General features: G+C 65.2%; 48 protein-coding genes and 1 pseudogene. 32 read left to right on the forward strand and 17 right to left on the reverse strand.

Features of this window, described 5'->3' with window-relative positions:
• Window positions 1-2: 2 nt before the first annotated feature.
• Window positions 3-1424: a short-chain fatty acyl-CoA regulator family protein gene (locus ACM9HJ_RS28480; protein WP_416575186.1), complete on the reverse strand. Its 1422-nt coding sequence runs from the start codon at window positions 1422-1424 to the stop codon at window positions 3-5.
• 137 nt (window positions 1425-1561) lie between these two features.
• Between ACM9HJ_RS28480 and ACM9HJ_RS28485 the strand changes: the two genes are divergently transcribed.
• On the forward strand, window positions 1562-1891 hold the full coding sequence (locus ACM9HJ_RS28485) for an acyl-CoA thioesterase (protein WP_416575187.1): 330 nt from the start codon (window positions 1562-1564) through the stop codon (window positions 1889-1891).
• Between the two features lies 1 nt (window position 1892).
• Here the strand turns inward: ACM9HJ_RS28485 and ACM9HJ_RS28490 are convergent, their stop codons facing one another.
• Window positions 1893-2804 (reverse strand): LysR family transcriptional regulator, encoded by a 912-nt coding sequence (locus ACM9HJ_RS28490; RefSeq protein ID WP_416575188.1) that lies wholly within the window; start codon window positions 2802-2804, stop codon window positions 1893-1895.
• 110 nt (window positions 2805-2914) lie between these two features.
• On the opposite strand from ACM9HJ_RS28490, the gene metE reads away from it, so the two are divergent.
• The 5 genes from metE to ACM9HJ_RS28515 all read left to right on the forward strand — a co-directional run bounded on the left by metE (window position 2915) and on the right by ACM9HJ_RS28515 (window position 11305).
• A complete protein-coding gene (gene metE, locus ACM9HJ_RS28495) occupies window positions 2915-5209 on the forward strand; it encodes a 5-methyltetrahydropteroyltriglutamate--homocysteine S-methyltransferase (protein WP_416575189.1) in 2295 nt (764 codons plus the stop codon).
• 141 nt (window positions 5210-5350) lie between these two features.
• Window positions 5351-6514 (forward strand): bifunctional 2-methylcitrate synthase/citrate synthase, encoded by a 1164-nt coding sequence (gene prpC / locus ACM9HJ_RS28500; protein ID WP_416575190.1) that lies wholly within the window; start codon window positions 5351-5353, stop codon window positions 6512-6514.
• 52 nt (window positions 6515-6566) lie between these two features.
• The gene (acnD, locus tag ACM9HJ_RS28505; protein WP_416575191.1) at window positions 6567-9203 is read left to right on the forward strand and encodes a Fe/S-dependent 2-methylisocitrate dehydratase AcnD; all 2637 of its coding nucleotides are present in this window, start codon (window positions 6567-6569) and stop codon (window positions 9201-9203) included.
• The gene (gene prpF, locus ACM9HJ_RS28510) at window positions 9203-10387 is read left to right on the forward strand and encodes a 2-methylaconitate cis-trans isomerase PrpF (RefSeq protein WP_416575192.1); all 1185 of its coding nucleotides are present in this window, start codon (window positions 9203-9205) and stop codon (window positions 10385-10387) included. Before acnD ends, prpF begins: the two co-directional genes overlap by 1 nt.
• Before the next feature lie 57 nt (window positions 10388-10444).
• Window positions 10445-11305: an isocitrate lyase/PEP mutase family protein gene (locus tag ACM9HJ_RS28515; RefSeq protein ID WP_416575193.1), complete on the forward strand. Its 861-nt coding sequence runs from the start codon at window positions 10445-10447 to the stop codon at window positions 11303-11305.
• 118 nt (window positions 11306-11423) lie between these two features.
• Here ACM9HJ_RS28515 and ACM9HJ_RS28520 read toward each other — a convergent pair whose 3' ends face one another.
• Window positions 11424-12221, reverse strand: coding sequence for a GntR family transcriptional regulator (locus ACM9HJ_RS28520; RefSeq protein ID WP_416575229.1), 798 nt, complete (start codon window positions 12219-12221; stop codon window positions 11424-11426).
• Between the two features lie 543 nt (window positions 12222-12764).
• Here ACM9HJ_RS28520 and ACM9HJ_RS28525 point away from each other — a divergent pair.
• The 20 genes from ACM9HJ_RS28525 (at window position 12765) to ACM9HJ_RS28620 (ending at window position 36221) form a co-directional block, all read left to right on the forward strand.
• Window positions 12765-14927, forward strand: coding sequence for a TonB-dependent receptor (locus ACM9HJ_RS28525; RefSeq protein ID WP_416575194.1), 2163 nt, complete (start codon window positions 12765-12767; stop codon window positions 14925-14927).
• A 19-nt stretch (window positions 14928-14946) separates the two neighbouring features.
• Entirely contained in the window at window positions 14947-16104 is a 1158-nt protein-coding gene (locus ACM9HJ_RS28530; RefSeq protein ID WP_416575195.1) for a serine hydrolase domain-containing protein, read from the forward strand.
• Window positions 16105-16126: 22 nt separating this feature from the next.
• A complete protein-coding gene (locus ACM9HJ_RS28535) occupies window positions 16127-16900 on the forward strand; it encodes an SDR family NAD(P)-dependent oxidoreductase (RefSeq protein ID WP_416575196.1) in 774 nt (257 codons plus the stop codon).
• A gap of 34 nt (window positions 16901-16934) precedes the next feature.
• Window positions 16935-18221 carry an MFS transporter gene (locus ACM9HJ_RS28540; protein ID WP_416575230.1) on the forward strand — a complete coding sequence of 429 codons (1287 nt, stop codon included), beginning with the start codon at window positions 16935-16937 and terminating at the stop codon, window positions 18219-18221.
• A gap of 86 nt (window positions 18222-18307) precedes the next feature.
• Window positions 18308-19243: a 3-keto-5-aminohexanoate cleavage protein gene (locus tag ACM9HJ_RS28545; RefSeq protein WP_416575197.1), complete on the forward strand. Its 936-nt coding sequence runs from the start codon at window positions 18308-18310 to the stop codon at window positions 19241-19243.
• A gap of 184 nt (window positions 19244-19427) precedes the next feature.
• Window positions 19428-21512: a hydantoinase/oxoprolinase family protein gene (locus tag ACM9HJ_RS28550; RefSeq protein ID WP_416575198.1), complete on the forward strand. Its 2085-nt coding sequence runs from the start codon at window positions 19428-19430 to the stop codon at window positions 21510-21512.
• Complete coding sequence (locus tag ACM9HJ_RS28555) at window positions 21505-23265, forward strand: hydantoinase B/oxoprolinase family protein (RefSeq protein ID WP_416575199.1); 1761 nt, start codon at window positions 21505-21507, stop codon at window positions 23263-23265. The genes ACM9HJ_RS28550 and ACM9HJ_RS28555 overlap by 8 nt, the downstream gene beginning before the upstream one ends.
• The gene (locus tag ACM9HJ_RS28560; RefSeq protein WP_416575200.1) at window positions 23262-24020 is read left to right on the forward strand and encodes an SDR family oxidoreductase; all 759 of its coding nucleotides are present in this window, start codon (window positions 23262-23264) and stop codon (window positions 24018-24020) included. Before ACM9HJ_RS28555 ends, ACM9HJ_RS28560 begins: the two co-directional genes overlap by 4 nt.
• Window positions 24021-24025: 5 nt before the next feature.
• Entirely contained in the window at window positions 24026-24613 is a 588-nt protein-coding gene (locus tag ACM9HJ_RS28565) for a carboxymuconolactone decarboxylase family protein (RefSeq protein WP_416575201.1), read from the forward strand.
• 354 nt (window positions 24614-24967) lie between these two features.
• Window positions 24968-25942: a zinc-binding alcohol dehydrogenase family protein gene (locus ACM9HJ_RS28570; RefSeq protein WP_416575202.1), complete on the forward strand. Its 975-nt coding sequence runs from the start codon at window positions 24968-24970 to the stop codon at window positions 25940-25942.
• A gap of 84 nt (window positions 25943-26026) precedes the next feature.
• Window positions 26027-27283: an L-fucose:H+ symporter permease gene (gene fucP / locus ACM9HJ_RS28575; protein ID WP_416575203.1), complete on the forward strand. Its 1257-nt coding sequence runs from the start codon at window positions 26027-26029 to the stop codon at window positions 27281-27283.
• Between the two features lie 104 nt (window positions 27284-27387).
• A complete protein-coding gene (locus ACM9HJ_RS28580) occupies window positions 27388-29754 on the forward strand; it encodes a glycosyl hydrolase family 95 catalytic domain-containing protein (RefSeq protein WP_416575204.1) in 2367 nt (788 codons plus the stop codon).
• 87 nt (window positions 29755-29841) lie between these two features.
• Window positions 29842-30774, forward strand: a complete 933-nt coding sequence (locus ACM9HJ_RS28585) for a family 43 glycosylhydrolase (protein ID WP_416575205.1) — start codon at window positions 29842-29844, stop codon at window positions 30772-30774.
• Window positions 30775-30786: 12 nt separating this feature from the next.
• Entirely contained in the window at window positions 30787-31554 is a 768-nt protein-coding gene (locus ACM9HJ_RS28590; protein WP_416575206.1) for an IclR family transcriptional regulator, read from the forward strand.
• A 190-nt stretch (window positions 31555-31744) separates the two neighbouring features.
• A complete protein-coding gene (locus ACM9HJ_RS28595; RefSeq protein WP_416575207.1) occupies window positions 31745-32098 on the forward strand; it encodes an L-rhamnose mutarotase in 354 nt (117 codons plus the stop codon).
• Window positions 32098-33126 carry an aldo/keto reductase gene (locus tag ACM9HJ_RS28600; RefSeq protein WP_416575208.1) on the forward strand — a complete coding sequence of 343 codons (1029 nt, stop codon included), beginning with the start codon at window positions 32098-32100 and terminating at the stop codon, window positions 33124-33126. Before ACM9HJ_RS28595 ends, ACM9HJ_RS28600 begins: the two co-directional genes overlap by 1 nt.
• 2 nt (window positions 33127-33128) lie before the next feature.
• Entirely contained in the window at window positions 33129-33968 is an 840-nt protein-coding gene (locus ACM9HJ_RS28605) for an amidohydrolase family protein (protein WP_416575209.1), read from the forward strand.
• Entirely contained in the window at window positions 33965-34261 is a 297-nt protein-coding gene (locus ACM9HJ_RS28610; RefSeq protein ID WP_416575210.1) for a UxaA family hydrolase, read from the forward strand. The genes ACM9HJ_RS28605 and ACM9HJ_RS28610 overlap by 4 nt, the downstream gene beginning before the upstream one ends.
• Before the next feature lie 8 nt (window positions 34262-34269).
• A complete protein-coding gene (locus tag ACM9HJ_RS28615) occupies window positions 34270-35466 on the forward strand; it encodes a UxaA family hydrolase (protein ID WP_416575211.1) in 1197 nt (398 codons plus the stop codon).
• 17 nt (window positions 35467-35483) lie between these two features.
• Window positions 35484-36221, forward strand: a complete 738-nt coding sequence (locus tag ACM9HJ_RS28620; RefSeq protein ID WP_416575212.1) for an SDR family oxidoreductase — start codon at window positions 35484-35486, stop codon at window positions 36219-36221.
• Window positions 36222-36239: 18 nt separating this feature from the next.
• Here the strand turns inward: ACM9HJ_RS28620 and nqrF are convergent, their stop codons facing one another.
• The 7 genes from nqrF to ACM9HJ_RS28655 all read right to left on the reverse strand — a co-directional run bounded on the left by nqrF (window position 36240) and on the right by ACM9HJ_RS28655 (window position 45626).
• Window positions 36240-38087, reverse strand: coding sequence for an NADH:ubiquinone reductase (Na(+)-transporting) subunit F (nqrF, locus tag ACM9HJ_RS28625; RefSeq protein WP_416575213.1), 1848 nt, complete (start codon window positions 38085-38087; stop codon window positions 36240-36242).
• An 11-nt stretch (window positions 38088-38098) separates the two neighbouring features.
• A complete protein-coding gene (locus ACM9HJ_RS28630) occupies window positions 38099-38806 on the reverse strand; it encodes a PepSY domain-containing protein (RefSeq protein ID WP_416575214.1) in 708 nt (235 codons plus the stop codon).
• 73 nt (window positions 38807-38879) lie between these two features.
• Window positions 38880-41558 carry a TonB-dependent receptor gene (locus tag ACM9HJ_RS28635; RefSeq protein WP_416575215.1) on the reverse strand — a complete coding sequence of 893 codons (2679 nt, stop codon included), beginning with the start codon at window positions 41556-41558 and terminating at the stop codon, window positions 38880-38882.
• A 355-nt stretch (window positions 41559-41913) separates the two neighbouring features.
• Complete coding sequence (locus ACM9HJ_RS28640; protein ID WP_416575216.1) at window positions 41914-42303, reverse strand: hypothetical protein; 390 nt, start codon at window positions 42301-42303, stop codon at window positions 41914-41916.
• Between the two features lie 270 nt (window positions 42304-42573).
• Window positions 42574-43311: a copper resistance protein B gene (locus ACM9HJ_RS28645; protein ID WP_416575217.1), complete on the reverse strand. Its 738-nt coding sequence runs from the start codon at window positions 43309-43311 to the stop codon at window positions 42574-42576.
• Window positions 43312-43325: 14 nt separating this feature from the next.
• Window positions 43326-45041, reverse strand: coding sequence for a copper resistance system multicopper oxidase (locus tag ACM9HJ_RS28650; protein ID WP_416575218.1), 1716 nt, complete (start codon window positions 45039-45041; stop codon window positions 43326-43328).
• A gap of 12 nt (window positions 45042-45053) precedes the next feature.
• A complete protein-coding gene (locus ACM9HJ_RS28655; RefSeq protein ID WP_416575219.1) occupies window positions 45054-45626 on the reverse strand; it encodes a cupredoxin domain-containing protein in 573 nt (190 codons plus the stop codon).
• A 745-nt stretch (window positions 45627-46371) separates the two neighbouring features.
• Between ACM9HJ_RS28655 and ACM9HJ_RS28660 the strand changes: the two genes are divergently transcribed.
• Window positions 46372-46638, forward strand: coding sequence for a metal-sensing transcriptional repressor (locus ACM9HJ_RS28660; RefSeq protein ID WP_416575220.1), 267 nt, complete (start codon window positions 46372-46374; stop codon window positions 46636-46638).
• A gap of 178 nt (window positions 46639-46816) precedes the next feature.
• On the opposite strand, the gene ACM9HJ_RS28665 is transcribed toward ACM9HJ_RS28660, so the two are convergent.
• Together ACM9HJ_RS28665 and ACM9HJ_RS28670 are read right to left on the reverse strand one after the other, a co-directional pair.
• Window positions 46817-47254 (reverse strand): YqaA family protein, encoded by a 438-nt coding sequence (locus tag ACM9HJ_RS28665; RefSeq protein WP_416575221.1) that lies wholly within the window; start codon window positions 47252-47254, stop codon window positions 46817-46819.
• On the reverse strand, window positions 47247-48428 hold the full coding sequence (locus ACM9HJ_RS28670) for an MFS transporter (RefSeq protein ID WP_416575222.1): 1182 nt from the start codon (window positions 48426-48428) through the stop codon (window positions 47247-47249). The genes ACM9HJ_RS28665 and ACM9HJ_RS28670 overlap by 8 nt, the downstream gene beginning before the upstream one ends.
• 219 nt (window positions 48429-48647) lie before the next feature.
• On the opposite strand from ACM9HJ_RS28670, the gene ACM9HJ_RS28675 reads away from it, so the two are divergent.
• The 4 genes from ACM9HJ_RS28675 to ACM9HJ_RS28690 all read left to right on the forward strand — a co-directional run bounded on the left by ACM9HJ_RS28675 (window position 48648) and on the right by ACM9HJ_RS28690 (window position 50578).
• Complete coding sequence (locus tag ACM9HJ_RS28675; protein WP_416575223.1) at window positions 48648-49016, forward strand: hypothetical protein; 369 nt, start codon at window positions 48648-48650, stop codon at window positions 49014-49016.
• A 137-nt stretch (window positions 49017-49153) separates the two neighbouring features.
• Entirely contained in the window at window positions 49154-49810 is a 657-nt protein-coding gene (locus tag ACM9HJ_RS28680) for a HupE/UreJ family protein (protein ID WP_416575231.1), read from the forward strand.
• Window positions 49811-49825: 15 nt separating this feature from the next.
• Entirely contained in the window at window positions 49826-50092 is a 267-nt protein-coding gene (locus ACM9HJ_RS28685) for a hypothetical protein (protein ID WP_416575224.1), read from the forward strand.
• 75 nt (window positions 50093-50167) lie between these two features.
• Window positions 50168-50578: a hypothetical protein gene (locus ACM9HJ_RS28690; RefSeq protein ID WP_416575225.1), complete on the forward strand. Its 411-nt coding sequence runs from the start codon at window positions 50168-50170 to the stop codon at window positions 50576-50578.
• Window positions 50579-50781: 203 nt separating this feature from the next.
• Here the strand turns inward: ACM9HJ_RS28690 and ACM9HJ_RS28695 are convergent, their stop codons facing one another.
• The 4 genes from ACM9HJ_RS28695 to ACM9HJ_RS28710 all read right to left on the reverse strand — a co-directional run bounded on the left by ACM9HJ_RS28695 (window position 50782) and on the right by ACM9HJ_RS28710 (window position 53460).
• Entirely contained in the window at window positions 50782-51381 is a 600-nt protein-coding gene (locus ACM9HJ_RS28695; protein ID WP_416575226.1) for a hypothetical protein, read from the reverse strand.
• Between the two features lie 14 nt (window positions 51382-51395).
• Window positions 51396-52049, reverse strand: a complete 654-nt coding sequence (locus ACM9HJ_RS28700; protein ID WP_416575232.1) for a HupE/UreJ family protein — start codon at window positions 52047-52049, stop codon at window positions 51396-51398.
• Window positions 52050-52154: 105 nt separating this feature from the next.
• A complete protein-coding gene (locus tag ACM9HJ_RS28705) occupies window positions 52155-52535 on the reverse strand; it encodes a hypothetical protein (RefSeq protein WP_416575227.1) in 381 nt (126 codons plus the stop codon).
• Between the two features lie 181 nt (window positions 52536-52716).
• Entirely contained in the window at window positions 52717-53460 is a 744-nt protein-coding gene (locus ACM9HJ_RS28710; protein ID WP_416575228.1) for a DUF4198 domain-containing protein, read from the reverse strand.
• A 339-nt stretch (window positions 53461-53799) separates the two neighbouring features.
• Here ACM9HJ_RS28710 and ACM9HJ_RS28715 point away from each other — a divergent pair, with 339 nt between their 5' ends.
• Complete coding sequence (locus ACM9HJ_RS28715; RefSeq protein ID WP_416575233.1) at window positions 53800-54003, forward strand: transposase; 204 nt, start codon at window positions 53800-53802, stop codon at window positions 54001-54003.
• Here ACM9HJ_RS28715 and ACM9HJ_RS28720 read toward each other — a convergent pair.
• Window positions 53975-54772, reverse strand: a pseudogene (locus ACM9HJ_RS28720) (IS3 family transposase); the annotation flags it as partial. The gene ACM9HJ_RS28715 and the pseudogene ACM9HJ_RS28720 sit on opposite strands and share 29 nt — an antisense overlap.

Raw genomic sequence — 54772 nt, forward strand, 5'->3', positions numbered from 1 at the left:
GATCAAGTTTCCGCCCGATATGGTGCGAAACGCGCCACCGCCTCATCCACGGCCAGGTGCCGGCCGATGGCGGGAAAGGCCCGCTGGGCGCAATCCGTCCGCTCGCACACCTTGCAGCCGGCGCCAATCGGGATTGCAGCCTCCATGTCCGACAGGTCCATGCCCTTGGCATAGACCAGCCGCCCGGCATGGCGGATGTCACAGCCCAGGCCGATGGCGAACTGCTTGGCGGGCGTGCCATAGCCCCCGGCCCCCTGGCTGACCGTGCGCGCCACCCAAAGATACTGCCGCCCATCCGGCATCAGCGCCCGCTGGGTCAGGATGCGGCCGGGCTGGGCGAAGGCCTCGTACACATTCCACAGGGGACAGGAGCCGCCGACGCGGGAGAAATGGAAGTCGGTGGCCGATTGCCGTTTGGAGATGTTGCCGGCCCGGTCCACCCGCACGAAGAAGAAGGGCACGCCGCGGGCATCGGGCCTTTGCAGGGTGGAAAGCCGATGGCAGATCGTCTCGTACCCCACGCCGAACTGCCGCTCCAGCCGCTCGATATCGTAGCGCAGGTTTTCAGCGGCGGTCAGGAACGGCTGATAGGGCAGGATGACGGCGCCGGCGAAATAGTTGGCCAACCCGATGCGGGCCAGGCGGCGCGCCTCCCCGCCGGAGAAATCGGCCTGGGCCGTCAGCCGGTCCAACTCCTCGGCTTGCTCCAGGAAGGCGATCTGCGTCGCCATATGGAAGGCGCGCTGACCCGCTGTCAGGTCGGAGGACAGATAGAGCGTGCGGCTGGACCGGTCGAAGCGGCGCGACGCGCGGTCCCCTTCCACGCCGCTCTCCACCATCACCACCCGGACATCGTGACGGCGGGCCAGATGCACCAGAAGTCCCGGTGCCATGTTGCCGATGGCGAGGTTCGATCCCCGCTGCAGCGCCGACGCCGCCACATCCAGCGGCTCGACATGATTGTGACGGGCATAGAAGAAGTCCCGCACCTCCTCGAACGGCATCAGCGGCTTGGGCGTGGCCTGCCACTCCTCCCCAAGCCGGGCCGATACCTGTTCCAGCCGCCCCGATGCCTCGCGATAGCGGCGATGCAGGGACAGCAGCGCCCGGCCAACCGATGGCATGCTTGACGCCAGCTCCTTCAACTCCGCCAGCGCCACGCCGTCGGCGACGCCGGCCTCCGTCAGCGCCTCGCGCAGATCGGCGACCAGGCGGGCCTCCTCATCCTCGGAGAACAGCTGCACATCCACGCCGAAGACCGCGTTGATCTTCAGCAGCACGGGCACGGTCAGGGGCCGCAGGTTCTGTTCGAGCTGGTTCAGGTAGCTGGGCGAAAGCTCCAGCGCCCGGGCCAGTGCCGCCTGGCTCAGTCCCTTCTCCTCCCGCAGCCGGCGCAGCCGGACCCCGACGAACTGCTTGCGCATGATCCCACCATTCACAACATTCACATATTCGCAGGGTATCCTGCGCAAATCTTCACTAATTCAGACATTCATTTGCCGATCCATTGCGAATATTGAGAATGGCGTTGGGAATTTGCAAGTGGATTGAAGAGACAGCCATGGAAACCGGCACGACGCTGATGGAGACGGTGGTTTCCGATCCGGCCGACCATGATGGCATGCTGTTCGGTGGCAATGCTCTGCGCCTGATGGGCAACGCCGCCCTGGCTGCCGCCCGCCGCCACACCAACGGCAAGGTGGCGATGACACGGACGGACGATGTGTGTTTCCACCAGCCAGTTGCCATCGGCCAGCTGCTGGAACTGACGGCCCGCGTCATCCATACCGACGCGGCCAGCATGACCATTCTGGTCGACGGAATGGTTCAATCCCCTGCCGGTCGCCGCACCCTGGCGATGAGCGGTTATTTCCAGATGGTCGCCGTGTAAATCACAACCGAGCTGCCGCCGCATCCCGGTGGGCCAGCGCCATGTCCACGAAGGCGCGCAGATAGTCGATGTCGGCGTCGGCTTCCCGGAAGCCCAGGAAAATCTGCTTATCCACGCCGTCCGGCCCCAGCCGCACCGGGGATACCCCGAACCTGCCCCCGAACTCCTCCACCATCCAGCGCGGCAGCGCCGCCACCCCGCGCCCGTGCGAGACCATCAGCAGCATGATGTCCGTCGTCTCGATCTCCTTGTGCCGCTTGGGATTGATGCCGGCCGGCATCAGGAAGCGGGTATAGATGTCCAACCGGTCGGTCGGCACCGGATAGGTGATCAGCACCTCATCCGCCACCTGCCGCGCCTCGACAAATTCCGCATCGCGCAGCCTGTGGTCCGGCCCCACCACCAGCACCTGCTCGTAATCGAATACCGGCTCGAACCGCAGGCCCGGCTTGAACAGCGGGTCCGGCGTCACCAGCATGTCGATATCATAGCCGAACAGGGCGCCGATGCCGCCGAACTGCACCTTCTGGCGGACATCCACATCCACCTTGGGCCAGGTATCGAGATAGGGGGCGACGATCTTCAGCAGCCATTGGTAACAGGGATGGCATTCCATCCCGATGCGCAAGTTGCCGCGCTCTCCCTTGGCGAATTGCTGCAACCGTTCCTCGGCATGGGTCAGTTGCGGCAGCAGGCGGTTGGCCACGGCCAGCAGCCATTCCCCGGCCTGGGTTGGTCGCAGGCTGCGCCCCTCGCGGTGCCAGACCGCGATGCCGATCTGTTTCTCCAGCTTGGCGATGGAATGGCTCAGCGCCGACTGGGTCAGGTTCAACCGGCTGGCCGCCGCGGTCAGGGAGCCTTGGCGATCCACCTCGCGGATGATGGACAGATGGATGCGCTCCAGGATCGACATGATGTTTCCATGTATGATTCAGTTTCATCGAACCATGAAATCATACCATTTTTCTTCATTGATTACAGGTCATATGGTCCAGGTCGTTCCCCAATCCCAAGGCGAAGACCATGGCAACGACCCACAATCTCGGCTTCCCCCGCATCGGCGCCAAACGCGAGCTGAAGTTCGCGCAGGAAGCCTATTGGAAGGGTGAATCCTCCCGCGACGCGCTGATCGCCGTCGGTGCCGCGCTGCGCACCCGCCATTGGCACGACCAGGCCGCCTTCGATCTCGTGCCGGTGGGCGACTTCGCCTTCTATGACCAGATCCTGGACATGAGCTTCACCCTGGGCAACCTGCCGGAGCGGGTGCGGAACTTCCATGGCGACAAGCTGGACAACTATTTCCGCGTGGCGCGCGGCCGGTCGGCCAAGGGCACCGACGACCATGCCGCCTGCTGCGGCGGTGTCGCCGCCGGTGAGATGACCAAATGGTTCGACACCAACTACCATTACATCGTTCCGGAGTTCGACGCCGACACGCGGTTCAAGCTGGACGCGTCGCGCCTGCTGGAACAGCTGGCCGAGGCCAGGGCGCTGGGGGTGAAGGCCAAGCCGGTGATCGTCGGCCCCGTGACATATCTGGCCATCGGCAAGGCCAAGGACGGGTCGGACAGGCTGTCCCTGCTGCCCCGGCTGTTGCCCGTCTATGCCGAGTTGCTGAAGGCCCTGGCCGGCCAGGGCGTGGAATGGGTGCAGATCGATGAGCCGATCCTGGTCACCGAACTGGACGACGCCTGGCGCGATGCCTTCACCCAGGCCTATGCGGCACTGAAGGACAGCGGCGTCAGGCTGCTGCTGACGACCTATTTCGGCCAGTTGCGCGAGAACCTGGACTTGGCCGCCAGCTTGCCGGTCCACGGCATCCATCTGGATGCCATCAATGCCCGCGACGAGGTCAATGCGCTGATCCGCGCCGTGCCGTCCGACCGGGTGATCTCGCTGGGCGTGGTGAACGGCCGCAACATCTGGAAGACCGATCTGACTTCCGTCCTGAACTGGCTGGAGCCGGTGGCGACGCAATTGGGCGACCGGTTGTGGATCGCGCCTTCCTGCTCGCTGCTGCACGTTCCTGTCGATCTGGCGGGCGAACGCAAGCTGGATGAAGAGATCAGGTCCTGGCTGGCCTTCGCCATCCAGAAACTGGCGGAGATCAAGGTGCTGGCCGCAGCCCTGACGCAGGGCTACGATGCCGTCGCCGATGAACTGGCCGCCAACGCGGCCGCCATCGCCGCCCGCCGCAATTCGCCGCGCGTCAACAATCCGGCGGTCAAGGCGGCCGTGGCCCGCATCGATGCCGGCCTGGGCCGCCGCAAGGGTGATTTCGCGACCCGTGCGGCCAAACAGCAGGCCCATCTGAACCTACCGCTCTACCCTACCACCACCATCGGTTCCTTCCCGCAAACCAAGGAAATCCGGCTGGTGCGCAGCGCCTTCAAGGCCGGCAACCTGGACCTGCCTGCCTACAACCAGGCCATGCGGCAGGAGATCGAACGGTCGGTGCGCGAGCAGGAGGCGTTGGGCCTGGACGTGCTGGTGCATGGCGAGGCCGAGCGCAACGACATGGTGGAATATTTCGGAGAGCAACTGGATGGTTACGTCTTCAGCCAGGGCGGTTGGGTACAATCCTACGGCTCGCGCTGCGTCAAGCCGCCGATCCTGTTCGGCGATATCAGCCGCCCGCACGCCATGACCGTGGAGTGGATCGCCTATGCCCAGTCGCTGACCAACAAGCCGATGAAGGGCATGCTGACCGGCCCGGTCACCATCCTGAACTGGTCCTTCGTGCGCGACGACCAGCCGCGTTCGGTTTCCTGCTATCAGCTGGCGCTGGCCATCCGGGAAGAGGTGCAGGATCTGGAGAAGGCCGGCATCCGCATCATCCAGATCGACGAGGCGGCCCTGCGCGAGGGACTGCCGCTGCGCCGCGCGCAATGGCGGGACTATCTGGACTGGGCGATCGAGAGCTTCCGCATCACGGCCAATGGCGTGGCCGACAAGACCCAGATCCACACCCACATGTGCTATTCGGAATTCAACGACATCATCGCATCCATCGCCGACATGGATGCCGACGTCATCACCATCGAAACCTCCCGATCGGACATGGAGCTGCTGGAGGCCTTCGACAATTTCAACTACCCCAACCAGATCGGCCCCGGCGTCTATGACATCCATTCGCCGAACATTCCGACCGAAGACCATATGGTCAACCTGATGAAAAAGGCGGCCGAGCGCATCCCGGCGGAACGCCTTTGGGTGAACCCCGATTGCGGCCTGAAGACCCGGCAATGGAACGAGGTGATCCCGGCGCTGACCGGCATGGTCAGCGCCGCCAGGACCCTGCGCGCCGCCGCCTCATAGCGCGGATACGCCGCTACAACCTTCACAACCTTCCCAAATTCGCAGGATCGTCTCGGCAAATCTTCACCATTTCAGCCATTCACCAAAGCGGGGCGTCTCCCGATGATGCGGCCAAACGGTACATCATCAGGAAACGCCCCCATGAGTGCAGCAGCAGCTGAAACGGCACCCACCTTCAAACCCAAGAAGTCGGTCGCCCTTTCCGGCGTCACCGCCGGCAATACCGCCCTTTGCACCGTTGGCAAATCCGGCAACGATCTGCATTACCGGGGCTATGACATCCTGGACATCGCGGAGCGCTGCGAGTTCGAGGAGGTGGCGCATCTGCTGGTCCATGGCAAGCTGCCGAATGCTGCCGAGCTGCGCGCCTACAAAGCCCGGCTGCGGGCCATGCGCGGCCTGCCGACCAATGTCAAACAGGCGCTGGAATGTTTGCCGGCGTCCGCCCATCCGATGGATGTGATGCGCACCGGCGTCTCGGCCCTGGGCTGCGCCCTGCCGGAGAAGGACGACCATAATATCCCCGGTGCGCGCGACATCGCCGACCGGCTGATGGCCTCACTGGGATCGATGCTGCTCTACTGGTACCACTGGTCCACGAACGGCAAGCGCATCGATGTCGATACCGACGATGACAGCATCGGCGCGCATTTCCTGCATTTGCTGCACGGGAAAAAGCCCACGGCACAGTGGGAGCGGGCGATGCACATTTCGCTGATTCTCTATGCCGAACATGAATTCAACGCCTCCACCTTCACCGGCCGGGTGATCGCCGGCACGGGATCGGACATGTATTCCGCGATCACCGGTGCCATCGGCGCGCTGCGCGGGCCCAAGCATGGCGGGGCCAACGAGGTCGCATTCGAAATCCAGAAGCGTTACGACAATCCGGACGAGGCGGAGGCCGACATCCGAGCGCGGGTGGACCGCAAGGAAGTGGTGATCGGCTTCGGCCACCCCGTCTATACCGTGTCCGACCCGCGCAACGAGGTGATCAGGCGTGTCGCCCACCAGCTTTCCCTGGAAGCGGGGTCGACCAAGATGTTCGACATCGCGGCGCGGCTGGAGGCCGTGATGTGGGAGGTGAAGCGGATGTTCCCGAACCTGGACTGGTTCAGCGCCGTCTCCTACCACATGATGGGCGTGCCCACGGCGATGTTCACGCCGCTGTTCGTCATCGCCCGCACGTCCGGCTGGGCGGCGCATATCATCGAACAGCGCATCGACAACAAGATCATCCGGCCCAGCGCCAACTATGTCGGCCCGGAGGACCGCGCCTTCGTCGCCATCGACCAGCGGCAGTGACCCCTGCACGACAGGTTGATGACAGCAATCGCCGGCCATGATCGGAAATGCCATGAATGAAGACTACCGCAAGCGGTTGCCGGGCACACAGCTGGACTATTTCGATGCCCCCGCCGCCGTGGACACCATCCGCCCCGGTGCCTGGGCCGGATTACCCTACGTATCACGCGTGCTGGCCGAACAGCTGGTGCGCCGCTGCGACCCGGCCCTGCTGACCGACGCGTTGCGCCAGCTGGTGGAACGCCGCCGCGATCTGGATTTTCCCTGGTATCCCGCCCGCGTCGTCTGCCACGACATCCTGGGCCAGACGGCGCTGGTCGATCTGGCAGGATTGCGCGATGCCATCGCCGACCAGGGCGGCGATCCGTCCAAGGTCAACCCGGTGGTGCCGACACAGCTGATCGTCGACCATTCCCTGGCCGTGGAACATGGCGGCTTCGACCCGGATGCGTTCGCCAAGAACCGCGCCGTGGAGGATCGCCGCAACGAGGACCGGTTCCATTTCATCGAATGGACCAAGCGCGCCTTCGAGAATGTCGATGTGATCCCGGCCGGCAACGGCATCATGCACCAGATCAATCTGGAAAAGATGTCGCCGGTGATCCAGGCCCGTGACGGCGTGGCCTTCCCGGATACCTGCGTGGGCACCGACAGCCACACGCCGCATGTCGATGCGCTGGGCGTCATCGCCATCGGTGTCGGCGGTCTGGAGGCGGAGACGGTGATGCTGGGCCGGGCATCGATGATGCGCCTGCCCGATATCGTCGGTGTGCGTCTGACCGGCCGGCGCCGGCCCGGCATCACCGCCACCGACATCGTCCTGGCGCTCACCGAATTCCTGCGCAAGCAACGGGTGGTCGGCGCCTGGGTCGAATTCTTCGGGCCAGGCGCCGACAGCCTGTCCATCGGCGACCGGGCCACCATCTCCAACATGTGCCCGGAATACGGCGCCACCGCCGCCATGTTCTACATCGATGACCAGACCATCGATTACCTGCGCCTGACGGGTCGGGAACCGGAGCAGGTGGCCTTGGTAGAGCAATACGCCAAGGTGCTGGGCCTGTGGGCCGACGCGCTGAAGACGGCCGACTATGAGCGGGTGCTGAGCTTCGACCTGTCCGGCGTCGTGCGCAACATGGCCGGCCCCTCCAATCCGCACAAGCGCCTGCCGACATCCGCCCTGGCCGAACGCGGCATCGCCGTCGATCTGGGCAAGGCGCAGGCGGAAGAGCGTCAGGGGCTGCTGCCCGACGGGGCGGTGATCATCGCCGCCATCACCAGCTGCACCAATACCTCCAACCCGCGCAACGTCGTGGCCGCCGGCCTGCTGGCAAAGAAGGCCAACGAACTTGGCCTGGTGCGCAAGCCCTGGGTGAAAAGCTCCTTCGCGCCCGGGTCCAAGGTGGCGAGGCTCTACCTGGAAGAAGCCGGCCTGCTGTCGGAGCTGGAGAAGCTGGGCTTCGGCATCGTCGCCTATGCCTGCACCACCTGCAACGGCATGTCGGGTGCCCTTGACCCGGCGATCCAGCAAGAGATCATTACCCGCGACCTCTATGCGACGGCTGTCCTGTCCGGCAACCGCAATTTCGACGGCCGCATCCATCCCTATGCCAAACAGGCCTTCCTGGCCTCGCCGCCGTTGGTGGTCGCCTATGCCATTGCCGGCACGGTGCGGTTCGACATCGAACGCGACGTGCTGGGCAGCGACGCTGCCGGCAATCCCATCACCCTGAAGGACCTGTGGCCCTCGGACGAGGAGATCGACGCCATCGTCGCTGCCTCGGTGAAGCCGGAACAGTTTCGCCAGGTGTACGAGCCGATGTTCGGTGCCAACCGCGGCGGTGGAGCCAAGGTCAGTCCGCTTTACGACTGGCGCCCGACCTCCACCTATATCCGCCGCCCGCCCTATTGGGACACCGAAGGGGTGGGGGCGCTGGCGGCCTTCCCGCGCACCTTGAAGGATATGCGGCCGCTGGCCATCCTGCCGGACAATATCACCACCGACCATCTGTCGCCGTCCAACGCCATCCTGGCCAATTCGGCGGCGGGTGAATATCTGGCGCGGATGGGATTGCCGGAGGAGGATTTCAATTCCTACGCCACCCATCGCGGCGACCACCTGACCGCCATGCGCGCCACCTTCGCCAACCCGCAGCTGGTCAATGAAATGGCATTGGTCGACGGAGTGGTGAAGAAGGGCTCCCTGGCCAGGGTGGAACCCGATGGCAAAGTCATGCGGATGTGGGAGGCGATCGAAACCTATCTGGACCGCCGCCGCCCGCTGATCATCATCGCCGGCGCCGATTACGGCCAGGGGTCCAGCCGCGACTGGGCCGCCAAGGGGGTGAGGCTGGCGGGGGTGGAAGCCATCGTCGCCGAGGGGTTCGAGCGCATCCACCGTACCAACCTGATCGGCATGGGCGTGCTGCCGCTGGAATTCAAGCCGGGCACGACGCGCCTGACCCTGGGCCTGGACGGCACCGAAACCTATGATGTGACGGGCGACCGCCGCGCCTGCGCCGACCTGACCCTGGTCATCCGACGCCGCAACGGCGAGCGGGTGGAGGTGCCGGTCACCTGTCGCCTGGACACGGCCGAGGAAGTATCGATCTATGAGGCGGGCGGCGTGCTGCAGCGCTTTGCCCAGGATTTCCTGGCCTCGCAAACCCCGCAGAAGGAAGCGGTCTAATGGCGTCGGCACCGCAAATCCGCATTCCCGCCACCTATATGCGCGGCGGCACCAGCAAGGGCGTGTTCTTCCGGCTGGAGGATCTGCCCGAAAGCGCCCAAGTGCCGGGACCGGCCCGCGACCGCCTGTTCCTGCGGGTGATCGGCAGCCCCGACCCTTATGGCAAGCATACTGACGGCATGGGTGGCGCCACCTCCAGCACGTCCAAATGCGTGATCCTGTCGAAAAGCAGCCGGCCCGGCCATGATGTCGACTATCTGTATGGCCAGGTGTCCATCGACAGTGCCTTTGTCGACTGGTCGGGCAATTGCGGCAACCTGTCCACGGCGGCCGGGGCCTTCGCCATCGATGCCGGCCTGATCGACAAGAGCCGCGTACCCGAGGACGGCATCTGCACCGTCCGCATCTGGCAGGCCAATATCGGCAAAACCATCATCGCCCATGTGCCCGTCACCGGCGGGCAGGTGCAGGAGACGGGTGGTTTCGAGCTGGATGGCGTGACCTTCCCGGCTGCCGAGATCGTGCTGGAATTCCTGGATCCGGCGGACGAGGGGGAGGGTGGCGGTGCGATGTTCCCCACCGGCGATCCGGTGGATGAGCTGGAGATACCGGGCGGCAGACTGCGCGCCACCCTGATCAATGCCGGCATCCCCACCATCTTCGTGAATGCCGCCGATATCGGCTATCACGGCACGGAATTGCCGGGCGATATCAATGACGACAAAGTGGCACTCGCCCGGTTCGAAACCCTGCGCGCCATCGGCGCCGTGCGTATGGGCCTGATCAAGGACATAGCCGACGCGCCCAGGCGCCAGCACACGCCCAAGATCGCCTTCGTCGCCCCACCGGTAGACCATGTCGTCTCCAGCGGCAAGCGGATCGCCGCCGCCGAGGTCGATCTGCTGGTTCGTGCCCTGTCCATGGGCAAGCTGCACCACGCCATGATGGGCACGGCGTCCGTCGCCATCGCCACGGCCGCCGCCATCCCCGGCACCCTGGTCAATCTGGCGGCCGGTGGCGGTACCCGCAACGCCGTCCGCTTCGGCCACCCGTCCGGCACCCTGCGCGTAGGGGCGGAGGCCAGGCTGGTGGACGGCAAATGGCAGGTCACCAAGGCGGTGATGAGCCGCAGCGCCCGCATCCTGATGGAAGGCTGGGTCCGCATCCCCGCCGACAGTTTGTAGTTCACGTTCCTCAAACGCCGTCGCCGCCGCAAAGGTTTCAAGATTCAAGGAAAGCCCATGTCTACCCGCAAACAGCTGAAAGCCCTGGTGGAAGCCCGCCGCGGCGTCATCGTTCCCGGCGCGTTCAACGCGCTGTCCGCCAAGGTGGTGGAGGATCTGGGGTTCGAGGCGATCTATGTCACCGGTGCCGGTGTCACCAACATGTGGTTCGGCATGCCCGACCAGGGCTTCATGGGTCTGGCGGAAATCGCCGACCATACGGCCCGCATCCGCGATACGGTCGAGGTACCGCTGCTGGTCGATGCCGATACCGGCTTCGGCAACGCGCTGAACGTCTATCACACGGTGCGCACCCTGGAACGGGCGGGGGCCGACTGCATCCAGCTGGAAGACCAGGTGGCACCCAAGCGCTGTGGCCATTTCAACGGCAAGGATGTCATCTCCACCGAAGAGGCCGTGTCCAAGATCAAGGCCGCCGTCGATGCCAGACGCGACCCGGACCTGTTGATCATGGCCCGCACCGATGCGGCGGCCGTCCATGGGTTCGAGGCGGCGGTGGAGCGCGCCGCGAGGTTCGCCGAGGCGGGTGCCGACATCCTGTTCGTGGAGGCCGTCACCACGGCCGATGAAATCCGCGCCCTGCCGCAGCGTCTGGACCGGCCGCAGCTGATGAACATGGTGATCGGCGGCAAGACCCCGATCTTCAACGCCACCGACCTGGCGGGCTTGGGCTATGGCATCGTGCTCTACGCCAATGCCGCCCTGCAGGGCGCGGTGATGGGCATGCAGAAGGCGCTGACCGTCCTGCGCGATGAAAGGGAAGTGAGGGAGGATAGCGGTCTCGTCACCCCCTTCGCCGAGCGCCAGCGTCTGGTCGGCAAGCCGGAATGGGACGCGCTGGACAAGCGCTACAGCTGACCGGACGCGGCGGTTTGTATCGGGGCTGGATCGTCCTTCGGGCCGATCCACGGGGGCGGGGGCGGGGCGTTCGCTGGATGGCGCCCTGCCGCACCCTTTTTCCGGCCGGGGCTTGCGGCTACCGGGTCACGGAACGTTCCAGCAGCCCGATGGACCATTCGATATGGCTGTCCATGATGGCGGCCGCCGACCGGACGTCACCCGCCATCACCGCATCCGCGAGCCGGTTGTAGTTGGCGATATAGCCCGGAATATGCGTGCGCATGTCGATGGCCCCGGCCAGGAACCGGTTCCAATATTCGATATTCATCAGGCCCAGCAGATAATCCACATAGGGCTTCTGCCCGATGGCGTTCAGCAGATAGTGGAAATCGTTCAGGACCAGATAGAACTTGAATGAGGGCGGGGCGTCGCGGGCGGCCCGGATGCGCTCCACCGCCGCTTCCACCCTTTGCCGGTTGTCCCCCTCATCGATCCTGCGCGTGGCGGCGACGACGCCGACCCTGGCGATGGGGCCCATGACCTCATAGATCTGGATCAGGTCCTCCAGGGTCAGCTCACGCATCACGGCACCCTTGTCGGGCAGCAGTTCGACCAGCCCCTGCCCCGCCAGCACATGCAACGCCTCGCGCACCGGCGCGCGGCTGAGACCCAGGCGCTTGGCCAGTTCCGCCGCCTTGATGCGCTGGCCGGGGCGCAGCACCCCCTCATCCAGGCTCTGCATCAGCGTTTCATGGACCAGCTGCACCAGCGTGGTCTTGGTGCTGCCATCGGCCAGCAGCTTCGGTGCACCGAATGGCGATGGCGCGATGCCGATACCGGGTGGCAAGCCCTCCATCTCTCCCTCTTCCTCCGCCAGCGGGCGGGGGGTGCGGGTACGCGTCTTGGGCTTTTCATCCGCCCCGGCCTGTTTCATCACCAATCCGCCCCCGATCCTTCTTCATCCGCAGCCCTGCCGGCAAACGACGCGTCGATGCTACGACAATGATCCACCGCCTGAAAAGCAGGCCGGAAGACAGGATAGCGCATCCCCACATAGTGTCGACACATTTTGATATCACCCGACAGCGATCATCATCGCTCAAATATGACCACAACCCATCATGCTGATAATATTTGATTTTTCTGGATGATTTCATTTTGATCCGGAAAAAATTGGCCGGATCAAAAATTCCTTCTTGAAAGTGCCGACACTTTGTGGCGGATTAAAGGGGCGCCCGGCGGGTTACCCCGATATGTCGAGAAACAGGGGGACCGGGCGCTGCGGGACGGCTGCATTCCCTCGGGGAATGACGCCATGGACCATCACGAGACATCGGACGGCCACGGGCCTTGCAGGCGCGCAGGGGATTTGCGTCGGGACGCGTTGCACGCGGCAATCTTGAATTGATTGCCATGGCGACCCTTACACCCGTGCCGCTTTTAGATAAGAATACATATGGAGGACAGGGACATGAGAATGCCGACGCTTCGCCCCTTGCTGACGACCAGCGCGATCCTGGCCGCCCTGGCCCCCGTTCCCGTGCTGGCACAGGCGGCGGATGATTTCACGCTGGAAGAGATCATCGTCACGGCGACCAAGATGGGTGATACCCGCCTGCAGGAAACGCCGATCGCCATCACCGCGTTTACCGCCGACAGCCTGGAAAAGACCGGGATGAAGGATATCCGTGATCTGGCGGGGTCCACCCCCAATCTGGTCATCGCCCAGAACGGCGCCTTCTCCCAGATCTATATCCGTGGCATCGGGTCCAACAACGTGTTCGCCGGGTCCGACCCCAGCACGACGATGCATGTGGATGGCGTCTATATCGCGCGGCCCGCCGCCGCCTTCAGCAATTTCCTGGATGTGGAACGGATCGAGGTTTTGCGCGGGCCGCAAGGCACGCTGTATGGCCGCAATTCCGTGGGCGGCACCATCAATGTCGTCTCCCGCCTGCCCGACCAAAAGGTGCGGGCCAAGGCCCAGGCCACCATCGGCAATTACGACCTCTATCGCGGCGAAGCCTATGTCAGCGGCCCGCTGGTCGAAGACCGGCTCTATGGCAGCGTGTCGGTGATGGGCAGCAAGCATGACGGCTATTTCAAGAATGTCGTCGCTTCCGGCAATGACCGCGCCAGCGAGGATACCTGGGGGGCCCGCGCCATCCTGCGCGCCACCCCGAACGAGGCGCTGGATATCGTGTTCCGGGCCGATTACATGGCCGATTACGGCCATTCCGTTGGCAACCAGGCGCTGTTGCAGCCCTTCCGCCCCGTGGCCGGCGGCCCCGTCGATCCGATCACCGAGGCCATCCGTGGCGACTGGCACAAGGTGGCGGTGGACAGTCCCAGCAATACCGACCGCAAGGTCAAGGGCATGTCGGCGGAGATCACCTACAGCCTGTCCGATGCCATGGAACTGAAGTCGCTGACCGCCTATCGCAAGAGCGATATGGATTATATCACCGACACCGACGCCACCCATCTGCGCCGGCAGGAAACGCGTCAGCGGGAATTCCAGGACCAATGGTCACAGGAACTGAACCTGTCGGGCCGGGTGGACAAGTTCAAATATGTCGTCGGGCTTTATTATTTCGACGAGCACATCGACACCAATACCCTGGTCATCGCCTATAACCTGAACCGTGTCACCAACCCGGCGCCGACCGTCGATACCAAGGCCTGGGCCGGATACGGCCAGGGTTCGTACGACGTGACCGACCAGTTCACCCTGACGTCCGGCATCCGCTACACGGATGAGAAGAAGACCTTCGACCAGTCGCTGAACATCTACACCCTGACCACGGGTGTGCCGCTGGCCACATATCCGCGCCTCTACCTGAACGAGGGCAAATACACGGCCTGGACCCCGAAATTCGGGGCAGAGTTCAAGGTGGATGAGGATGTGATGCTCTATGCGTCCGCCACGCGCGGGTTCAAGTCGGGCGGCTTCAACTTCTCCTCCGCCAACGTGGCCCAGGGCTTCGCCCCGGAAACGTTGTGGAGCTATGAGGCCGGGTTCAAGACGGAATTCGCCGACAAGCGCGTGCGCCTGAACGGGTCGGTCTTCACCTATGATTACAATGATTTGCAGGTGCAGTCCTTCCTGTCGCCGGGCGTGGTGGACATCACCAACGCATCCGACGCCAAGGTGGACGGGGTGGAACTGGAACTGACCACCCGGCCCGTCTCGGGGCTGGAGATCGGTGGTTCGCTGACCTGGCTGGATGCCAAATACAAGAACTATCCCCAGGCACCGGTGCCGGGGGCTACGCCCGTCGTCACCATCGACGCCTCTGGCAAATACCTGAATTCCGCCCCGAAATGGGCCTACAGCCTGTATGGCCAGTACAGTTTCGATCTGGGCGGTGGGTCGGCCTTTGTCCGGGGTGAATATGGCTGGAAGGACCGGCAATATTTCACCCTGGTCAATGACGCCATCCAGACCATGGGCAGCTATGACCTGATCAATGCCAGCTTCGGGTACAGCCCGGCCGACAGCAACTGGCAGGTCATCGTCTATGGCCGCAACCTGTCGGATACGCAGTATCTGGTCTCCACGGGCACCTTCACCGCTGTACCGTCCGGCACACCGGGCGATCCGCGCACCTATGGCATCCGCCTGACCTACAGCTACTGATCCGCCAGGGAAGCCGAAGATGACATCGCCCCTTCACATCGATGGCACCTGGCACCCCGATTTCGCCCCGCTGCGGGAGGTCTTCATCGAGAATTTCCGCAGCCGGGGGGAATTGGGCGCCGCCATCTGCGTCTACCGGCACGGGGAAAAGGTGGTGGACCTGTGGGGCGGGGTCGCCAACCGGGAAACCGGCGCGCTTTGGCAGGAAGACACGATCTGCTGCATGATGTCGGTGGGCAAGTCGATGGCGGCATTCTGCCTGCTGATGCTGATCGATCGTGGCAAGGTCGATCTGGAAGCGCCGGTCACACGCTACTGGCCGGAATATGGTCAGGCGGGCAAGGAAAAGACCAGTGTCCGCATGATCCTGTCCGCCCTCTCCGGCGTGCTTTATGCCGATGCGGCACCGGATGGGGCCGCTTATGACTGGGACCTGATGTGCCGCGCCCTGGCGGCGCAGAAGCCGGAATGGGAACCGGGCAGCCAGGGCGCCTATCACTCCATGTCGGCCGGTTTCCTGCTGGGGGAATTGGTGCGCCGGGTCGATGGCCGTCCCATCGATCGCTTCTTCACCGAAGAGATCGCGCGGCCCATGGGTGTCGATTACCGGTACGGGGTGGGTGACGGTGACCTGCACCGCGTGTCCGATATAATGCCCAACCCGGCCAGCACCACCTTCACCCAGACCCGCGATATCACCACCAAGCTGGGCCGGGCCTGGCGCGTGCGGCCCGCGTCGCCCACGCCCTATAACGACCCCGCCTTCCGCGGATCGGTGGTGCCGTCCGTCAACGGCCATGGCAATGCCCGCGCCATCGCCCGGGTCTATGCCGCCCTGGCCAATGGCGGCACGCTGGATGGCTTCCGGTTGCTGTCGCCGACGCTGGTGGAGGCGATGCGCACCGAAAGCTGGCGCGGCACCTGCGGCATGACCGACCGGCCCTTCCGGTATGGGCTGGGCCTGTTCCTCAACTATCCGCCCATGATGGTGTTCGGCGCCAATCCGCGTGCCTTCGGCCATCCCGGTGCCGGCGGTGCCGTGGGCATCGCCGATCCGGAGGTGGGCCTGTCCTTCGCCTACAGCCCCAATCTGATGTGCGCCGGTGCCGGCATGGGCGACCGCTGCCAGGCATTGGTGGAAGCAGCCCTGGGCCCACAGGCGACAATCGAAATCTGAACCTCTGGAAAGGAGGAAGAGAATGTCCGATTTCAAAGGCAAAGTCGTGCTGGTGACCGGCGGCAGTTCCGGTATCGGCGCCACCCTGGCCCAGGCGCTGGGCGCCCAGGGTGCCCGCGTCGCCGTGGTGGCCAGCAGCAATATCGCCAAGGCCGCCCCCATCGTCGATGCCGTCACCCAGGCCGGCGGCGAGGCCAAGGCCTACGCCGCCGACGTGCGGGACGCGGACGCGGTAACGGCCCTGCTCGATAGTGTGACCGCCGATTTCGGCGGGCTGGACATCCTGGTCAATGCCGCCGGCGTATTCGAACCCAGCCCGGTGGGCGACACGCCAGCCGGTGCCGTGGACCGGATGATGGACATCAATGTGAAGGGCAGCTGGAACTGCCTGCAGGCCGCCGTCCCGCATCTGAAGGCGCGGGGGCGCGGCAAGGTGCTGAACTTCGCGTCGGTCGCCGGCACCATCGGCGTGAAAGGTTTCGCCGTCTATTGCGCCAGCAAGGCCGCCATCGTGATGATGACGCGGGTGGCCGGCGCGGAACTGGCGCCGTTCGGCATCAATGTCAACGCGCTCGCCCCCGGCAATACCGAGACCCCCATGAATGAAGGGCTGCGCAACGCCCCGGAAATGGCCGAAATTCTGGAGGGCATGCGCCGCATGACCCCCAGCGGCGTCACCTTCTCCAAACCGGCGGAGGTGGTACAGGCGGCCCTTTATCTGCTGTCGGACGGGGCGCGGCCGGTATTCGGCACGACGTTGGTCATCGACGAGGGTATTTCGGCCGCCATCGGTTGATAAGAACATAAACGGGGGATGGGGAGTGACACAGATGCTTCGCAAGGACAGCGCCTATGCCTGGTATGTGGCGGCCTTGCTGTCGCTGACCCATCTCATCTCCTTTGTCGACCGGTTCGTGATGAGCCTCGTCCTGGTGCCGATCAAGGCGGAGATGGGGCTCAGCGATACACAGCTGGGCCTGCTGCACGGCACCGGCTTCGTCATCCTCTACACGGTCGCCGCCATCCCCCTGGGCTGGGCGGCGGACCGGGCCAACCGCCGCAACATCATCATTGTCGGCATCGTGCTGTGGAGCCTGGCGACGGCGGCCTGTGGCCTGGCCACCTCGTTCAGCGGCCTGTTCGCGGCCCGTGTCGCCGTGGGCTTCGGGGAAGCCGCCCTGGTGCCGGCCGCCATGTCGCTGATCGCCGCCTATTTCAGCCGGGGCAAGCTGGCGCGTGCCATCGGCACCTTCACCATGGGCGCATCGTTCGGCAAGTCGCTGGCCCTGATCGTCGGTGGCATGATCCTGGCCTATCTGACCGCACAGGGCGGCATGATGCTGCCCGGCTGGGGTCACCTGGCCCCCTGGCAGGGACTGTTCGTCGCGGCCGCCCTGCCGGGCCTGATCGTGGGTCTGCTGCTGCTGTCGGTGCGCGAACCCGCCCGTGCCGATGACGCGGTGGCCAAGCCCGGCCTGAAAGAGGTGTTCGCCCATATCGGCCGGCACCGTGCCGCCTATCTGCTGCACACGGCGGCGGCGTCCTGCGCCATCCTGCTGGTCCAGTCCTACGGCGCCTGGGCACCCACCTTCTATATCCGCAATTTCGGCTTCACCCCGGCCGAAGCCGGTTACGCCGTGGGCCTCGTCGTCCTGATCGCCAGCCCCATCGGCCATCTGACGGGCGGTTATCTGACCGACCGTTTGCAGGCCAGGGGCGTGGCCGGGGCGCCGGGTGTGGTGATCGGCACCATGCTGCTGCTGTCGGTGCCCGTGGCCGCGCTGTTCTGCACCACGACGGACCGCACCCTGTCGCTGGCTTCCTATGCCCTGCTGAATGTCTTCATCACCGCGTCGGCCCCGCCGGGCCTGTCGGGCATCCAGTTGCTGACACCCGAACGGCTGCGCGGCGTGACCAGTGCGTGCTTCATGGCCGCCATCACCTTCACCGCCATCGGCTTCGGTCCCACCAGCATCGGCGTGATCACCGATCTTGTGTTCGGCGATGACAAGGCGCTGGGATCGTCGCTGCTGTTGGCCACCGTCATTTTTGCCGCCTTGGGCGCCCTACTGGGTTGGTTCAGCCGGGCGCCGGTGCGGGCCGCCACCCCAACCTAACTCCTCTTTCAACATCCGTCCGCCGGGTAGGGCGGCCCGTAGCGGCCGCCAAGGGAACCCTCTTGCCCGGCCCTTGGGAGATATCCATGCGCAAGTCCGAAAAGGTGATCATCACCTGTGCCATCACCGGCTCCATCCACACGCCGACCATGTCGCCCTATCTGCCCATCACCCCGCAGGAGATCATCGACCAGTCGGTGGAAGCGGCGGAGGCCGGTGCCGCCATCCTGCATTTGCATGCCCGCGACCCGATCGATGGCCGGCCGTCTGCCGATCCCGAGCTGTTCATGCAGTTCCTGCCGCAGATCAAGCAGCGCTGCGACGCCATCGTCAACATCACCACCGGCGGCGCGCCGGGCTTCACCGAGGATGACCGGCTGGCCGCCCCCTTGCGGGCGTTGCCGGAGATGACGTCGCTGAACATGGGGTCGATGAATTTCGGCATCTTCGGTCTGGCCGACAAATATACAGAGTGGAAGCACCCGTGGGAGCAGCCGTTCCTGGCCGCCAGCAAGCGCTTCGCCGCCAACCATAATTTCGAACTGATCGAACGCATCATCCGCGAGCTGGGCGAAGGCCACGGCACCAAGTTCGAATATGAATGCTACGACCTTGGCCATCTCTACAATGTCGCGCACTTCGCCGACCGGGGGCTGATCAAGCCGCCCTTCCTGATCCAGGGCATTTTCGGCGTGCTGGGCGGCATCGGCGCCGATCTGGAAAACCTGACCCTGATGAAGCAGACGGCCGACCGGCTGTTCGGCAATGACTATTACCTGTCCGCGTTCGGCATCGGCCGGCCGCAGATGCGGTTCCTCACCATGTCGGCGATGCTGGGCGGCAATGTCCGCGTCGGGCTGGAAGACAGTTTGATGATCGGGCGCGGGCAGCTGGCCAAGAGCAATGCCGAACAGGTGCGCAAGATCAGGACCATCCTGACCGAACTGGGCATCGAGATCGCCACGCCCGACGAAGCGCGCCGGATGCTGGAACTGAAGGGCCAGGATCGGGTGGCGTTTTAGCAACCTGGCAAGCCCCTCGTCGTCATCCCGGCGAAAGCCGGGACCCAGTAGCCACAAGAACAAGCCTCAACGCAGCGTCGATCAACGCAGCCGAAAGGTCGGGCACGCCGCCCCTGGGTCCCGGCTTTCGCCGGGATGACGGGAAAAGAGACGCCTCACATCACCCCAAAAACAGAGAGCCACCATGCGCTTCGCAACCGATACCGGCGGCACCTTCACCGATCTGGTGGTGGAGGATGATGACGGCGCCATCAGCATGCACAAGGCTTCCACCGTGCCGGGCGATCCGGTGCAGGGCGTGCTGGCGGCCCTGACCCTGGCGGCCCAGGCGCAGGGCCTGGATCTGGCCGGCCTGCTGGACCGGGGCAGCACCTTCATCCATGGCACCACCCATGCCATCAACGCCATCATCACCGGCCGCACGGCGCGCACCGCCCTGCTGGTGACGGCAGGACACCGCGATATCCTGACCCTGCGCGAGGGCGGGCGGATCGAGCCGTTCAACCATTCCGTCCCCTACCCCGCCCCCTTCATCCCGCGTGCGTTGACCTTCGAGGTGCCGGAACGGCTGATCCATGACGGGTCCGCCCACCGCCCCCTGGACAGGGCGGCCCTGGTCGGGATCATCGAACGGTTGAAGGCGGAAAAGGTGGAGGCGGTGGCCGTCTGCCTGCTCTGGTCCACCATCAATCCCGCACACGAGTTGCTGGTGGGCGAAGCGCTGGCGGAGGGTCTGCCCGGCGTGCCGGTCAGCCTGTCGCATCAGGTGAACCCCAGCCTGCGGGAATTCCGCCGCGCCTCCTCCACCGCCATCGACGCCGCGCTGAAGCCGTTGATGGGCCGTTACTTGGGCGGGCTGGAGGCGCGGATGCGCGAAGCCGGGTTCAAGGGCGATGTCATGGTGCTGACCAGTGCCGGCGGCATGATGCCGGCCACCGAGCTGGCCGCCGCCCCCATCCGCATCATCAATTCCGGCCCCTCCATGGCCCCCATCGCCGGCCATCACTACGCGGGCCTGGAAGGCGATGCCGACAGTGTCATCGTCGCCGACACCGGCGGCACCACCTATGACATCTCCCTGGTCCGCAATGGCCATGTGCCCATGACCCGCGAGCTGTGGATCGGTCAGCCGACACGCGGCCATCTGGTGGGCTACCCGTCGGTGGAGGTGAAAAGCGTGGGTGCCGGCGGCGGGTCCATCGCGCGGGTGGATGCGGGCGGGCTGTTGCATGTCGGGCCGGAAAGTGCCGGTGCGGTGCCCGGCCCCGTCTGCTATGGCCGTGGCGGCATCCTGCCCACGGTCACCGATGCGGCCATCACGCTGGGCTTCCTGGACCCGGATTTCTTCCTGGGTGGGGCCATGAAGCTGGACCGGGACGCCGCACGCGCCGCCATCGACCTTCATGTGGCCCGGCCGCTGGGTGTGACCGTTGAAGAAGCGGCCTGGAGCATCATCCACCTGTCCACGGAAAACATGGTGCAGGCCATCGCCGACATCACCGTGGCCCAGGGCATCGATCCCGCCCGATCCGTGCTGATCGGCGGCGGCGGGGCGGCGGGGCTGAATTCCACCTTCATCGCCAGGCGCCTGGGCTGTGAACGGCTGATCATCCCGGAAACGGGGGCGGCGTTGAGTGCGGCCGGCGCCATGATGTCGGAGATCACCAGCGAATATGCCGCCAGCCTGTTCACCAGCACGGCCGATTTCGACTTCGCCAAGGTCAACGCCGCCCTGGCCGACCTGACTGCCCGGTGCGAGGGCTTCGCCGCCAAGTCCGGCGATCCGTCCCGCCCGGCGGAGATCGGCATCATCGCCGAGGCGCGATACGAGAACCAGGTCTGGGACATCGACGTCGCCCTGCCGCTCGACCAGTTCATGGGGGACGCGGATGTGACGCATTTGCGTCGCGTCTTCGATGCCGCCCACCGGCAGATCTTCACCATCGACGATCCGTCCTCCCCGGTGGAGATCGTGGGTTTGCGCGCCACCGTCCGCTGCCGGGTCCGGCCCTTCACCAGCTTCCGCCTGGGCGGTGACGGCGAGGTTGCGGAAGAGGCGGCCTGCACCCGCCCCGTCTGGTTCCAGGGGACGGGCTGGGTGGAAACGGCCATCCACCGGCTGGATGCCATGCTTTCCGACCGGGTTTTCCAGGGGCCTGCCATCATCGAAAGCCCCTTCACCACCATCGTCGTCGATCCGGGCGCCAGCGTGTTCCGCTCCGCGCACGGCAACATCGTCATCCATCCAGAGGGGCAGAGCCATGATTGACACCAAGCTGAACGGTGCGGAACTCGCCATCCTCAACAGCCGGTTCGAAGGCGTGGTGCGCAAGATGGCCAATACGCTGCTGCGTACCGGCCGGTCGGGCGTGCTGAACCGGGCGCGGGATTTCTCCTGCTGCATCGTCACCGACGCGGGCGACCTGCTGGCGGCGGCGGAAAGCCTGCCCATCCATGTGCTGGCCGGGCCCGACATGATGGCCCGCACCATGAAGCAGTTCCACCCGGCGCTGAAGCGCGGCGACGCCTTCCTGCACAATTCCCCCTATCATGGCTGCTCCCACCCCGCCGACTTGACCCTGCTGGTGCCGGTGATCGATGAGGGTGGCGTGCACCGTTTCACGGTGCTGGCCAAGGCGCATCAGGCCGATATCGGCAATTCCGAACCCACCACCTATATGGGCAATGCCCGCGACCTCTATCATGAGGGCGCGCTGATCTTCCCGGCCGTGCAGGTGCAGCGGGATTACCAGGATATCGACGACATCATCCGCATGTGCCAGATGCGCATCCGCGTGCCGGGCCAGTGGCATGGCGACTATCTGGCCATGGTCGGTGCCGTCCGCATCGGGGAGAAGGAACTGCTCGCCATGGGGCGGGAACTGGGCTGGGAAAAGCTGCGCAGCTTCTCCGGCCAATGGTTCGATTATTCCGAGGCGGCGATGGTCGAGGCGCTCGCCCATCTGCCCGACGGCATGGTTGAGGCCAGCAGCACCCATGACCCTTTCCCCGGCATGTCGGAAACGGGCGTGACCATCAAGGCGACGGTCGCGGTGGACAATGCCGCAAGGTGCATCAAGGTCGACCTGACCGACAATCCCGACAGCCTGCCCTGCGGCATGAACCTCAGCGAGGCGTGCGCGAGGACGGCCGCGATGATCGGGGTGTTCAATTCGCTGGACCACCGGGTGCCCAAGAATGCCGGCGCCTTCCGCCGCATCGACGTGGTATTGCGGCGCGGCTGCATCGCCGGCATCACCGAACATCCCTATAGCTGTTCCACGGCCACCACCAACATTGCCGACCGCGTGGCCAATGCCGTGCAGGTGGCCATCGCCGACCTGGGCGACGGGTTCGGCATGGCGGAGGTCGGGGCGGTGATCGCGCCATCGGCCGGGGTCATCTCCGGCATCGATGCCCGCAACGGCCGGCCCTTCGTCAACCAGATCTTTCTGGCCTTTTCCGGCGGGGCCGCCAGCCCGCATGCCGATGCCTGGTGGACCACGGCCCATGTCGGCAATGCCGGCATGTGCTGCATCGACGGGGTGGAGTTGGACGAGCTGTACCAGCCGCTGCTGGTGCTGCGCCGGGGCTTCCTGCCCGACAGCGAGGGAGCGGGACAATTCACTGGCGCCCCTTCCACCATCGTGGAATTCGGGCCGCTGGTCGGCGGGTTCGATATCGGCTACGGCTCCGACGGGCATATCAACGCGCCCCTGGGCGTGCGCGGCGGCGGTACGGGCGGGCGGGCCGACCAGTGGCTGGTCCGCGCCGATGGCGGGCGCGAGGCACTGCCCGCCTGCGCCCTGGTCAATGTCCGGGAAGGCGATGTGATCACGGCGATTTCGGCTGGCGGCGGCGGTTATGGCGACCCGCTGGCCCGCACGCCCGACAGCGTGGCCGGTGCCGTGCGCGAAGGCTACCTGTCGGCGGCCCGCGCCCACGATGTCTACCGTGTCGCCCTGGACGCGCAAGGCCATCCCGACCTTTCCGCCACGCAAGCCCTGAGGGCCGCATCATGAAGCAGCGCGTCATCGTCACCGCCGGGGCCGCCGGCATCGGCTTGGCCATCGTCGAACGGTTCCTGGCCGCCGGGGCCGATGTCGCCATCTGCGATGCCGATCCGGGACGGGTCGCGGCGGTATTGGAGACCCATCCCGGCCTGATCGCCACCACCCTTGACGTATCGGACAGCGAGGCGGTCAACCGTTTCGTCGCTCAGGTTCACGACCGCTGGGGTGGGGTCAACACCCTGGTCAACAATGCCGGCATCGCCGGACAGATCGGCCCCGTCACCGATATCGGCGACACGGGCTGGCGCACCTGTTTCGAGGTCAATGTCCATGGCGCCTTCTTCCTGATGCGCGCCGTGACCCCGCTGATGAAGGCGCAAGGTGGCGGGGCGATCATCAACATTTCCACCGGATCGGTGACCACCCTGCCCCTGGACCGCTCCCCCTATATCGCGTCCAAATGGGCGCTGGAGGGGCTGACCAAGGCAGCCGCACGGGAATTGGGGCCGGACAATATCCGCGTCAACGCCATCCGCCCCGGCTTTGTCGATAGCGAACGCATGCGCGGCATCCTGGCCGGCATCGCCCGCCAGCGCGCCACCGATGCCGCCAGCGTGGAGGCGGAATTCCTGCAATACATCTCCATGCGCAGCAAGGTGCAGCCGCACGAGATCGGCGACATGGCCGTGTTCCTGGCATCCGACGCCGCCCGCCACGTCACGGGCCAGTTGATCGCCGTCGACGGCAATGTCGAGTGGGAGTGACCAACATGGCCCGTATCCCCCCTTTGACCGCCGAGGAACTGGCGGCACGCGATATCGACCTGTCCTTCATCGGCGATGACTTCCACGAACTGCCCAACAGCGTGCCCACACTGGCCTACCGTCCCGACATATTGCGGGCGGCCGGCACGCTCTGGGCCACGATCATGGGGCCGGGCACGGTCGATCCCGGCCTGAAATGGCTGGTCGGCTTCATGACCAGCATGGCGGCGGGCTGCCGTTACTGCTCCGCCCATACCGGCACGGGTGCCAATGGCAACCATGTCGCGCCGGAGAAACTGGCCGCGATCTGGGATTTCGAACACAGCCCCCTGTTCGCCGAGCCCGAGCGCGCGGCGCTGCGCGTGGCGATGGGCGCCGGCCACACCCCCAACGCCGTCAGCGACGCCGATTTCGCCGCCCTGGCCGGGCATTTCAGCCGCGAACAGCAGGTGGAAATCGTCTCGGTCATCGCCCTTTACGGCTTCTTCAACCGCTGGAACGACACGATCGGCACCACATTGGAACCCACGCCGCGCCAGTTCGCGGAAATGCATCTGACGACGCCGGGCTGGGAGATCGGCAAGCATGGCTGAGACATCACCCTGTGGTCCGCCCGACCGCTGGTGCGTGGAGACGGGCCGGCAGGTGGTGTACCCATGGGGCATCTGACCACGCAGCATTCCATGCGGCTGATCTGACCGGGTGCCGCCCGCCGACGGCAAAAGCCCCGCATCTCATTGAGATGCGGGGCTTTTGCATGGGGCTCCGGACCGGCGGTGATCGCGACGGCCGGCACCCCGCAAATCCAGTCATCGATCCCGGACGGCACGGGAACAAGAACTCCTATTGCGTATATGAAAATATGATTCCAAATATGATATTAAGAAGCATGCGTTAGGACGGAGCGGCGTGTGAAGGCGATCGTCTGTGAACGACCGGGGAATCTGATGCTGATATCCCGTCCTGAACCGGTACCGCAGGCTGATGAGGTACTGCTGCGCATCCGCTGTGTGGGGCTGTGCGGCACGGATTATCACATCTATGGGGGCGACCAGCCCTTCCTGGACTATCCGCGCATCATGGGCCATGAACTGGCCGGAGAGGTCATGGTGGCGCCACCCGGTTCGCCGTTACGGCCCGGACAGACCGTTACGATCAACCCCTATCTGCCATGCGGGTCCTGTCGGGCCTGCCGTCGCGGCCGGCCGAACTGCTGCACGCATATCCAGGTATTGGGCGTGCATCGCGATGGCGGCATGTGCGAATTCCTGTCCGTGCCGGAACGGGCGGTTGTCGATGCCACCGGCCTGACGCTGGAACAGGCCGCGATGGTGGAATTCCTGGCCATCGGCGCCCATGCCGTCGCCCGGTCGGGGGCAGGGGCCGATGACCGTGTCTTGGTGGTGGGTGCCGGCCCCATCGGCATTGCCAGCGCGCTGTTCGCGCGGCTGAACGGGGCGTCGGTGACGCTGATGGACATGCGGGGGGCAAGACTGGCCTATGCCGCGTCCCGCCTGGGTTTCACCGACATCGTCCGTGCTGGGGAGAAGGCGGCCGACCAGCTGCGCGCCCGCACGGATGGGGAGATGTTCGATGTCGTTTTCGATGCGACGGGGCATGTGGGGGCCATGTCGGCGGGGCTTGCCAATGTCGCGCATGGCGGCACTTATTTGCTGGTCGGGGTGGCCAAGGGGGACCTTGTCTTTGCCGATCCGGAATTCCACAAGCGCGAGACGAGTTTGCTGGCCAGCCGCAATGCCCTGACGTCGGATTTCCTCCGGGTCATTGCCGCCATCAAGGCCGGTCAGATACCGGATGCCGCCCTTTACACCCATGGCTTCGATGCCGTCGACATGCCGACGCGCCTTCCGCGCCTGATCGCCGAGGCCGATCACGTGCTGAAGGCCATCGCACGGTTTTGATCCGGAGGAACCAGTACCCTTACCCTTCCCAATCCAGAAAAGAGCCAGGAGACGGCCGATATGTCAGGAGAGGAAACGTCCGGGATGCGCGGGACAAACCCGCCGCCCTTCATCGCCGCCGGTTACCGCTGGGGCTTCGCACTGATCGCCAGCCTGTTTTTCCTGTGGGCGATCGCCAACAATTTCAACGACATCCTGATCCGCCATTTCCAGAAGGCGCTGGGCCTGGACCGGATGCAGGCGGGCTTCATCCAGTTTGTCTTCTATATCGGCTATTTCCTGGTGGCGCTGCCGGCGGGGCTGGTCATGCGCCGCCATGGCTACAAGGTGGCGATCATCATCGGGCTGGCGCTCTATGCCGCCGGTGCCTTGCTGTTCCTGCCGGCATCGTTCGCCCGCACCTATGGCCTGTTCCTGTCGGCCTTGTTCGTCATCGCGGCCGGGGCGGCGTTCCTGGAAACGGCGGCCAATCCCTATATCGCCGCCTTTGGCGATCGCGCCCGCGCGCCGCAGCGCCTGAACCTGGCGCAATCCTTCAACGGTTTCGGCGCCTTCATCGCGCCCATCATCGGCGGCATGCTGATCTTCTCCGGCGTCGAACATTCACCCGAGGCACTGGCCGCCATGCCGACGGCGGAACTGGAGGCCTACCGCGTGATGGAGGCATCCACGGTACGGCTGCCCTATCTGCTGCTGGCCGGCGTGGCGGGCGCGATCGCGCTGGCGGTGATCTTCACGAAACTGCCGAGAGGCGACATCGAACAGTCCGGCGAAGGGCTGGGCAGCCAGTTCCGCCAGCTGCTGCGCCACCGTTCCCTGGTGACGGCCGTGGCGGCGCAGTTCTTCTATGTCGGTGCCCAGGTCGGGGTGTGGAGCTTCTTCGTCGATTTCGTGAAGGATGCCACGCCGGAGGTTTCCGAACGTCAGGCGGCCTTCCTGCTGTCGACCAGCCTGGTGCTGTTCATGGTGGGTCGCTTCGTCGGCACGATCCTGATGTCCAAGGTGGCGCCGGCCCGGCTGCTGGGCCTCTATGCCCTGATCAATGTCGTCCTGTGCGCGGTCGCCATCGGCGCGTCGGGGCAGGTGGCGGTGGGGGCGCTGGTGCTGACCAGCTTCTTCATGTCGGTGATGTTCCCCACCATCTTCGCCATGGGCATCGACCGGCTGGGACCGCTGGTGCCGCTGGGGTCAAGCTGCATCATCATGGCCATCATCGGCGGGGCCATCTGTCCGCCGCTCATGGGCCTGATCGCCGTGTCGACCGGAACCATGCAGCTGGGCTTCGCCCTGCCGCTGGCCTGTTTCCTGGTCGTGGCTTTGTACGCATACCGAAACCGCTGAGGTTCAACATCCCGTGCCAAGGACGCAGCCGGCGGCGGATATGACACCGGCCCCAGGCTTGCCTTGCGATGGCAGTTGGAAAACCAAGGAAAAGAGAGAGCGACATGACATCCTGGTCCCGCAGACAGGCCCTGAAGGGCATCGCCATCGCCACCCTGGCCGCCCCCGCCCTGGCCAATACCCAGGCCGCCGCCCTTTCGGCGGACAATCCCGGCCCGCTGACCCTGTGGTACCGGCAGCCGGCCAAGGTCTGGACCGAGGCGCTGGCTATCGGCAATGGACGGCTGGGTGCCATGGTGTTCGGCGGGGTGGACAAGGAACGGCTGCAGCTGAACGAGGATACGCTGTGGTCCGGCGGCCCCTATGACCCGGCCAATCCCGACGCGCTGGCGGCCTTGCCGGAGGTACGCGCCCTGATCGCCCAGGGCAAATATGCCGAGGCGGAGGCCATGGTGAATGCCCGGATGATGGGCAAGCCCGTGCGCCAGATGTCGTACCAGACGCTGGGCGATCTGGGCCTGGAATTCCCAGGCCTGGGGGAAGCCGTCGATTACCGCCGCGACCTGGATCTGGACCGTGCGGTGGCCACCACGCGTTTCCGCGTTGGCGACACGATCCACACACGGGAGGTGTTCGCGTCGCCCGTCGATCAGGTGTTGGTGGTCCGCCTGTCGGCCGAGGGGGCGGGCCGGGTGGATGTGGATGTGAAGCTGTCCACCCCGCAGAAGGCGGAGGTGAAGACCGACGCCGGCGACCTGCTGGCGATGCGTGGCCGCAATGGTGAGCAGCATGGGGTGCAGGGCGCGTTGCGCTTCACCTGCCTGGTCCGCGCCCTGCCGGTGGGCGGCACGGTGGAAGCGGCGGGCAACCATCTGAAGGTACGCGGTGCGGAGAGCGTGGTCCTGCTGCTGGCGGCCGCCACCTCCTTCCGCCGCTATGACGATGTGTCGGGCGATCCCGATGCCATCGCCGCCGGTCAGGTGCTGGCGGCAACGGGGAAGCCCTTCGCCCGGCTGCTGGACGCGCATCTTGTGTCCCACCGCGCCCTGTTCCGCCGTGTCGCCGTCGACCTGGGCACGACAGCTGCCGCCAGCCTGCCCACCGATGAACGGGTACGCGACAGCGAGGCGCTGAACGACCCGGCGCTGGCCGCGCTTTATCACCAGTTCGGCCGCTATCTGCTGATCTGTTCGTCCCGCCCTGGCACGCAGCCCGCCAATCTGCAGGGCATCTGGAACGACAGTCTGAAGCCCAGCTGGGGCAGCAAATACACCATCAATATCAATACGGAGATGAATTACTGGCCGGCGGAGCCCACCGCCCTGCCGGAACTGGCGGAACCGCTGGTGTCCCTGATCCGCGACATCGCCGAAACCGGGGCGCGCACGGCCAGGACCATGTATGGCGCCCGCGGCTGGATGGCCCATCACAATACCGACCTGTGGCGCGCCACGGCCCCAATCGACGGGGCCAAGTATGGCATGTGGCCGGTGGGCGGGGCGTGGCTGTGCCTGCATCTGTGGGACCATTACGATTATGGCCGCGACAGGGATTTCCTGGCATCGGTCTATCCGCTGATGAAGGGGGCGGCGGAGTTCTTCCTGGATACGCTGGTGGAGGCCCCAAAGAGCGGTTTCCTGATGACCAGCCCGTCCCTGTCGCCGGAGAACCGCCATCCCCATGGCTCCTCCCTGGTCGCCGGGCCGGCCATGGACCAGCAGATCCTGCGCGACCTGTTCGACAATTGTGTGAAGGCGGCGGAAATCCTGGGCCTGGACCCCGAATTCCGCGCCCAGGCCGCCAAGACCCGTGCCCGGCTGGCGCCCGACAAGACCGGCCGGGTGGGACAGTTGCAGGAATGGGTGGAGGATTGGGACATGCAGGTCCCGGAAATCCACCATCGCCACGTCTCCCACCTCTATGCCGTCTATCCCAGCGGCCAGATCGACGTGTTCGACACGCCGGAACTGGCGGTGGCCGCCCGCAAGTCCCTGGAAATTCGCGGCGATGAGGCGACGGGTTGGGGCATCGGCTGGCGCCTGAATCTGTGGGCGCGGCTGGGTGATGCGGAACGGGCGCATCTGGTGCTGCGCATGCTGCTGCGGCCCAAGCGCACCTATCCCAACCTGTTCGACAGCCACCCGCCCTTCCAGATCGACGGCAATTTCGGCGGCACCTCCGGTATCACGGAAATGGTGCTGCGCAGTCGCAAGAACGAGATTCACCTGCTGCCGGCTTTGCCGGGCGCCTGGCCGAAGGGCAGCGTCACCGGCCTGCGTGCCCGTGGTGCCGTCCGCGTTGACCTGTCCTGGTCGGGCGGCAAGCTGGATCAGGCGGTGCTGGAGGCACGCGTGCCCGGCCAGCACCGCCTGCGCCTGGGCAAACAGGTGATCGAGATCGACCTGGAGGCCCGCAAGCCGGTGCGGGTGACCCGTAATGGCGGCAAACTGTCGGTGGGGCCGCTGTCCTGATCCCGTGAGCCAACAAAAAGATCGAAGAGAAGGAACCCCCGGGATGACCGATATTTCCCCCGCCGCAATGCCCTGAGCCTGGCCCTGATGGGCGGTGCCGGTCTGGCCGCCGGTCCTGTCGCAGCGGCGCCGGCCGCCGCCCCTGCGGCCACCTGCATTCCCCCCGGCAAACCGGGTGGCCCGCAATGGGCGCGGGGGTTGGATAATCAGCGCAAGCCCAACCTGGGCGACGGGCGGTATCTGAACCCGCTGTTTTCCGGCGACCATCCGGACCCGACCATCCTGAAGGACGGGAAGGATTACTACATCACCTTCTCCACCTTCGACAGCTATCCAGGCCTGGTCATCTGGCATTCACGCGACATGCTGAACTGGACGCCGGTGACGGCGGCCTTGACCAAAAACCTGGGTGCCGTCTGGGCGCCGGAACTGACCAAGCATAAGGGCCGCTATTTCCTCTACATCCCCATCAAGGGCAATCCCACCGGCACCTATGTCATCTGGGCCGACAGGATCGAGGGGCCGTGGAGCGAGCCGAAATATCTGGGCCTGTCCGGCTTCATCGATCCCGGCCATGCCGTGGGCAAGGACGGGTCGCGCTGGCTGTTCCTGTCGGGCGGCAGCCGCATCCGGTTGAGCGATGATGGCCTGTCCACCGTGGGGGAGCCGGAGAAGGTCTATAATCCCTGGCGCTACCCGTCCGACTGGGTGGTGGAGGGCTTTTCCCCCGAAGGGCCGAAGGTCATGCGACATGGGGAATATTATTACATGATCACCGCCGTGGGTGGCACGGCCGGGCCGCCGACCGGCCATATGGTGATCGCCGCCCGGTCGAAATCCATCAACGGCCCGTGGGAGGATTGCCCCCACAATCCCATCGTGCGCACCATCGACAATGACGAATATTGGTGGTGCCGGAGCCACGCCACCCTGGTGGAGGGGCCAGTTCACGGGGCTTCTTTTCCCCCTGTCCGTTCTCAAGAACCAATGCTATCGCTGGCCTACGCCATGCCATGCTGAGTGGGGGAGTTGATGAGCCGTCCTGGGTTGAAGGGCACCTACGCCGCCCCGGCGCTGGAAAAGGCCTTCGAAATCCTCGAGCTGCTGGCGGATCGGCCGGGCGGCATGCAGATCAGCGAGATGTCCGCCATTCTGGAACGGTCGGTGGGGGAGCTGTTCCGCATCGTCATCGTCATGGAACAGCGCGGCTATTTGCAAAAATCCCAGGCCAATGACCGCTACACGGTGGCCTACAAGCTGCTGGATGTGGCCCTGCGCGCCACCCCGTCACAGAACCTGGTGGCCGTCGCCGTCGCCCCCATGGAACGGCTGGCCGAGCGCGTGGGCCAATCCTGCCATCTGGTGGTGGTCAATGGCGGCCAGGGGCTGGTGATCGCGCGCCAGGAGAACCCCGGCACGCGCGGTTTCGCCCTGAAGGTGGGGGCCGCCGTCGATCTGCTGCGCAGCTGTTCGGGCCATGTGCTGCTGGCCTTCTCCCCACCCGCCCGCACGGCCCGCCTGATCGAGCAGGCCGACAGCACATTCGACCACACCGCCCTGATGCCGGCCCTGGACAAGGTGCGCGCCCAGGGCTTCGACAGCCGCAAAAGCCCCGTCACCTTCGGCGTCACCGATATCAGCCTGCCGATCTTCGGCTTCAACGGCGATGTCATGGCGGCGCTCACCATCCCCTTCATGGAGATGGTCGACGGATCGCAGAAGGTCGGGGCGGAAGAGGCGCGTCAGCAGTTGCGCGAGACGGCCATGGCCATCTCCGCCGACCTGGGCCACGCCCCCTGAATCCACGCTGATCTTTTGCCCGCCGGGAAAGTTGTCCCCTGGCTGGGGAGGCGCGCGTTCCGATCTCGATTTTCTTATTTGAAATTATAATTTCATTCACGATAATGGATTGAGGATGAAGCCGGGCACAGACCCGGCATTCAGGGAGAGGAAACATGCCCATGGATGCGTGCCACAACGGGGATGGGGAATGAGCCGCCGGCTGGTTCTGGCCCTGGATCTGGTGGCCGATGCCGACCTGATCGCCGATTATGAAAAGCTGCACGCCCCCGGTGGCGTCTGGCCCGGCGTGCTGGCCCATATCAGGGCCACGGGCGTTCTGGAGATGCAGATCTGGCGGGTGGATGATCGCATGGTGATGGTGGCGGAGGTCGCGGATGACTACCCCAGACCCGCCCCGCCCGCCCTGGACGAGGCTGTCGCCCGTTGGGAAGCGCTGATGTGGCGGTTCCAGAAGGCGTTGCCGCAGGCGGCGGCGGGGGAGAAATGGCGCCCCATGCGGGCGATCTTCGACCTGTCGCAGCATCCGGATGGGGTGTCCTGATGGCGCCGTTGACCCGCCCCATCGGCCGCACGGCGCTGTGCGTGCCGGAGATCGGCTTCGGCGCCGCCCCCTTGGGCAATCTCTATCGCCCCCTGTCCGATGACCAGGCCGGCGAAACCCTGGCGGCGGCCCTGGATGCGGGCCTGACCCATATCGACACGGCACCCTATTACGGGTTCGGCCTGTCGGAACGGCGGGTGGGTGATGGCGTGCGCGGGCGCACCGATGTGGTCCTGTCCAGCAAGGTCGGCCGGCTGCTGGTACCCGATGGCGATGTGCGCGACGACCGGGAACGCCATGGCTTCCGTTCATCCCAGCCTTTCCGGCCGACCTATGATTACAGCCATGACGGGGTGATGCGGTCGTGGGAGGCGTCGTTGCAGCGCCTGCGGCTGGCGCGCATCGACATTCTCTATGTCCATGATATCGGGCGCCTGACCCATGGCGATGCCCATGCCGACATGTTCGGGCAATTGACACGCGGCGACGGTTTCCGCGCCCTGGAAAACCTGCGTGCCGAAGGATCGATCGCGGCCTTCGGCATCGGCGTGAACGAGGTGCCGGCCTGTCTGGATTGCCTGCAGGTCGCCGACCTGGACGTCATCCTGCTGGCCGGACGTTACACGCTGCTGGAACAAGGCGCCCTGGATGCGCTGATGCCGGAATGCGCGCGGCGGAGTGTCAGCCTGACCCTGGGCGGCATCTTCAATTCCGGCATCCTGGCCACCGGCACGCGCGGGCCCGATATCGGTCACTACAATTACGGCCCGGCCCCCGCGGCGGTGATCGACCGGGTGCGGCGGATCGAGGCGGTGTGCGACCGGCACGGGGTGCCGCTGCCGGCCGCCGCCCTGCAATTCGCCCTGGCCCATCCGCAGGTCGCCAGCGTCATTCCCGGCCTGGACAGCCCGGAACGGGTCCGGGCCGTGGAGCAGCTTCACCATACGCCGATCCCGGCCGATTTCTGGACGGAGTTGCGGCATCTGGATCTGGTCCGCGCCGATGCCCCCCTGCCGGCGGGAGGCTGACGATGAGCCCCGTCATCGACGCGCACCAACATTTCTGGGACCCGGCACGCGGCGATTATGGCTGGCTGACCCCGGGTCTGCCGGTGCTTTACCACCCCTTCCTGCCACCCGATCTGCGCCCGATACTGGATACCGCCGGGATCGACGGCACCATCCTGGTGCAGGCGGCGGCAACAGAGGCGGAAACGGATTTCCTGCTGTCGCTGGCCGACGCCACGCCCTGGGTCCGGGGCGTCGTCGGCTGGGTCGATCTGGACGCACCGGACATCGCCGGCCGGATCGGGCAGCGGCGGGCGCAGGCGAAGTTCGTCGGCATCCGGCCGATGCTGCAGGATCTGGATGATCCCGACTGGATACTGGCCGCGTCGCGCGCCACCGGTCTGGCGGCCCTGGCCGCGTCCGGTCTGGCCTTCGACGCGCTGGTGAAACCGCCGCAACTGCATTGCGTGGCCGAACTGGCCCGGCGATACCCGGACCTGCCCATCATCATCGACCATGGGGCCAAGGGGCCGATCGGTGCCGGTCCCGTCGACGGCTGGCGCATCGATATCCGTGCGGCGGCCCGGTTTCCCAATGTCAGCTGCAAATTGTCGGGCCTGCTGACGGAGGTGGCACCCGGCACCGATGACGCGGCTTTGCTGGACCGGATGGCGGAGTTGCTGGACCTGTTCGGGCCGCACCGCCTGATCTGGGGCAGCGACTGGCCGGTGCTGGAACTGGCCGGCAGCTACGGGCGCTGGCACGGGCTGACCCACCGGTTCCTGGCGGGGCTGGATGATGTGGACGCCGCCGCCATCATGGGCGGCAATGCCCGGCATATCTACAGGTTGGGGGGATCATGACGGCACCGGCGGTGATCCTGCTGCACGGGGATGACAATGTCGTCGTCTGCTGCCGGACGGTGGAGGAGGGCGAGCCTATCTGCCTGAACGGGGTGGATATCGTGGCGGCGGAACGCGTGGCCCTGGGCCACAAGCTGGCGCGGATCGACCTGCCGGCGGGGGCCAAGGTGATCAAGTACGGCGCATCGATCGGGTCGATGACGGCGCCGGTACAGGCGGGCGGCTGGGTCCATATGCACAATATGAAAAGCGACTATATCGGTGCGCATCTGCGCGATGCGGCCAAAGGGTAGGTGGGGTCATGAAGGCGCAAGGCTATCTGCGGCCCGACGGGCGCAAGGGCATCCGCGATGTGCTGATCGTGGCCTATCTGGTGGAATGCGCCCACCATGCCGCGCGGCGCATCGTCGATCTGGCCGATGACGCGCAGGTGCATCTGGTGGGCTTCCCCGGCTGTTACCCCAACGATTACGCCAAGCGGATGATGAAGGCCCTGGTGGCCCATCCCAATGTCGGCGGGGTCGTGCTGCTGTCGCTGGGCTGCGAAAGCTTCGACCGGGAGGGGCTGGCTGCCCATGCGGCCGCCAATGGCCGTCCCGTGGAAACGGTGGTGATCCAGCAGGCGGGCGGCACGCGCGCCGCCATCGACCAGGGGCTGGCCGCCGTCCATCGCATCCGGGCTGAAATGGCGACCAGAGCGGTGCGGGTGCCGCTGGCGCTCAGCGACCTGGTGGTGGGCACCATCTGTGGCGGGTCGGACGGGACCAGCGGCATCACCGCCAATCCCGCCGTGGGCCGCGCCTTCGACCGGCTGGTCGATGCCGGTGCCACCTGCATCTTCGAGGAGACGGGGGAGATGATCGGCTGCGAAGGGCCGATGGCGGTGCGCGCCGCCACCCCTTCGGTGGCCGGCGCCATTGTCGGGTCGATCGCCAAGGCCGAAACCTATTACCGCACCATGGGTTATGGCAGCTTCGCGCCCGGCAATGCGGAGGGCGGGCTGTCCTCGCAGGAGGAGAAATCGGCCGGCGCCTATGTGAAGTCGGGCAGCCGGCCCATCGTCGGCGTCATCAAGCCGGCGGAGCAGCCCACCACCCCCGGCCTCTATCTGCTGGATGTGGTACCCGACGGGGAACCACGTTTCGGCTTTCCCAACATCTCCGACAATGCCGAGATCGTGGAGATGATGGCCTGCGGCGCGCATCTGACCCTGTTCACCACGGGGCGCGGGTCCGTCGTCGGGTCGGCCATCGCCCCGGTCATCAAGGTCACCGGCAATCCGGAGACCTGGCGCCGCCTGGGGGAGGATATGGATATCAATGCCGGCGCCATCTTCGACGGTTCCGCCACGCTGGACAGCGTGGGGGATGAGATCGTGGCGCTGGTGGAGGCGGTGGCGGCCGGGGCGGAGACCAAATCCGAAGCCATGGGCCACCGTGAATTCATCCTGACCTATAAAAGCTTCGAGCCATCGGGCCCCGGCTGTTTTCCCCGCTGAAACGGACATCGCGCATCATGAGCCACAAGCCAAGACTGGCGGGAAAGACCGCCCTGATCACCGCCGCCGGCCAGGGCATCGGCCGCGCCACGGCCGAACTGTTCGCGGCGGAGGGGGCGACTGTCTGGGCCACCGATATCAATGAAGCGGCCCTGGAAAGCCTGACCGGCTGCCGCACCCGCCGGCTGGATGTACGCGATCCGGTGGATATCGCGGCGGCACAGGCGGAAATCGGCCGCATCGATGTGCTGTTCAACTGCGCCGGGATCGTATCGGGCGGCAATATCCTGGAATGTGGGGAGGATGAGTGGGCCCTGGCCTTCGACATCAATGTCACGGCCATGTACCGGATGATCCGCGCCTTCCTGCCCGCCATGATCGAAGGGGGCGGCGGGTCGATCATCAACATGTCGTCGGTGGCCAGTGCGATCAAGGGCGTGCCCAACCGCTTCGTCTATGGCGCGTCCAAGGCGGCGGTGCTGGGCCTGACCAAGGCGGTGGCCGCCGACTTCGTCACCAGGGGCATCCGTTGCAACGCCATCTGCCCCGGCACGGTGGACACGCCATCGCTGCATGACAGGCTGCGCGCGACGGGCGATTACGAGGGCGCCTGGGCCGCCTTCACCGCGCGCCAGCCCATGGGCCGCGTCGGCGACCCACGGGAAATCGGGGCCCTGGCCCTCTATCTGGCATCGGACGAAAGCAGCTTCACCACGGGCCAGGCCCATGTCATCGACGGCGGCTGGACCAACTGACCGCTTCCCCCGCCGCCATCAGCATCCGAAATCATCATAGGCGATCCGGTCGCGCGGCACGCCGGCCTTGCGCAGCATCTCCAATGTCGCCTTCAGCATGGCGGGCGGCCCGCAGACCAGGAAGTCGCAGGATTTCAGGTCGCGGTGGCGCGCGATGTGCTGGGCCTTCACCACCTCATGGATCATGCCCCTGGCGCCGCGCCAGCCATCGGACGGATCAGGGTCCGACAAGGCGACGGTCCAGGCGAAATTGGCGTGCCCATCCCCCAGCCGGTCGAATTCATCCCGATAGAGGATGTCACGGGCGGCACGGGCGCCATACCAGAAGGAGATGCGTCGTGTCGCAGTCTTGCGCAGCAGTTCGTCGCGGATGATGGCGCGCAGCGGCGCCATACCGGCACCACCGCCGATCAGCACCAGTTCCCGGTTGCCCTCGGCCGCCGCGAAGCTGCCATAGGGACCGAAGAACCGCACCTCGTCCCCCGGGCGCAGGCCGAAGACATAGCTGGAGCCGGCACCGCAGGGAGCCTTGGCGGGGTCGGCGGGTGGCATGAAGCGGACATTCAGCACCAGTTCGCCCACCACTTCTCCCGGATGCGTGGCCATGGAATAGGACCGGCGTAGGCCACCCGGATGACTGATCCGGTCGGGCAGGCCCAGGCGCTGCCAATCCACCCGCCAGCCTTCCGGCACCTCGAACCGATCGGGACCGGTGCTGTAGGCGGGCACGGCCAGCTGGATGAACTGTCCGGCATGATGGGGTGGCACGGCACCGGACGCCATCCGCAGCCGCACCTCCTTGATCATCGGGCTGAGATAGCGCACGCCGACCACGCGGGCCGCGTGCCCCTGGCTGTCCAGCGCCTGATCCGGCACCGTCACCACCTGCCCCGTCCCCACGGCATGGCGGCAGGCCAGGCGGCAGCCCTGATCCAGTTGCGAACGGGACAGGTGCTGGCGGTCGGCGTCGGTCACGGCGGCATCCGCGCCCAGCGTCACCCGGCACAGTCCACAGCTTCCCCCACCACCGCAATTGGACGGCAGCATCACGCCGGCCCCGGCCAGGGCATCGAAGTAACTCGCCCCTTCCGGCAAGGACAGGGCGCGGGTGGTGCCGGCATCGCTGCGCAGGGTGACAGGGATGCCATGGCCCCGCAGGCGGCGGTAATGGCGGGCCAGGTTGAAATCCTGCCGGCTGAAACTGTCATAGACCAGGAACAGGCCGGACACCGACAGCCACAGGGCCGCCACCGCCGCCAGGATGATCAGCGGATGGTTGAAGCTCTCCCGCTCCGTATAATCCATGATGTGCAGCATCCAGGCGATGTCCCAGAGCCGCCAGTCATCATTGCGCCGTTCCAGCACCCGCCCGGTCTCCGCCGAGACATAAAGCGTTGTATTGTCCTCATCCGCAAAGGCGACACGCCACATCGCCCCTTCATGCTTACGGGCCTCCAGATTGGGCCCGGCCAGCCGCTCCACCCCGGAAATGGCGGCGGTGCCGGCATAATCCTGGCGCGCAATGTCACGGGCCAGCGCCTCGGTGATCTCCACCCGCGCACCATCGGTGGCGGACAGCAGACGCACGCCCTTGGGCGTGTGCGCCTCATAGACGAAGCTGTCCAGCAGGGGACGCAGTCGCAAGCCGCTGACCGGTCCGGCCAGCTTTTCCCGCACCTGATCCAGTGACAGGGATGGCGCATCAGCCGGCAATGTAAGCGGTGCGATGGCGCGGCGCATATGCTGACCGCTGACGGCGTGATGGTCGATCAGGGCCATGGCCGCCCCGCTCAGCGCCCAGAGCGCGAACTGCACGCCCATCAGCAGGCCGACCCACTTATGGAACCAACGGAATGTCTGAAGCATCGTGGTTCCCCTCAGCGCGCAGCGGCCGCGCGGCGGCGGCGGAAACTGTAGAAAAGCAGCCAGACGCCGCTGAGCATCACGATGGAGGCGGCGATCGTGGCCACCCGCACCAGCGGGTTGTTCACATCCGTACGTTCGGCATAGTCCATGATGTGGAACATCCAGACGAAATCGAAGGTGCGCCACAGATTGTGGCGGCGGGCCACCAGGTCGCCGGTGATGGGGGAGAGATAGATCGTATGATCGTTCCAGCCCGCAAACCGCACCTGCCAGACCGGCGCCGCGCGGCCCCTTATTTCCGCCGGCACCTCGGCCAGCAGGGTGACGGACTGCACCGCCGACTTGCCGGTATAGAGCGCGCGGGCCAGCCTTTCGGCCTCCTCATTCGTCAAAGGCGGGCGTTCCCGGCCGGTCACCGCATTGACCAGGGTCAGACCGCCGGCATGCTCGACCACGTAATGCGGTTCATCCAGCAGCGGCTTCAGCCGGACGGAGCGGACATCATTATAGGATTGCCGCACATCGTTGATGTCGTGCCGCACCTTGTCCAGGGCCAGGGGCGGCTGGGACCCGTGCAGATGGACGAAATGGTCGCCATGGATGATCTCGATGGGAACGACGACCATGTAAAGACCGCTGATGGCCCAGATCAGGGCCTGTATCCCGATCAGCAGGGCCAGCCATTTATGCGTCTTCCGGGCGATGGAAGCGGGGCGCATTGATTGCCTCCAGAACAGAGCAAACGGGATGCCCGCCGCCCCGTCCGAATGGAACGGGACGGCGGGTGGAGGATCAGAAACTGTAGGTCATGCGGACATAGCCCCGACGCCCCAGCAGGTCATAGGTCATGGTATCGGTATTGCCATCCGTCCAGCTTTTGATGAAGGGCGCATCCCGGTCGAACAGATTGTCGACACCCACCGCGATGCGGGCCCCCTCCACCACCTGATAGCTGGCCTGGATGTTGTGGTAGAAAACGTTGGGCGAGCGATAGCCGATATCGGCCGGGGCCGCGTTGAAATCCGTGGCCTTGCCGATCCACTGCACCGAATAGGTGGCGTTCCACTTCTCGTCCGAGACTGTACCGGACAGGTTGGAGCGCCAGTGCGGGAAGCCGCCATTGCCACCGCCGATATAGCCATCGAACAGGATGGGTGCCGCCCCCTGGAACGGGGTGATCGTGTACTTGTCCAGATAGGTGGCATTCCAGTCCAGCGCCACGCCCAGATCGGCCAGATCGAACTGGTACAGCAGGCCGAAATCGAACCCGCGCATCTTTTCCCGACCGGTATTCACCGGCTGGGCGGACAGGAAATTGATCTCCCCCGTCAGCGCATTGCGGGTGAAATGCTGCGACCCGCAGAACGGATGGCTCAGGCCCGCCGCATTATAGCAGACCGACAGCTTGGTCGATCCGGGGATGGAACGGATGGCATCCTTGATGCGGATGTCGAACAGATCGGCCGTGAAGGTCAGCCCCTCCACGAATTCCGGCTGGATCACCGTACCCACGGTGAAGCTGTCGGAGGTTTCGGGCTTCAACGCGCTGTTGCCGCCTACCGTGGTCAGGATGGTGTTGCCCAACTGGCGGAAGCCGGCGGGCACGCCGCTGGCCCGGCAATTGGCCGCCACGACCGATGTGGCGGGCAGTGCGCCGTAATTGGAACAGGGATCGGTGGTGGTCAGGTTGCCTTCCGACACGCCGCCGAACAGCTCCGGCACGTTGGGGATGCGGAAGGCCGTGCCATAGGTGGCGCGCAGCCGCACACTGTCGATGACCTGCCAGTCCAGGCCGGCCTTGTAATTGTCGGCACTGCCGAACAGGTCATAGTCGGAATAACGCGCCGCCGCGTTCAGTTCCAGGCGCTGGGCGAAGGGCAGATCGGCCAGCAGCGGCACCTGGAGTTCCAGATAGGCCTCCTTGGCCTTCACCCGGCCGGCGATCGGGTCCTGCTGGTTGGTGTTCGCGATGCCCAGCACGGTCAGCGCATCGGGATCGCGCCAGCCCTTGTCCTTGCGCCAGACCACACCCGTGGCGAAGCCGACATCGCCGGCCGGCAGTTCGAACAGCGAGCCCGTCAGGTCGAAAGTGCCACTGATCTGCTCGTTCCCGCCGCTGTCGCGGCTGGTATAGAGGATGTAATCCAGCACTTGGCGGTTCAGGTCGCCCGCCCCCAGATAATCGCCGCAGGGGATGGCGGCACCGGCGGCGGCGCTGCAAACGGAAGTGTTCAGCGTCTGGCGCACGCGGTCCAGGTTGGCGACATTGGTCGACCCGTCCACGCCCTTGTTGCGGCCCCAGTTGAAGGCGGCCTCCCAGCGCCAGCCATTGGCGAAGTGGCCATCCAGGCCGACCACAGTGCGCCAGGTATCGACATCCTGATAGAATTCACGCGGGCCGGGTTCGGCCAGGCGGCGGCCCTGGATGGTCAGGGTCTGGCCCGTGGGATTGGTCGGGTTGTTGGCGGCCACCGTCAGGTTGCGCAGCGTGCCGGGCGTGGCGATCTGGTCCGACTGCCGGTTGGTGAACATCAGTTCGCTGAACAGCCGCACCTCATCCGACAGGTTCAGATGGCCGAACATGTTGGCGGAGAAACGCTCGATCGGGTTGACGGCGTTCAGGAACGGGTTGGAATTGAAATTATGCTTGGCGGCGTAGGGTTCATAGAAATTGCCATTGCCGCCCGGCGTCTGGTTGAAATTGATGCTCTGGCCGTTGGGCAGCAGGGCACGGCCGCCGGTGGTGGATGAACTGCCCACACAGACAAGCTGCCCGCCGCTTTCACCCAGGCCGCAGGGCTCGCGGTCGGCCAGGTTGACCGCCTCGGACTTGTAATAGCTGAAGGTCGCGACCATCGCCCCCTTGTCACCCGACGTGCCCCAGGTCAGGTCGGCACTCTTCTCTTCGCCATCGCCCTCATCGGTGATGCCGTACTTGGCCGAGACCTCGACCCCGTCGAAATCGGTGCGGGTGACGATGTTGACCACGCCGGCAACCGCGTCGGCACCATAGATGGCAGAGGCACCATCTTTCAGCACGTCGATACGCTGGATCACCGAAACCGGGATGGTGTTCAGGTCCGGCGCGGAATTCGCACCCGTGCCGCCAGCCACCACGCGGCGACCGTTCAGCAGTACCAGCGTGCGGTTGATGCCCAGGCCGCGCAGATTGACCTGCGCCGTGCCATAGCCGTTATTGGCCCAATAGGCGTTGGTCTGGTTGCCCGCGAAGCCGGCGCTGGACGGCAGGCGCTGCAACAGCGTTTCCACGCTCGTCACGCCGGTGTTCCGGATGGCTTCCGCCGTCAGCACGGTGGCCGGGCCGACGCCGGTGATGTCCTGGCGCGCGATGCGGCTGCCGGTCACCACGATCTCTTCCAGCGTGCGGTTGTCCTGCGCCATGGCGGGTGCGGCCAGCACGCCCGTGGCGAGTGCCGTGGCAATGAAGAGGTTCCCCGTGACTTTCGTCATGATGTCTTGTCCCTGTTCCAGCAGGCAGGAGGTCGGCATGCACGCCGGGCTCAATCCTGCGTCATTATTTCAAGATGATTGACCCACCGATCCGGGAAAGGACCGCGACTCGCAAAGAAATCGCGATGGAATTTTCCAGCAGATATCGGCCCATTTATTTCAAATATCCGGGACATTTCCTGTTTATCGGGCTTTTTCTGACACGCACTCTTCCTGCGCACCATTCCATTCGGCATGGCGCGGCAAAAGGGCGCTGCAGGCGATAAAGGCCGGAAACCGGATTTGGTGGGGTACGCGTCTGATCCCGCCGGGATCAGGGTCGGTCAGGTGGCCGCAGGGCGCACCTGTCCATTGCTCAGCCGGCTACCGGCGGTCGCAGATCGGGCGCATGGCGGATACCGGACAGCACCTTCGCCTCCATCGGCGTGCGGTTGCCATTCTCATGGGCCGACAGGACCAGCGCATCGCCCGAAGGCAGGCCGGCCAGCGCCGTCAGGCAATGGATGACACCACAGCAGGCGCCGCCATCCGTGCAGTCGATGGGGCATTCCGCGTCCGATGCCTGCATATCGCCGGCCATGGCCAGGCGATGATGATCCAGGCCGCGCAATTCCGCCGCCTGTTCCTGATGTTCCCGGATCGCGGGATATTCATCGAGCGCATTGGCGCGGGCCGACCCGGAAATGGCGAAGACGAGCGCCATGGTCAGGGCGGCAAGCCCGACCAGGAACAAGCGTCGCATCATTTCCATTCTGTCCGCCAAGTCCCGCCCCCACGGCTGGTTTGAACTTAGGCCCAATGAATACAAAGGGATGTTAGACCGCCCCTTGGGGAGCGTCAACATCATGGATGACTTTTTGGTGACGGGCCGACCGCCAAGAGACCGACCCGCCTTTTACCACGCCCCTCAAACGCCGGGCGCCGCCATCCGGCGGCTGGGCTTACGCGCCCATGTGGGCGCGGGCCGGCAGTCGCCGTCCGCCAGCGGCATAAGCAAATGCTCATGCCGCTGGCATCAGAACCAGAACCTTATGCCCGTTAGCAGGGACACGGCACTGGGGTCCTCGCCATGAGCGCGGGCCAGACGGGCGGTGCCGCCCAGCTTACGCTCCCAATTGACGCCGACATAAGGGGCGAACTCCTTCACCAGCTCATAGCGCAGGCGCAGGCCCAGCGACATGTCGGTGAGGCCGGTTCCCGTTTCCAGTTCCCGCACCCGCTGGGCCGAGGCATTGACCTCCAATGCCGGCTGCAGGATCAGTTTCTGGGTGATCAGCAACTCATATTCGGCCTTCAGCCGGGCGGAGACGTCCCCATCCTCGCTGATGAAGGCCTGGGCATTCACCTCGAAGAAATAGGGCGCCACCCCCTTGAAGCCGACGACGCCATAGGTGGTCTGTGGCTGCGGGCGCACATCATGGCGGACACCCGCCTGCACATCCCAGAATTCCGACCACATCCGGCTGTAGAGAAGCTGGAACTCCGCCTCCTCCACCCCCTCACCGGCCGGCTTCTCGCCCTCAGTATTGAACCAGACCCTTTCGGTATCGCCACCGTACCAGCCCTGGGCCTCCCATTTCAGGACGTTGCGCCCGTCCTGAAAGCGGTGCTCCAGATGATCCACCTTGAAGGTGCCGATGAGGGGCAGATGGTCATGGCTGGGCACATGCGCATGATCCTCGGCCGCCTGGACGCCGGAGACACCCAGCATCAGAAGGGCGGCCAGCGCCGCCCGCTTGCAAATCGCGTTCATCGCTTGCCCCCTTCTCAAAGGCTCGCGGTCTTCGGGGAAACGATGAAGCGCGTCATCATCCCCGAAGCCATGTGGTAGAGCAGGTGGCAATGGAAGGGCCATTCGCCGGGTTCATCCGCCGTCAGCTGCACCGACCGGGATTTACCCGGCGGCACCAGCACCACATGCTTTTTCGGCATGCGGTCGGTCTGGCCATTCTCCAGTTCCATGAACATGCCATGCAGGTGCATCGGGTGCGCCATCATGGTGGTGTTCACGAAACGGATGCGCACACGCTCGCCATAGCCGACGCGGATCGGCTCCCCCTGGTCGAACTTCCGCCCGTTCAAGGTCCAGATGTAACGCGACATCATGCCGGTCAGCTGCACCTCGATCTCGTGCGTCGGCTCGCGCAGATCCTTGGCCCTGGTCAGGGATTTCAGATCGTCATAGGAAAGCGCCTTCGTGCCTGCCGGGGTGGAGGCATCGGCCCAGCCCAGCGGCCGTCCCTGGCTGGCGGCCGCCATGTCGCCATGGTTCATGCCGGCATGGGCGCTGTGATCCATGCCCTGCATCGATCCATGGCCCATGGCCGCATGGTCCATGCCACCGGAACCATGATCCATCGACCCGTGATCCATGCCGCCATGGGCCATGCCCATATCCTCCATGGTCAGGATGGTACGCGGACGCAGTTCCGGGATCGGCGCCTCCATGCCTTCGGCCACGGCGATGGTGGCGCGGGCATAACCGCTGCGGTCGACCGGTTCGGCCAGGAAGGTGAAGGGCTTGTCAGCCTCCGGCATGACGATGACATCATAGGTCTCGCCCACGCCGAAACGGAACTCGTCCACCTTAACGGGCATGACATTCTGCCCGTCGGCGGCCACCACGGTCATGGGCAGGCCGGGGATGCGCACATCGAAAATGCTCATCGCCGAACCGTTGATGATGCGCAGCCGCACCCGCTCACCCGGCTTGTACAGGGCCGTCCAATTATCCCTGGGCCCCTTGCCGTTGATCAGGAACTGATAGCCGGTCACGTCCGCCAGATCGGTGGCGTCCATGCGCATGTCGCCCCAGTCCAACCGATCGCGGATGGTGGCCTTCATCCCGTCACGCTCCGCATCCTTGAAGAAGTCGGAAAGCGTGCGCTTGCCCTGGTTGTAGTAACCCTCGCTGACCTTCAGGTTGCGCAGCACCGTTTCCGGCTTCTGCGCCGTGTGATCGGACAGGAAGACCACATAGTCACGGTCGGCACGCACCGGCTCCCGGCCCGCCGGGTCGATGATGATGGCGCCATACATGCCCTCCTGTTCCTGGGATGCCGAATGGCTGTGATACCAGTAGGTACCCGCTTGGCGCAGCTGGAACCGGTAGGTATAGGTCTGCCCGGGGTGGATCGGTTCAAACCCGTTGAAACCGGGCGACCCGTCCATCACCCCTTCCAGCAGCAGCCCGTGCCAGTGGATGGAGGTCGGTTCGTCCAGGCGGTTGGTGACATGGATCACCACCTCCTCCCCCTCGCGCCAACGCAGCGTGGGGGCCGGGACGGACCCGCCGATGGCGATGGCGCGGGTGGTGACACCGTCCACGGTGATCCGGGTGCGCTCCACCGCCAGTTCCAGTCCGGGACCGGCGGCGGCGAAGCTGCGGCGGCCGGGAAAGACCGACACCACACCGGCCATGCCGGCGGCAGCGGCCAGACGCAAGGCGTCGCGGCGGGAAAGCCCGCCTGATTGGCTGTTCATGACAAGTCCCCCTTACTTGGCGACGCTGATCTTGCCAACCATGCCGGCTTCGTAATGACCGGGAATATTGCACGCAAATTCCAGCGTTCCGCCCTGCGCGAAGGTCCAGACCAGTTCGCCCTGCTTGCCCGGCTCCACCAGGATGCTGTTGGGATCATCATGGTCCATATGGCCCATTCCCATTGCGGAATGATCCATTTTCGCCATGTCCTTGTTGATGCCGGTGGCGGTCAGCATGCCGTGATCGACCATCATCGCCATCTTCTTCTGATGCTCCGCATGGCCGGCAGCGGTGGCGATACTGAACTCGTGCAGCAGTTCGCCCTTGTTCACGACGATGAAGCGGATGGTCTCGCCGGCTTTTACATCCAGCTTTTCCAGATTGTAGGAGATGTCGGCCATCTCGATCTGGACGGTCCGTGTCGTGGCGGATGCCTTGCCCGGCTGGCCAGCGGGGGCGGCTTCATTCCCGGCGCCATGGCCGTGATGGGCATGATCCATCTGCGCCATGGCGGTGCCGGTCAGGGCAAACAGCCCGAAGCCGGCCAGAAGGGTGGCGCGAAACATGTGATTGATGCGGTTCATGATCAAATTCCTGCGGGATCGGTGCCGCAGCCGTCAGGGGGCGCGGCACGCAGTGCAGCGGCCGCCATCCGGCGCCCCTGCATTTCAAAGGATATCCAGGCCCTATCCGCACTTGGCAGCGGCGCAGGCTGGACGAAGCCCGCTCATCGGCGCGGGCAACAAGGCGCTGTCCCCACGCAAACGCGGGGCAGCACACCTCAAGCGAATTGTTTGGGTGGGCGCCGCAGGGGAGATACGGATCTGCCGGACATCGTCTCATCGGACGGCGCCCGCAAATGCAAAACCTCCCAGCCGATATCGCTGAATTGAAGGTCGGGTGCGGGCAGCACCGTCAACAGACCGCAGGCGAAAAGACAGCAACCGGGGGCCGGGGCCTTCATCCCCTGCCCGTCATGTGCACCGGCCTGACCGTCATGTCCATGATGCGCATGCCCATGGGACGCCGCAGGCTCCGCCGTCGCGGTGGCAAGGGACATTGCCGCCGGCTGGCCCGCCATCGCCATATGCGCGCCATGGCCGCCCAATCCGCCCCACCCCATGAGGAGGCCGATCAGCAATGCCGCGATGTATCGTGCGATGGACATGTCCAACCGGAAAGCCGCGATGGTGAGCTATATCACCCTATTATATGGCACACGCCCCCGGCATCACAAGGGGTGATGGGCCGCGCCGGCAGGCGGCACATGCGCCTTCCTTTCAGCCTCCGACAATTGACACATCCCCCCAGGGGGGATATTTGATCGAAATGAGCCATGCGAACAACCCCGATATCCTGAACCGCCTGAAAAGGGCGCAGGGGCACCTGTCCAAGATCGTCGAGATGGTCGAGGAGGGCCGCGATGCGCTGGTCGTCGCCCAGCAGCTGCAGGCCGTGCTTAAGGCCGTGGACAAGGCCAAGACCGTCCTGGTCCTGCATCATATCGAACATCACCTGGAAGAGGCCACGGGACCGCTGCCCAGGGAGGCGCGTGAGCGGCTGGCCGGCATTGCGGAGATCACCAAGTACCTTTGACGGCTTGCCGATACCAAGACCCTGCCGGGTGCCGGCGCCGTACCGGCTGACACATCGGGTCGGACAGCCCTAGAGTCCGTCAGGCGCTTCTATGAGCGCCTGACGGACTCTAGGCTTTTGGTTTGTCGTGTGATTCACGGTTTGAATGATTCCATTTAAACCGATCACACTCTAACCGTCACACCATCCCCATCGTGATCGCCGCCAGGACAAGATAACGCCCGACCTTGGCGGCGGTCACGATGGAAAGGAACACGGGAAACGGTTCCCGCATCACCCCGGCGGCGACCGTCAGCGGATCGCCGATCACCGGCGCCCAGCTCAGCAGCAGCGACCATTTGCCGTAACGCCGGTACCAGCCCTGCGCCCGTTCCAGGGCCGCTGCCTTGACCGGAAACCATCTCCGGTCCCGGAACCGCTCGATCCCCCGGCCCAACAGCCAGTTCAGGACGGAACCCAGGATATTGCCCAGGCTGGCCACCAGCACCAGCAGCCAGGGGGAATAATCACCGGTCATCAGCAACCCGACCAGCACCGCCTCCGACTGCGCCGGCAGGATGGTGGCGGCGATCAGTGCCGCAAGGAACAGGCCGGCATAGGCACCCGGATCAATCATCGGCGGACCATAGGCGCATCGCCGCCAGCACCGCCACCGCCGCGATCAGGCCCAGGGCAATAAAGGTGGGCATCAGCCCCGCCTTCGCACCCAACCAGCCGGCCAACGGATAGGTCACCAGCCAGCAGGCATGGGACAGTGCGAACTGTGCCGCGAACAGGGAGGGCCGATCCTCCGGCTGTGCCGAGCGGCGCAGCAGCCGGCCCGACGGCGTCTGCGCCAGGGAATAGCCCAGCCCCAGCACGAACCAGAGCGGTAGCAGCACCCCATAGGCGGGAACGACCGCCCCGGCGAACAGCCCCGCCACCAGCACGGCACAGCCGCCCAGCATGGCCTTGCGGTCGGGCGTCGCCTCCAGCAGCCGGGGCAGCGCCAGGGCCGCCACCATCGACCCGCCGCCGAACGCCGCCAGCGCCCAGGCCGTTGCCCGTTGGTCCAGACCGAAATGGGCCTGTACCAGCACCACGCTGTTGACGATCACCATCGACCCCGCCGCCGCGACCGCCAGGCTCAGCGCCAGCAGCCCGCGCAGTCGCGGCGTGGCCAGATAGAGACGCAGGCCCCGCGTCGTGCGGTCATAGATGCCGCGCCTTTCCGCCGGCTTCGGGCTGGGCAGCGTGACGGAGACGACCAGGGTGGCCGAGGCCAGGAACCCCACCACCGTGCCAGCGAACAGGTCATGGAAGCTGATGAGGGTCAACAGTGCCGCCGCCAGCATCGGGCTGACCAGGCTTTCCAGATCATAGGCCAGCCGCGACAGGGACAGGGCGCACGTATAATCCCTCTCATCCGGCAGTACGTCGGGGATTGTCGCCTGGAAGGTGGGCGTGAAACCGGCCGAGGCCGATTGCAGCACGAAGATCAGCACATAGACCTGCCAGACCTCCGTCACGAAGGGCAGCAGCGCCGCCACCGCCGCCCGCACCAGATCCAGGCAGACCAGCACGGTCCGCCGGGGCAGGCGTTCGGCGAAGGCACCGGCCACCGGTGCCACCCCGACATAGGCCAGCATCTTGATGGCCAGCGCCGTGCCCAGCACCGCACCCGCATCGGCACCCGCCAGATCATAGGCCAGCAGCCCCAGCGCCACCGTGGCCAGACCCGTGCCGATCAGGGCGATGATCTGGGCCAGGAACAGGTGGCGATAGGTTCGGTCCTGAAGAATCTGGAGCATGGACGCTTCCCTGTCGGGCGACGGGCCTGGGGTCGGGATTAAATGCTATCCCCCTGGAGGGGATAGTGCAACGCACCCTCGACTCATCCCTCCCATGACCCGCCGGCCGGGGCTTCGGGCATCGGTTGACCCTTCCGCCCCTGTTGGGCTATCCCTGCCCCACGGGATGATGGCCATCCCGGCTTGGACGTTCCCTGTGTACGCACCGGTGGCAACAAGATGACGAGACACCCCTTGCTCAAGGCCTTGCGGCTCATTGCCTTTCTGGCGATGGCAACGGGTATCCTGTCGCTGGCCCATCATGGCAGTGCCGCCCATCTGCCCGGCGTGGCCATTGCCGAGGTCGAACATCACGGCCATTGGCATGACGAGGATGGCTTCGAGGTCTGGGACGACCATGCCGCGGCACACACCCACAGCCACAATGCCGGCGACCATTCCCATGTGACCATGACCGGCGTGGCGCCTCCCAACAGTGTCGCCCCCGTCATGTTCCGCACCGACTGGCTGGCAGGGGGTGCGGCACCCGCCTACACCTCGCCGCTTTATTCTCTGGACCGCCCGCCCCGTTCCGTCCTGTCCGCATGACCATGGCCGCGCACTCCTGCGCGACCGCCTGCATTCCATAGACAACGGAACCTAAACCCATGAACGGGCTTCCATCGAAGGCCGGGCGGCCTGATGTCGTCCCGCGGCCGCGAACCCTGTTGCTTGCGTTGCTGGGCATGGCGCTGATCTTCGGCACTACCGACGCGCTGGCCCATGCCGTGACGCAGGGTGACAAGGGCTATATCCAGGAGATCACGGGTGTGCATCTCCTGCCCTTCATCTATCTGGGCGCCAAGCACATGGTGACCGGGTACGACCACATCCTGTTCCTGTTCGGCGTCATCTTCTTCCTCTACCGCCTGCGCCATATCGGCATTTATGTCAGCCTGTTCGCCCTGGGCCATTCGACCACGATGCTGCTGGGCGTCCTGTTCGATACCAGCGTCAACGGCTATCTGATCGATGCCATCATCGGCCTGTCCGTGGTCTACAAGGCGCTGGACAATCTGGGCGCCTATCAGCGCTGGTTCGGCTTCCAGCCCAACACCAAGGCGGCGACGCTGGTCTTCGGCCTGTTCCACGGGCTGGGTCTGGCCACCAAGATCCGCGAGTATGACGTGTCGCCGGACGGGCTGATCCCCAACCTGCTGGCCTTCAATCTCGGGGTCGAGATCGGCCAGCTGCTGGCGCTCGGCGCCATCCTGATCGCCATGGGCTATTGGCGCCGTACGGCCAGTTTCTGGCGCCATGCCTATACCGCCAATGTCGCAATGATGTCCGCCGGATTCATGCTGATCGGGTATCAGCTGACCGGCTGGGCCGTCGCATCCTGAGAAGGATAGAGGACCATGTACAATACCGACATCCCCACCCAGGCCGAACTGCCAAGCTCAGGGCAGCTTCTGCGCTCCACCGCCATCGCCCTGGTCACCGCGATCGTCCTGCTGGTCACCGTGGTGCTGCCGTCGGAATACGCCATCGACTCCACCGGCATCGGCAAGGCCCTGGGCCTGACCGAGATGGGGGAGATCAAGGCCGAGCTTGCGGCGGAAGCCGAAGCCGACGCCAAGGCCGACCGGGAACAGGCGGCACCGCAGCCCGCCTCCGGTCAGTGATCCACAGATAACCAACCCGACGCGCCGGCATGCCATAGGCCCGGCGCGTCCTAACCCACATGAAGGAATAGACCAATGCTGAAGCCGTTTCTGATCGCCGCCAGCCTGTGCCTGTTGCCCGTCACCGTCCTGGCCCATGCCGACCATATGCATGGCGAGGAGGAGCATGGTGACGAGATGACCCTGACGCTGGCCCCCGGCAAGGGGGCCGAGGTCAAGGCGGAGATGAAGGCGGGCGCCAAGCTCCAGTTCTCCTGGAAGGCCGAGGGCGGAGTGGTGAATTTCGACACCCATGGCGAATCCTTCGCCGCCCCCGACAAGGTCCATTCCTATGAGAAGGGCCGTGGGGCCGCCAGTGGCGAGGGCGAGATCGTCGCCGTCTTCGACGGCAACCATGGCTGGTTCTGGCGCAACCGTGGCGACAAGGACGTCACCATCACCGTGCGCGCCACCGGCGACTTCACCAAGTTCAAGCGCGTCATGTGATCATGAAAAAGGCCCCGGCATTCTGCTGCATGCCGGGGCCTCCTATCACGAGACGCATTATACCACGTCTCGGTGATCGCAACCGATCACCGACCTCAGTCGCCGGCGCCAACATCCGTTGGCTTGGCTACGCCGCACGTGCGGCGCGGCGGCAGTCGCCGCCGAACCAGATACCGGTGAGTGCAACTCACCGGTATCTGGTATTACTGCACGGACGGCAGATAGAGGTCCTGGTAGAAGCCCTGGGTCTCCACCACCACCGTCACCGGCGTCTCCCCGCGATTGCGGAAATACCAGCCATGGGTGCCGGTGAAGGGGGCCGTGAAAGCGCCCTGCGCGCTGTCCAGGTCCTTGCCCTTCCAATAGCTGGAGAACTCGCCTTCCTTGGCATTGGGCGGTTCGCCATGCATGTCGAAGCGGACCTGCCCGCCACTGGCCTGCCAGCGGAAGATCAGATGGTCGCCCTGGCCCATATGGGCCTTCACCTCGGCCCCCGAATGCGGGACCAGCACCAGTTCCTGGCGGTCGCTGCGCAGGGGGGTGGTCTTGACGATCTCCGCCTGGGTCGGCGTCCCCGACACGGCCATGGCGACGGGAGCAGCCGCCACGGGTTCTGCCTTCTCCGTCCCGCCGGCCAGCTTCGTCAGGCCCAGGGCGCCGCCGGCCCCTGTCGGATCGATGCCATATTCGGCGGGCAGCACGAACAGGGTCAGCACCAGGGCGGCGGCAGCCACCGCCCCCAGCCCGGCACCGGCCAGGGCACGCGGCGACGCCTGATAGGGCGTCATGGAAGCATAGCTCATGTCATTCTCCCGCATCAGGCGGATTGCGTGGCGTAACCGGCAAGCTGGTACCCGACCAGCGTGAAACCGGCGGCCATCAGGGCGGCATTGGCGACAAGGACGGAACGGTCGAAGCTGCGCGTGGTCCGCCACAGGTTCATGGCGATCAGGATCAGGCACAACGCCATGAACTGCCCGATCTCCACCCCGACATTGAAGCTGACCAGATTGGGCAGCAGCCCGCCGGGCGACAGCGACAATTCCTGCAGCTTGGTCGCCAGGCCGAACCCGTGGAAGAAGCCGAAGATCAGCACGGCCGCCTTGGTATTGGGCTGGAAGCCGAACCAGCGCTGATAGGCGCCCAGATTGTCCAGCGCCTTGTAAACCACGGACAGGCCGATAATGGCGTCGATGATATAGGCGTCGGCCCTTATATCGGCCAGCACGCCCAGCAGCAGGGTCGTGGAATGGCCCACCGCGAACAGCGTGACATAGGACGCCACGTCGCGCAGCCGGTAGAGGAAGAAGATAACCCCCACCAGGAACAGCAGATGGTCGTACCCGGTGACCATATGCTTGGCCCCCAGATAGATATAGGGGATGACATGGACGCCCTGGGCATCCTCAATGAAGGACCGGTCATCCTCCGACACGCCATGGGCCATGGCATGGTCGGGGGCGAACAGCATCAGCGCCAGGATGGCCAGCCAGGGCAGCAGGGCCACGAGAAGGGGGACGGCGCGGCCGCCCCCGATGACATTTGGCAAGGGGGGAAGCCGCATCATCGCCTGTCCTCACTTCACCGTGAAGGCCAGGATGGAACGTCCCTGGCTGGCCTTGTTGACCAGCAGCACAGCCACCTTGGCGCCCGACGCCAGCTTCAGGCCGGGCGCATCGAAACGGTTGCCGGCGACGGGCACCAGCTCGACCTGCCGCTTGCCGGCAGCGTCCATGACGGTCAGCGTCGCCGTCAGGTCGGCACTGGCCACCGGCTCATCCTCTTCACTGACAAAGATGCTGGCGGCATCGGGGCCGGCCACCAGTTCCACCAGCGTCTCGCCGGTCATCTGCACGATGCCGCCATGCTGGGGCGTGGTGTTGCCATGGGCGAAGGCGGCCACCGGTGACAGGGCCAGCGACAGGACCAGGGCGGCGCGGATCATGGGGTTCTTCATCATCATCTCCTGCTTCAGGGGGCCAAACTTATACCCGCGACCTGGAAGACCGACCGATGGCCGGGCGTCCACGCCCCTCAAACGCCGGCGCCCACATCCGTGGGCTTGGCTTACGGCACCAGGAGGTGCCGCGGCGGCAGTCGCCGCCGTACCACCGGTCAAAATATTTTGACCGGTGGCATCACTCCGGCGCGTGCGGCAGCACGAAGGACAGGGTGGCGCGATATTCGATATGATCGACCTTCTTGGGATCATCCGCCGGCCCCTTGAAGGTTGCCGCCACGACATTCAGGCCCTGGTTGCGGATCTTGATGGTGGCGATGCCATTGGCATCGGTCTTCACCGGCACCTGGTCCGGGTCGTTGACATAATCATGCTGCACGGCGGCGCCCTTGACCGGCTTGCCGTTGAACAGCACGCGCAGCCGCAGCTTTTCGCCCAGCTTCTGCGGGATGGCCTTTTCCACCGGCACGACCTGCAGCACCTGTTCGGGCAGCACTGGCACAGGAGTATTGGGCACGCCGGTCAGATAGACGGCGTATTTCATGGTTTTTTCCGCCACCACGGCATTTGGCACCGTGTCACGGCCGGCCTTGTGCCACTTGCCGTCGGGTGTACGCGACCAGGTGCCATTGTCCATGACGGCGGCAACGGCCACGGTCGGCGCCTCGCTGTCCACCACCACGATGGGGCCGGCGGCGCGCAGGCTGGTGGCCACCGGCTGCCAGTCGGCATCATAGCCATAGGTGCCGGTCATGAGCGGCAGACGCTTGACCATGTCCAGATCGTCGGCGCCGACACCATAGATCAGCGCCGTCTGGGTGGCGCGCTGGGCGAACCAGATACCGTGTGCCTGGGCGGAGAAGGCACCGGCGATGCCGGCGACACCGACCGTCAGCGCGGTCGCAATGTGGATGGCTTTCATGACCCGTTCCTGTTCGTCTGAAGGTTTCAGCTTGTTTGATTTTTATCGCTTGAGCCTACGGGCGATAAGGCGCGCTGCATGGCCTTTTCTGCTTCCCTGGCGGAATCATCGCTTGTATGCGCATCCCAAACAGCAGGATGCGCCGCCTCCCGCGGCGGCGCTGCCCGCATCGGATTTCTTTGCAGACAAACCTGTGCCGCCATTGTGGCCGCGGCCGTTTCCGAAGGGATGCGTGCTACAAAGTAGGCGTCCGGTGTGAGCCGCCTTGCGTTGTTTGAGGGATAGCTGGGGGTCTTTGCGTAAGCGCGATAGCGGGGACGCAAACGAGTGGCAAACGTGATGGCTTATCAGCGGCTGGAGGTTTTGACGGGTACGGAGCGGCGTCGGCTGTGGTCGGACGCGGAGAAGGTCCGGCTGGTGGAGGCGGCGTTCAGGCCGGGCATCGTGGTCAAGGAGGTTGCCCAGCGGTTTGGGGTCCATGAGAGCCTGAACTGGCCCCCATTTGGCCGGACAGTCAGGCGGTTTCACGATAGGCCCTTATGAACTCGCGGGGCGAGCGCATTTTGAGGCCGGAATGCGGGTGGTTATTGTTGTAATCATCGATCCATTTGCCGATCCGTCCAAGGACGGTTTCGGCATCCGGCAGTGGCGTGACATGCACATAGTCGCGCTTCAGGGTTTTGACGAAGGCCCGCCAGGCGATGATCTCCCGGTCATGGGCATCGATGATGAACGCACCGCGGATGATGTCGCCGTTCCAGCAGGTGAACTCGAACCCGTCCGAGCACCAGCGCAGGTTCGAGCGCATGACGATCACCTTGCCGTCATGCACCAGGTCGGGCCGCTCCTCATATTTGCGGGCCAGCAGCAGATTGTTGGCCTGCATGATGCGATAGACCCGCTTGTGGTTCACCGGCGCTGCCCCCGTTTCCCGCAACTGCCGGTTCAGCAGCGCCGTGATCCGGCGATAGCCATAGGTCGGCCGGGCCGTCACCAGGGCGGTGATCATCGGCACGATCACCGCGTCATCGGCCTTGTGGTAGCGACCGCGCGGCCGGGTCCGGCCGGCCAGCCGATCGACCAGGTTCGACCGGGCCACCCCAAGGGTTTCAGCCACCGCCTTCACCGCGAACCGCCCTTCAGCGGCGACCGCCCGAGCAAGATCGGTTTTTTTGAGCGCGACTTTTCCAGCGCGTCGCGCAGGATCTCCGCCTCCAGCACCTTGCGGCCGAGCTGGCGCTCCAGCTCCCGCACCCGCTCTGACCTGCTCCCCTGATTGTCACCGTTTATGAGTGGAGTCCTCTGGTTTGGT

This window comes from Niveispirillum sp. KHB5.9 (assembly GCF_048066115.1).
Lineage (GTDB): Bacteria > Pseudomonadota > Alphaproteobacteria > Azospirillales > Azospirillaceae > Niveispirillum.

Coding starts and splice junctions, on each gene's coding strand:
- ACM9HJ_RS28480 (WP_416575186.1), bottom strand. CDS start 1,424: ATGCGCAAGCAGTTCGTCGGGGTCCGGCTGCGCCGGCTGCGGGAGGAG.
- ACM9HJ_RS28485 (WP_416575187.1), top strand. CDS start 1,562: ATGGAAACCGGCACGACGCTGATGGAGACGGTGGTTTCCGATCCGGCC.
- ACM9HJ_RS28490 (WP_416575188.1), bottom strand. CDS start 2,804: ATGTCGATCCTGGAGCGCATCCATCTGTCCATCATCCGCGAGGTGGAT.
- metE (WP_416575189.1), top strand. CDS start 2,915: ATGGCAACGACCCACAATCTCGGCTTCCCCCGCATCGGCGCCAAACGC.
- prpC (WP_416575190.1), top strand. CDS start 5,351: ATGAGTGCAGCAGCAGCTGAAACGGCACCCACCTTCAAACCCAAGAAG.
- acnD (WP_416575191.1), top strand. CDS start 6,567: ATGAATGAAGACTACCGCAAGCGGTTGCCGGGCACACAGCTGGACTAT.
- prpF (WP_416575192.1), top strand. CDS start 9,203: ATGGCGTCGGCACCGCAAATCCGCATTCCCGCCACCTATATGCGCGGC.
- ACM9HJ_RS28515 (WP_416575193.1), top strand. CDS start 10,445: ATGTCTACCCGCAAACAGCTGAAAGCCCTGGTGGAAGCCCGCCGCGGC.
- ACM9HJ_RS28520 (WP_416575229.1), bottom strand. CDS start 12,221: ATGAAACAGGCCGGGGCGGATGAAAAGCCCAAGACGCGTACCCGCACC.
- ACM9HJ_RS28525 (WP_416575194.1), top strand. CDS start 12,765: ATGCCGACGCTTCGCCCCTTGCTGACGACCAGCGCGATCCTGGCCGCC.
- ACM9HJ_RS28530 (WP_416575195.1), top strand. CDS start 14,947: ATGACATCGCCCCTTCACATCGATGGCACCTGGCACCCCGATTTCGCC.
- ACM9HJ_RS28535 (WP_416575196.1), top strand. CDS start 16,127: ATGTCCGATTTCAAAGGCAAAGTCGTGCTGGTGACCGGCGGCAGTTCC.
- ACM9HJ_RS28540 (WP_416575230.1), top strand. CDS start 16,935: ATGCTTCGCAAGGACAGCGCCTATGCCTGGTATGTGGCGGCCTTGCTG.
- ACM9HJ_RS28545 (WP_416575197.1), top strand. CDS start 18,308: ATGCGCAAGTCCGAAAAGGTGATCATCACCTGTGCCATCACCGGCTCC.
- ACM9HJ_RS28550 (WP_416575198.1), top strand. CDS start 19,428: ATGCGCTTCGCAACCGATACCGGCGGCACCTTCACCGATCTGGTGGTG.
- ACM9HJ_RS28555 (WP_416575199.1), top strand. CDS start 21,505: ATGATTGACACCAAGCTGAACGGTGCGGAACTCGCCATCCTCAACAGC.
- ACM9HJ_RS28560 (WP_416575200.1), top strand. CDS start 23,262: ATGAAGCAGCGCGTCATCGTCACCGCCGGGGCCGCCGGCATCGGCTTG.
- ACM9HJ_RS28565 (WP_416575201.1), top strand. CDS start 24,026: ATGGCCCGTATCCCCCCTTTGACCGCCGAGGAACTGGCGGCACGCGAT.
- ACM9HJ_RS28570 (WP_416575202.1), top strand. CDS start 24,968: ATGCTGATATCCCGTCCTGAACCGGTACCGCAGGCTGATGAGGTACTG.
- fucP (WP_416575203.1), top strand. CDS start 26,027: ATGCGCGGGACAAACCCGCCGCCCTTCATCGCCGCCGGTTACCGCTGG.
- ACM9HJ_RS28580 (WP_416575204.1), top strand. CDS start 27,388: ATGACATCCTGGTCCCGCAGACAGGCCCTGAAGGGCATCGCCATCGCC.
- ACM9HJ_RS28585 (WP_416575205.1), top strand. CDS start 29,842: ATGGGCGGTGCCGGTCTGGCCGCCGGTCCTGTCGCAGCGGCGCCGGCC.
- ACM9HJ_RS28590 (WP_416575206.1), top strand. CDS start 30,787: ATGAGCCGTCCTGGGTTGAAGGGCACCTACGCCGCCCCGGCGCTGGAA.
- ACM9HJ_RS28595 (WP_416575207.1), top strand. CDS start 31,745: ATGAGCCGCCGGCTGGTTCTGGCCCTGGATCTGGTGGCCGATGCCGAC.
- ACM9HJ_RS28600 (WP_416575208.1), top strand. CDS start 32,098: ATGGCGCCGTTGACCCGCCCCATCGGCCGCACGGCGCTGTGCGTGCCG.
- ACM9HJ_RS28605 (WP_416575209.1), top strand. CDS start 33,129: ATGAGCCCCGTCATCGACGCGCACCAACATTTCTGGGACCCGGCACGC.
- ACM9HJ_RS28610 (WP_416575210.1), top strand. CDS start 33,965: ATGACGGCACCGGCGGTGATCCTGCTGCACGGGGATGACAATGTCGTC.
- ACM9HJ_RS28615 (WP_416575211.1), top strand. CDS start 34,270: ATGAAGGCGCAAGGCTATCTGCGGCCCGACGGGCGCAAGGGCATCCGC.
- ACM9HJ_RS28620 (WP_416575212.1), top strand. CDS start 35,484: ATGAGCCACAAGCCAAGACTGGCGGGAAAGACCGCCCTGATCACCGCC.
- nqrF (WP_416575213.1), bottom strand. CDS start 38,087: ATGCTTCAGACATTCCGTTGGTTCCATAAGTGGGTCGGCCTGCTGATG.
- ACM9HJ_RS28630 (WP_416575214.1), bottom strand. CDS start 38,806: ATGCGCCCCGCTTCCATCGCCCGGAAGACGCATAAATGGCTGGCCCTG.
- ACM9HJ_RS28635 (WP_416575215.1), bottom strand. CDS start 41,558: ATGACGAAAGTCACGGGGAACCTCTTCATTGCCACGGCACTCGCCACG.
- ACM9HJ_RS28640 (WP_416575216.1), bottom strand. CDS start 42,303: ATGATGCGACGCTTGTTCCTGGTCGGGCTTGCCGCCCTGACCATGGCG.
- ACM9HJ_RS28645 (WP_416575217.1), bottom strand. CDS start 43,311: ATGAACGCGATTTGCAAGCGGGCGGCGCTGGCCGCCCTTCTGATGCTG.
- ACM9HJ_RS28650 (WP_416575218.1), bottom strand. CDS start 45,041: ATGAACAGCCAATCAGGCGGGCTTTCCCGCCGCGACGCCTTGCGTCTG.
- ACM9HJ_RS28655 (WP_416575219.1), bottom strand. CDS start 45,626: ATGAACCGCATCAATCACATGTTTCGCGCCACCCTTCTGGCCGGCTTC.
- ACM9HJ_RS28660 (WP_416575220.1), top strand. CDS start 46,372: ATGAGCCATGCGAACAACCCCGATATCCTGAACCGCCTGAAAAGGGCG.
- ACM9HJ_RS28665 (WP_416575221.1), bottom strand. CDS start 47,254: ATGATTGATCCGGGTGCCTATGCCGGCCTGTTCCTTGCGGCACTGATC.
- ACM9HJ_RS28670 (WP_416575222.1), bottom strand. CDS start 48,428: ATGCTCCAGATTCTTCAGGACCGAACCTATCGCCACCTGTTCCTGGCC.
- ACM9HJ_RS28675 (WP_416575223.1), top strand. CDS start 48,648: ATGACGAGACACCCCTTGCTCAAGGCCTTGCGGCTCATTGCCTTTCTG.
- ACM9HJ_RS28680 (WP_416575231.1), top strand. CDS start 49,154: ATGGCGCTGATCTTCGGCACTACCGACGCGCTGGCCCATGCCGTGACG.
- ACM9HJ_RS28685 (WP_416575224.1), top strand. CDS start 49,826: ATGTACAATACCGACATCCCCACCCAGGCCGAACTGCCAAGCTCAGGG.
- ACM9HJ_RS28690 (WP_416575225.1), top strand. CDS start 50,168: ATGCTGAAGCCGTTTCTGATCGCCGCCAGCCTGTGCCTGTTGCCCGTC.
- ACM9HJ_RS28695 (WP_416575226.1), bottom strand. CDS start 51,381: ATGAGCTATGCTTCCATGACGCCCTATCAGGCGTCGCCGCGTGCCCTG.
- ACM9HJ_RS28700 (WP_416575232.1), bottom strand. CDS start 52,049: ATGCTGTTCGCCCCCGACCATGCCATGGCCCATGGCGTGTCGGAGGAT.
- ACM9HJ_RS28705 (WP_416575227.1), bottom strand. CDS start 52,535: ATGAAGAACCCCATGATCCGCGCCGCCCTGGTCCTGTCGCTGGCCCTG.
- ACM9HJ_RS28710 (WP_416575228.1), bottom strand. CDS start 53,460: ATGAAAGCCATCCACATTGCGACCGCGCTGACGGTCGGTGTCGCCGGC.
- ACM9HJ_RS28715 (WP_416575233.1), top strand. CDS start 53,800: ATGGCTTATCAGCGGCTGGAGGTTTTGACGGGTACGGAGCGGCGTCGG.